Here is a 51185-nt window from a genome sequence, read left to right on the forward strand (position 1 = left end):
CTAATTTTGTTTCCTTTTCTTTGATCTTCATTTTGATCCTCTTCATTCTCTTGTCTGTTTTCCTGATAAGATTGTTATTCAAGGAAGCATTCGCTTTTAACAAGGCCTTGGCTTCATGGGTGGCAGAGAGAGGGATATAGTCACTGAGATGAAACTGCTTTTTAAGAAGCTGATGAAGCTCGCTGTCCTTGAACGAGGCTCCCTTATAGGCACGATCGTAAAGATATTTATAGGCCTTATGAAGAACACGGTTATAGACTCTCAGATCATGAAGAATGATGTTCTTCAGATCAGGGAATTCACGGTAATAGAAACGGTTGGAAAGAGAAAAGACTTTCATGATGCCTCCTTGAAAGAAAAAAGAGAATTTACACAGATATTATATCATAATAGTAACTATAATGATATTATAATTTAAAATTAATTAAACATAATATCATAATATAAAGTATAATTAACTTTTTTCAATCTCTTTCATTATCTTTCTGCCCATCAAAATTGAAATTTCCTAATATACAAAAAAAAGCTGATGCTACGCATCGGCTTTTATTTGCGACATGATCCCATCAACGATCGCATGACATAACAACGCCTGTGTATTCTCTCCAGTCAGATATGACACATCATCGGCATTTGATAAAAAACCCATTTCAACGATAACACATGGAAGCGTATTATACGTCAAAAGATGAAATTGTCCAGTCTTGACGCCACGACTGACTAGTGCCGGACTGAGCGTTTCCAGTTGGGCATTAATTGCTTCGGCAAGCGCTAAAGAATCACTTTGTGACAGATTGACATAAATCTCACTTCCCTTTACATTTTCCGGATCTTCCTCCGAAATATTACAATGAAGCGAAACCATCAGCTGCGCCTGTGCCGCGGCAGCTATATCCAGCCTTGCCTGTAAATCTTCCACATTGTCATCAGGCCAGCTGATCTCATCACTATCCCGGGTCAGGACGACATGGATTCCATTTTCCTCAAGCAAATCTCTTACATTCATTGAAATTTCAAGATTCAGCTCTTTCTCTACGACACCATTCTCAGAGCTGCTTCCATTGTCATAACCGCCATGACCCGGATCGATGACAACGATTGGACGATCGTCCTGAGGCTCATAGGTATTGACATTTTCGGAAGCATTTCCCTCCTGAAAAACAGGGACATCCGGCATCATAAAGGAAAATAAAACAAGGATCAGCAGGCATATAAAACCAATAGAAGCTGATAAGATCAGATTTTGTTGTGTTCTTTTTTTCAATTTCTTCACCATTCTTATTCTACCACATTCACTTAAGAATTATTTAAGAAAAATCCTGATTTTTTTAAATCAGGATTTCTGAATAAATTCTAACAGCTGTTTTGCACCTTCCTGAATGCCACTGCGATCTTCCTTTGAGAATCCTAAATGCGTAAAAATCTCACCTACGAAAATATTATTTTTATATAAGCATTCAAATACTTCATCGATCAATGGCTGACAGATTTCCTGTTTCTGCATCGGACCGAATGGGTTTGCGAAATACGTTCTTGACAGACCGACTTCCTGTGTCGTACCTAAGGCCATACGCTGTCCCTGAATACAGATCTTTTTAATTTCCTCTGGATCATCAATACGGCGCAGTCCCAGCTCCTTGTCATAGTTGTTGGCATAAGCAAATAAATCAATCTTATGATTATGTGCTACGATATCATAGCTTGCAGCCGGTGTGATGACACGGGCATTTGAGCTGTCCGGATTTAAGAATACCGAACGATCCATATCACGATAAGGGGTACCTTTATCCAAATCATCCAAGCGGATAAACGCACCGATCTCTGTTCCCTGACCATAAGGAATGCCATCTTCAATGTGGATCGTACCCATATCATCAAATACTACTTCGATGTTGCTGATGACTTCATCACCTAATGAACGCAGCGCTTCGATCGATTCGCTCTTTCCTGCTCCGGAATCTCCCATCAGCATGATTCCTTTTTTCTTGCCGTCACGCAGCGTAACATTAACAAAAGCACCATGGATCGGCAGCCAGCCTCTTTGCATCATCGCCAGATTATGAAGCGTCAGACTCATCTTCTTGATATATCCGAAATATTCGATCTTCTGTGAATATGAAACCGAACCGATCCAGATATCATTCTTTTCATCATGATGGAAGGTCGTTTCATTCAAACCGTCCTGATTACCAAACAGCACGATACAATCCGGTTTATGCGTACATTCTTCAGCTGTCGCAATTTCAAACAGATTCGCAAGCGAAACACCGCTGCACATAAAGTCACGATGGAAATAAACAAAGCATAAAAGACGTCCGATCTTGATCGGCATACAGAACCATTCTTTCGGTGTTCCCTTGAAAACAGCAATCGGATTGTCGGCTCTTTCCGTAAACATACCTTCACGCTTGTTGCTTCTTGTCGTCAGCATCAATGGTGTCCTTAACATGATGCTGTCGATCATCGGTATCCGCTTTAAGCACTCATATTCCTCCGGAAGACGTGTATGCGGGATCCTTACTGCCGCAGCAGCATTTGTTCCGGACTGCAATTGACGATAGATCTTATTTTTTCTGCCCTGGACCTTTTCTTCGATATGACGATAGGTATCCCGTATCAGACGGTTAAAATTAGAATCATTCGTAATATAGTTTACAGCTGTTGACGTTTGTCCGTTTCCGATATAAGTGATGGAAAAACGCTGATGATGCTTCCAAAAATCATAAAATTCCTCAATAAATTCAAGCAGCTGATCTTTATCATTCAAATAATAGTTGTCAATTTCATTACACTCAAAAACACTCATCAGACGAAAGCATCTTGTAATTTCAACCTTCGCTTCCCGAACGGTCTTGCCATTCAAGATCCAGTTATACAGATCTCTGTTCGTTTCCTTTAAGCTTTCAATGAAAATCTCCGTTATATTGCGAAATTCCGGTGAATTTAAAAGCTCAGCCGTACTTCTTACATAAGAAGCACTGAAATTCAGAATAGCCACCTGTTCATTCATGTAAATTGATTCTTTCATGTAAACCTCCTATTTCTTGAATCGTTCCAATAATTCCTCAACGCTCATTTCCTCTTTCAAAGAAGTTGCACGTGTCGTACACTCAACAATCCTTTCACCTGCCCTGCGTCCGATCGTAATACGATAAGGCAGACCAATCAGATCCATATCCTTGAATTTGACACCGGCACGCTCATCCCGGTCATCCAGCAAAACATCATAGCCCATCTTCTGAAACTTGTCATAAAGCTCAAGCGACAACTCTTTCTGGGCCTCATCCTTATTGCTGACAAGCACGATACCAATTTCAAAAGGAGCAATGCTTTCAGGCCAGATGATACCATTTTCATCGTTGTGCTGCTCAACGACAGCTGCCAGGCATCTGCCCAGCCCGATGCCGTAACAGCCCATCTGTACCGGATGCAGCTGATTGTTCGCATCAAGATAATTCAAGCCCATGGTTTTTGAATACTTATCGCCAAGCTTAAAAGTATTGCCAATTTCGATTCCCTTCGTAAAAGACAGCTTCTTTCCGCAGCACGGACAGACATCGTTTTCTGTGATCACAGAGATATCACCGATAAGATCTGCCTTGAAATCCTTCAAATTCACATTTTTTAAATGCGTATCCGTCTTATTGGCCCCACAGATGAAATTTTTCATTTTGGTCACTTCCTGATCCATGACGATCTTTACGTTTTCCAAGCCGACAGGACCGGCAAAGCCCACAGCGGCATGAGTCAGCATTTCCACATCCTCAAAAGACGCCATTTCCATTTCACTCGCATGCAGCAGCTTCAAGGCCTTTGTTTCATTCAGTTCACGGTTTCCCTTCAACAAGAATGCCACAAACTCATCAGAAACCTTATAAAGAAGCGTCTTCACAAAGCGGTCGGCATCTGTGTTCATAAATGCCGCAACTTCATCGATCGTCTTCGCATTCGGAGTCGATACCTCCTCCATCACACCCTCTTCTTCATCAGATACGCTTTCTGAAACGACTACCGGTGCAACCTCCAGATTACTTGAAAAATCACAGGAATCGCACTGTACGATCACATCTTCACCGATATCACAGGTCGCCTGGAATTCTTCACTTAAAAGACCTCCCATCACGCCCAGATCGGCATTAACGATCTTATAAGTAAGATCCATGCGATCAAAGATACGCTTATAAGCCTCAAACATTTTCTGGTAAGAAACTTCCAAGCCATCTAAATCGGTATCAAAAGAATAAGCATCCTTCATGATAAATTCGCGCACACGTATGAGTCCGTAACGCGGACGTGTTTCATCACGAAACTTTGTCTGAATCTGATATAAATTATATGGGAAATCCTTATAAGAAGAACCATCCATGCTTGCCGCAACGGTAAAAAGCTCTTCATGGGTAGGACCTAAGACATAATTTTTCTGATAGCGGTCTTTCAAAGAAAACATATTGCTGCCGAAATTCTCACGGCGACCGCTTTTTTCATAAACCTCTTCCATGATCAGCGTCGGCATCAAAAGCTCCTGGGCACCTGTCGCATTCATTTCCTCACGGATGATATTTTCAATCTTATTTAAAACAAGCTTGCCCATTGGCATGATCATATAAATACCATTACTTGTTTTCTTGATCATTCCGGCTCTCACCAGAAGATTTCCACTTACACTTTCTTCATCTTTCGCATTTTCTCTTAATGTATAAAAGAAGCTTTCACTTAATTTCATATTCTTCTCCTTAATATATGTGTCGATCCGATTTATCAACGATCTTACGGATCATATCATTTTCTTTCACTTCAAAATCAATTCTTGTTTTCAATAGCTGCATCGGCTTATTCGCAACATCCACTTCAATTCCATTTTCATCAAAGCAGGGATTTAAGATCATAGGGCGTGTATAATCCGGTCCGAAGACCTCAACAGGTATCTTCATTTCAAAATGATTCTTTACCTGAATCAAAGCCATATGCGTTGTTTTATCATATTCCAGGATCGAAGCAATATATTCTTGGGTCACACCCGCTCCATTGACACCATACAGCTGGTCAGATGCCTTTGGCAAGCCTTCATAGAAACCGTTGGCCGTCGGCCGGTTTTCACTTCTTGAAAGCTCATCCAGAATCATCTTCATTTTCTCATCATCCAAACTCTGTTCATAAACGGCATCGATCAGCATACGATAGGCACGAACGACCGTTGCCAGATAATAAGGCGATTTCATGCGTCCTTCGATCTTTAAAGAAGCAATATCCGCATCGATCAGATCCGGAATATAAGAAGCCGCCATCAGATCCTTGCTGCTCATGGAAAATAAATGCTTTTCATCATGAATGAACTGATCTTTTTCCAACAACCGATATTTCCATCGGCAGCTTTGGGCACATCCGCCACGATTGGCATCACGTGTGGTCATATGATTGGAAAGCGTACAGCGTCCGGAATAAGAAATGCACATACCGCCATGAATAAATACTTCAAGCGGCAGTGAGGCATGCTTTGCTACGCTTTTGATCTGATCAAGGCTGCACTCTCTTGCCAATACGACACGATCGGCCTGCTCACTTTTCCAAAAATCAACAGCTTTGGAATTGGTCGTTGAATGCTGGGTACTGATATGGACCTCCAGCTTCTTCGCAACCCTTTTAGCGCAGCGTACCACGCTCAAAGAAGCACAGATGATGGCATGGACACCGATCCTTTCCAAGGCCATTAAATATTGTTCCAACTCCTCTAAATCATCTTCATGAGGAATGATATTGACCGTCACATGCACATGCGCACCATGTGCCTTCGCAAACCTGACGCCCTCTTCAATGGCCTCTAAATCAAAATTAGAAGCACGAGAACGCAAGGAGAACTGCTTTCCGCCAATATATACCGCATCTGCACCATACAGCACGGCAATCTTCAATCGTTCAAGATCTCCTGCCGGAGCAAGCAATTCAATCTTTTTCATTGCCCCGCCTCCTTGACAAGAGTTGTCTTTTTATACATAAACCCTTCACTGAAAGCATATTCAGGATAGGCCTGCCGATAATGCTGATAACAAGCTTCACCATCGATCTCACCCGAAAGGATGTGATGAATATCATGGGCGGCCTGAAAGATCATCTCTTCATCCAAATGAATTCCCTCAATTCTGAAATCACAGTTTTCCAATTCCTTAAGCTTAGAAAACATACAAAAAACGGTTCCGCTTAAAATAAATGTGCCAGTTTCATCCTGAAAGATCGGCATTTTCTCATCACGCGTTTCCTCCATCAGATAAAGATCCTTAGAAGCACTGCGATCCTCTAAACCGCAAAACTCAAAATAACTCGATAAAAGCTTACGCCTGGAATGCATCATTACATTATACCCAAACACGCTGACTTCACAGCCCTGGCAGCGGCTCAAAATATGTTTCATATCATCAAGCGTGATTTCTCTTGCCAATACCACACGATCGATCCCCAAGCGAAGATATTCATTGGCATCCTGGCTGCTGGCAATCAAGGTCGTCGGCTGATAGATCAACATATCTTCCATCTTCATTTCTTTGGCCATCCAATAGACACCCATATCCGCAAAATAAATACGATCGATCTTGTTATCTTTACAAAAAAGCAACGCATCCTGAAATCGACCAAGATCGTCTTCCATGACAAAATTCAACATATTGACACCCACTTCTAATCCTAAATCATGGGCCTGCTTTACTATTTCTTTCAAATCTTCCATCCTGTACACCCTTGCGGGCCTTGCCGATACATGGGGCAATGAAACGATGATCCGGTCGATCCCACATGCAGCATAACGATCAAGATGATTGATTTCAAGACAGTCGCTGATCAATTTCATTCTACTCGCTCCTTCCGATTGTATTATTATACTGTTTTTAGGCAAAATTGTATAGAAGGTTTCCAAAATTTTGTGTACAATATTGTTAGAGGTGGTATCATGAAATTTAAATATGAAGACGAATATCTAGCCGAATGTAAACAAATCGAAGAAAATGAATGTTGCCCCTACTGCGGCCGTAAGGCACTCATCCACTGTACCGATGACGATTATTTTTTTGCCTGTAAAGCCTGCGGACATCGTTTTGAATTTGACGGCGAATATGCGGAGGAGTTGGCATACTACTTAGCCAGCAGGCAATAATGAGTACGATCCATCAATGGGATCAGGCAGCAAATAGCTACCTTGACAGTCAGGAAGCAAGCAATCACGCCAAAAAGAACCGAGAAATCGTCATGAAACGCTTCAGTGATCTAAAAAATAAAAAAGTTTTAGATCTTGGCTGTGGTTATGGATGGTATACCCACTACTTCAGTAGCATTCATGCCGATGTGATCGGGGTTGATGGTTCCTCATCGATGATCAAGCTTGCGAAAGAAAAATATCCTTCTCTTCAATTTGATGTATATGATATTGAGCAGCCGCTTCCCTATCCGGATAACAGTTTTGATCTGGTTTTCTGTACTCCGGTCCTTATTGCTGTCATAAAAATTACTTCTGTCATACAAGAAGTTCAACGTATCACAAAAGACAAGGGGCTTTTCTATCTTTCCATCACTCATCCGGCCTTTTATGATGGTGAATGGCTCTGTGATGAAAATGGATATAAATCAGCAAAGGTAATGGAAAACTATTTATCAGAAACCAGCTATGATAATGAATTCTGGGGCAAGACCAAACATTATCATCGTCCTCTTTCCACATACCTCAATCTTTTGAGCGACCATCATTTCCGACTTATTCACATGGAAGAACCTCGTATTTATGATAATACGAAACAATCTTCTGAAATACCTTTATTTATTATGATGGAATTTGAGAAATTATAGTAAAAATCCTTGATCAAAAGGATTTTTTTCATATTTTTAAATCAAAGACCAAATATAGATTTCAATAATTATATGCAAGTCTTCTTATAGTAAAACAGAACAAATGATATTATAATGTTCTATAAAGGAGTTTTATATGAAAAAATATACCGAAATCAATTCAAAAACGATCGATAAATGGTGTGAAGATGGCTGGGAATGGGGCAAGCCTATCAGCCATGAAACCTATCAAAAAGCTTTAGATGGCGAATGGAATGTATTATTAACACCTACAAGATTTGTACCTCATGAGTGGTTTGGCCATCTAAAAGGTAAAAAAGTATTAGGACTGGCAAGCGGTGGCGGTCAGCAGATGCCAATCTTTCAGGCACTTGGGACCCACTGCACCGTTTTGGATTATTCCAAGAAGCAATGTGAAAGTGAAAGATTTGTTGCCCAAAGAGAAGGTTATATGATTGATATCTTATGTAAAGATATGACTGATGGACTTCCTTTTGAGGATGAAACTTTTGATCTCATTTTCCATCCTGTATCGAACTGTTATGTTGAAGATGTACAATCCATCTTTAAGGAATGCTATCGAGTCTTAAAAAAGGGCGGCAGTTTTCTTGGAGGCTATGACATCGGTATCAACTATATTTTTGATGATGAAGAAAAAACGATTGCCTATGCCCTGCCATTCAATCCTTTAAAAGATAAAAAGCTCTATGATGACAGCCTAAAAAATGATTGGGGTCTCCAATTCTCACATACGCTTGAAGAACAAATCGGCGGACAGCTTCAGGCCGGTTTTCAATTATGTGATCTATATGAAGATACTAATGGTGAAGGCAATCTGCACGATCATCATATTCCTACCTTTATCGCAACACGCTGTATTAAAAAGTGAACCCTCATCAAAGAAGGTTCACTTTTATCATGCCAGATATTTCTTTACAGGTTGAGGTTGACAATCGTGATATTCAATTTTGACCGTCTCGATGATTTCATCATCTTTAGGACGCTTGATAACCACATTTTCTTCCTCACAAGGTACATCCACAAGTTCTGCATGTTCAATTCGCTGAATCTCTTCAAAACCACTGATCACTTTACCAATCATCGCAAACTTCTGATTCAAATGCGTTACATGATCAGAAAGGGTGATAAAGAAACAGCTGGGAACCGATATCTTATCACCATCTCCCGCCAGTCCTACACAATAGGCATCAAATTTGTGTCTTTCATCGTGAAATTCACCATCACAGACATATTGATAAAATTCACCTTTCGTTGTTTCATCACACCATGGCTGAAGTACAAAGCCGGGCACCACACGTTCAATAGGCATCTTGTCAAAAGCATGATGTTCGATTGCCTCCATCAGACCACTGATCGAATTTGGAGCATGTTCATAAAACAGTTCAATTTTAATTTCCTGATGATTATTCATCACGATAGTCATTACCGGATTCATTAGTTTTTCAAGCTCTGCATCGGTGCAGGAATCTTGCCTCCGCGATCAATCATGACCTGACAGCTGCCTTCATTGACCTTCATGATCGGTCCGCTTCCTAAAAGACCTCCAAATTCAAGTTCTTCACCGGCAGCCTTGCCAATGGCCGGAATCAGACGTACTGCTGTTGTCTTGGAATTCACCATACCGATGGCAGCTTCATCCGCAATGATACCGCTGATCGTAGAAGCCGGTGTATCCCCCGGAACAACGATCATATCCAATCCTACGCTGCATACTGCTGTCATTGCTTCCAGTTTTTCAAGCGTTAAAGCACCGCTGCGGGCAGCCTTGATCATACCGGCATCTTCACTGACCGGAATAAAAGCACCTGATAAACCACCTACACTGCTGCTGGCCATCACACCGCCTTTTTTAACGGCATCATTCAGCATCGCCAAACAAGCCGTCGTACCATGTACACCACAGCTGGAAAGACCCATTTCCTCTAAGATATATGCAACCGAATCACCCACAGCCGGTGTTGGTGCCAATGACAAGTCAACGATGCCAAACGGTACATGCAGGCGGCGACTTGCTTCACTGCCCACCAATTGACCCATACGCGTGATCTTAAAAGCTGTTTTCTTGACGATATCGGCAATTTCATTCATCGGCAGATCTTTCGGTGCCTTAGCCAACGCACTGCGCACCACACCCGGTCCGCTGACACCTACATTGATGACGCAATCTCCTTCACCTACACCATGAAAGGCTCCTGCCATGAACGGATTATCCTCTGGAGCATTACAGAAGACAACCAGCTTCGCAGCCCCGATACAATCTTTTTCCTTTGTCATTTCAGCGGCTTCCACGATCTTTTCACCCATCAGCTTGACCGCATCCATATTGATACCGGCCTTCGTGCTTCCGATATTGACCGAGGAACAAACATGATCCGTCATCGCCAACGCTCTGGGAATCGAATCGATCAATTCTAAATCACCTGCACTAAATCCCTTTTGAACCAAAGCACTATAACCGCCAATAAAGTTTACCCCTAGTTCATTGGCACACTTTTCAAGCGTTAAGGCATACTTTACCGGATCGCCCCCACTGACACCTGCCAGAATCGCAATCGGCGTCACAGAGATACGTTTGTTGATGATAGGAATTCCATATTCCTTCTCAATATCACAGCCAACAGCGACAAGATCCTTCGCCAATCGTGTAATTTTCTGATAAATCTTTTCACATGAACGATCGATATCGCTATCCGCACAATCAATCAATGAAATACCCATCGTAATCGTACGGACATCCAGATCCTCTTCATCGATCATCTTGATCGTTTCTAATATTTCACTTGCATTCAACATAACTCACCTATATCTTATGCATCGAATTGAAGATATCCTCATGCATCACATGAATCTTCAACTGATTTTCCTCTCCAAATTGACTCATATGGTCAACAAAATCCTTAAAGTCCACATTAATCTTGCGAATATCAATCATCATGATCATGACAAACATATCCTGCATGATATTCTGACTCACTTCAAGAATATTGGCATTTACCTTGGCACATTCACCCGATACCTTCGCTAAGATGCCTCGGTTATCCTTGCCCAAAACACTGATAACAGCTTTCATATTTTCACCTCGGTATATATCATACACATTTTTTACTTATTTTTCTATCCTTTCTGTCAGAATTATTGTAAAATAAAAACGGTGATTTTATGATAAAAGCAGTCTTATTTGACTTTGATGGTGTCATCTGTGACACTGAACCTCAATTTTTTGAGTATAAATTAAAAAAGATGAATGAAATGGGATTCCCGGTAACCCGTGAATTTCTTTTAAAAAGAATCGGCGAAAGCTTCCGAGTCATGTTTCCTCGTGAATTTAAGGTCAAAGATCCTGAAAAATACATCAATGAATATTATTCAGGTGTCGGACACTCCATTACCGATTATAAAAAGCTGATGTTTCCGGAACTCACCGATCTTTTGGAATACTGTACCAGGAAACATCTCATCTGCGCCATTACCTCAAATTCCAAACATGAACGTCTTGAAGCAGCACTTAAAGAGATGGAAATCGATAAATACTTCTATCGTGTCTATTCCAATGAAAGCTTAGGGGTCGCTAAACCAAATCCACTATTTTATACCAAAGTCCTTGAGGACCTGCACCTGTCTTGCGAAGAAGCAGTCGTGATCGAAGATTCTGTTCATGGCATTGCTGCCGCAAAAGATGCTGGTATCTATACGATCGCTAAAAAAGAAAACTATTTCCATATCGATCAATCATATGCCGATACCCAGATCGATCAGTTGACAGAAGTCATTGACATCATTGAAAAAAAGAACCAGTCAAAATAAAGCACCAAGGATCAGATCCTTGGTGCTTATTCCATAAAATCAATTAAAATACTATTCAGTATGGCCCATCCCTCACACGTACATCGAAGATGACCATTCATGATCTCTAAATGATTGCTCCTGACATGCTTTTCGATCGCTTCATGAAAGACTTTCCTTAAATCTTCATGAAAAACAAGATTGAACCTTTCTAAAGAAACCCCTTGCTTCATCCTTAATCCCATCATGATCATTTCAAACATCTCATCTGCCTTAGTAAGCTTTGTTTCTTCTCGCTTTAATGTACCCTTTATATAATCATTCAAACGAAACGGCCAATGATAATAAATATGCTCTTCCTTGCCATAAGCACCTGCACCGATTCCAATAAAATCATCATATTTCCAATAGGCACTATTATGGCGGCTATATCTTCCATAACGACAAAAATTAGAAATTTCATACTGTTCAAAACCAAATGATTCTAAAACACGGATACCTTCAAAATACATCTTCTCATCCAATTCATCACTCACCTTTTCAATCTTTTTTCTTCCAAAAGCACTATTTTCTTCAATTGTAAGTGAATAAATGGATACATGTGAGATTTTTTTATTTGAAGCAATCTGTTTTAGATCCGCTAACCAGATATCAAGACTTTGCGTCGGGAGTCCATAAATCATATCCACACTGATATTTTCAATCCCACATGCATGGATCTCATCAATCTTAGAAAAAATATCTGAAGCGCTGTGATGACGTTCAATGATCTGAATCAGATGATCATTAAGTGACTGAACTCCCAGTGAAATGCGATTGACACCGTGCTCTTTCAAAAGCATGATTTTATCTTTTGTAAGATTTTCGATGTTGGCTTCGATCGTATATTCGACAGGCTTAAAACAATCACAGGCAGATAAAAGGATCTCTAATTCATCGTATGACAATGAGGTGGGCGTTCCCCCACCGATATATAAGGTTTGGATCGGTTCATTCTTTCTGTCTTGAATGTCTTTAATGATCACATCCAGCCATCTTGATGTTAAAAGAGGATGCTTCTTACATCTTTCAAAATCACAATAGGCACAAATCGAATCACAGAAAGGAACATGGATATACATGGCATTACTCATACTGACACTCCCTAAAACATGCATCGACAAATTTCGCATTGCTCAACAAAGAACCGCTGGCATTGATAGCCAAACGAAGATTTTTTTCCACACGACTGCTCGTCGTATGATGTTTCTTTGCTATTGTATCATAGACATCCTTCATGCGAAAGCTGGCATGTTCATTTTCAATATAATATAAGATAGCGCTTTGTAAATAATCAAAGCCCTTGAGATGGGCAGACACACCTCTTTTTAAACATATCTTTTCAATTCTCTCATAGATGGACAGCTTCATCTTATCATGATCATTCATCATACGTAATAAAAGGAGATACAAGCCTTCATCCGTGATCTGGTAATCACACTGATAATCCAGATGAAATTTTAAGATGCTTTCGATCAGATCGTCTGTATATTCATTTAAGACACAGATACTTTTTATATTTAATTTCATACATATCTTTTCAAAAGACTCTAAGCGAGGACATTCATCATGATTCAGATCATAGATCATGACATCGATCTTCAGATCCCTGATTTCCTCCATACGCTCCATTGATAATTCATAAATCAACAGTTCATGATCAAAACTATATAAATTCCATATTTTTTGAATCAACATCTCATTTTTCACATCATACCCTATTTTTATCATAATACTCCTTTATAAACATGCTTCTTTCCGATCTTATGGCAGCCAAGAATTCCTAAATCACACATTCTTGACAAATGTAAGCGTGCTGTTTCATAGCTGACATGCAGCTTGTTTTGATAAGTTTCGATATCAAAATAGGTCTGTGCTTCATGTTCATAGAAAATTTGCTGTTTTTTTGTAAGAAAGCTCATCTTATGCTCATAGTTTATCACTTTCATCAAAGAATGGTGCTCCAAATGCTCAAGCCATTCTAAAAAGGATTTCGTGATATTTTCTTCAAAACTATAAATATAATCAAAAGTTTGAAGATATTTTTCAGATAAATGATATCGTTGCAGGCATTTCAAGCATTTATCAGGTTCATTTCTTAACATGAAGATCTGGATCATGGGATGTAAGAAATCATCGTGATGCTTCATATGCCGATGCATCAGCTCTTCGATCCTGGCTGTTAAGACAATGGAGATCCTTTGTCCGTGAAAATTAAAATAGATGCGAAACTGATTACGATATTTCTCTATTTCATCGAGGATCAAATGACTTCCCGCCACATCAAAATCATTTCTGATTTCTTCAATAGAAGCATAATACTCGTCGGTATATTTCTGTATGAGTTTCATATAAAAATTTTATCATATTTAAAGAGCATTTGAAGATTTTCGACATTTTATTACAAAAAAAGGGATCTTTGTCCCTTTTATTCATCATCAACCGAAAGAATTGCCATGAAAGCTTCCTGTGGCACTTCTACCGAACCTACCTGCTTCATACGCTTCTTTCCTTCTTTTTGTTTTTCCAAAAGCTTTTTCTTACGGGTAATATCCCCACCGTAACATTTTGCCAAGACATTTTTACGTAACGCCGAGATATTCGTACGGGCAATGATCTTACCGTTCAGGGCTGCCTGTATCGGAATTTCAAACTGCTGACGTGGAATCAGCTTACGGAGCTTTTCACATAAAGCCTTGCCGCGATTATATGCAAAATCCTTATGGACGATACTGCTTAATGCATCGACTACTTCTCCATTTAATAAGATATCCATCTTGGCCAATTTGCTGACGCGATAGCCGCTGAGCTCATAGTCAAAGGAAGCATAACCTCTTGATACGGATTTTAAACGGTCAAAGAAATCATAAACGATCTCTCCCAAAGGCAGCTGATATATGATCGATACCCGGCTGTCATCCAAATAGATCATATCTTCATAGATACCTCGTTTATTCTGAGCAACTTCCATGACTGCTCCGATATATTCCTTTGGACACATGATCGTTGCCTTTACAAAAGGTTCTTCGATACTTTCGATTCGCTGGACTTCCGGAAGCTGTGAAGGATTATCAATATGTATCTGCGTACCATCTGTCAGATTGACATGGTAAACAACGCTGGGTGCCGTAGCTATGATATCAATATTAAATTCTCTTTCGATACGCTCCTGGATGACATCCATGTGCAAAAGGCCTAAAAAGCCGCAGCGAAATCCAAAACCTAGGGCCTGTGAGGTTTCAGCCTCAAACTGCAAGGAAGCATCATTAAGCTGTAATTTCTCCAAAGCATCACGTAAATCATTATAGCGATTGCTTTCTACCGGATATAAGCCACAGTAAACCATCGGATTTAACTCACGGTATCCTGCTAGCGGCTCAATGGCCGAGGCATCTTTTAATGTGATCGTATCACCGACACGTACATCTTTGATATTTTTTATGGAAGCTGCAATCCAGCCAACCTCTCCGCATACCAGACAATCCTTTTTGATTTCTTTAGGTGTGCGAATACCGCATTCCAGCACTTCATATTCAGCACCGGTTGCCATGAACTTCATCGTATCGCCGACCTTGATCATACCTTCCTTGATACAAACCTGTACGATGACACCTCGGTAAGCATCATAAGCACTATCAAATACGAGTGCTTTTAAACGGTTATGACGATCCCCCTTAGGCGGTGGCACAAGCTTTACGATCTGTTCCAGCACCTCATGTACATTCAAACCGCTTTTAGCGCTGATCAACGGAGCATTGTGGGCATCCAGTCCGATCACATTTTCAATTTCTTCGATCACACGTTCGGGATCCGCACTCGCCAAATCAATCTTATTGATGACCGGCAGGATCTCGAGATCATTATCTAATGCCAGATAAACATTGGCCAGCGTCTGTGCTTCAATTCCCTGCGCCGCATCAACGACCAGCACAGCCCCCTCACAGGCAGCCAGTGAACGAGATACCTCATAAGTAAAATCGACATGTCCGGGCGTATCAATCAAATGAAAGGTATAGGTTTCGCCATCATCTGCCTTATAATTCAGCGTAACGGCATTTAATTTGATCGTAATACCTCTTTCCCTTTCAAGATCCATTGTATCGAGCAGCTGATCCTTCATTTCACGAAGAGCCACTGTATCTGTCATTTCAAGTATGCGATCCGCAAGTGTAGATTTTCCATGGTCAATATGAGCAATAATAGAAAAATTACGAATTTTACTCTGATCCATTCAATCCCTCCAATTCACTCACCTATTATAAAGAAAACAAAAGAAATAAGCAATAAAAAAGAGATTTGAGTTGGTACCAAATCTCCCCTTTCACAAAATAGTAAACATTGACAGACATTTCAGACATTTTATTTCGATTCGTTTATAATACTTCTATACATCAAAGATATTCATTAGACAAGCTGCATGCATGAACGATAATGTCTAGATATTCTTGCATTATTTTTTTATTATTTATAAAAAAAGCCAGAATTACTTCTGACTTTCATGCATACGATCGATCAGCTCCTGATTAGCTTTTTGAATATCTTCAAGCGTAAGATTTTTAGCGCCGCTGGCAAAATTATGACCACCACCGCCAAAATGAGCTGCAATATCATTTAAAACCGTTCTTTTCGATCTGAAGGAAGCCGCATAGTTTCCTTCCGGCTGTTCGGTATATAAAACATAAGATTCGATCTCATCGACATTGGCCATGACATTGACCTTCTCTTTTGCTTTTTCGTATGTTATGCCATATTTTTCATAATCAGCTTTATTGACAACGATATAAGCAAGTGAATCCTTATAGATCACTTTGCTGCGAAGATAATTTTCAAACCCATATTCCTTCAGATTGATCGAAAACATCTTTAAGTTGCACTTTTGAATGTCCACTCCAAAGCTGACCAGATATGAAGCAGCTTTCAATGAGCGCTCGCTGACCGTCGGTATTGAAAATTTCTGTGAATCTGTCAACAGGCCGCAATACAGATAAGTCGCTGTTTCTAATGTCAGTGTTTCATGATGATCCATGAACATCTGGGCAATCACTTCACAGGCGGCACATGTCGTATCATCGACGATATTCAGATCACCGTAGCTATCAACCACAGGATGATGATCGATCTTGATGACCTTTGCACATTGATCCCAGCCTTCACCATCGATCCTTTCACGATTTGACGTATCACAAATGATGGCCAGTGCTTTTGAAAAATCAATGCTTTCCTGATCACAATCCGGGAAAAAAGAATTTGGTGTATCTTTGCCGATCGCAACTACTTTTTTATCCGGCCATTTATTTTTGATCCAGCTTTTCATGCCAAACTGGCTTCCTTTGGCATCCCCATCCGGCAAGATATGACGATAGATGCAGATCGTATCAAACTGTTCAATAAGCTCTATGATTTGATCCAGCATATTAAAATCCTAAGATACGGTATGTATCTCTTGCAATCACAAGCTCTTCGTTTGTCGGAACGACATAAACGTCAACCTTGCTGTCATCGTTGCTGATCTTTGCTTCTTTGCCATGAATCTGATCATTCAGCTCGGAATTGATGCTTAAGCCAAGTCCTTCCTTCAGAGCATCTAAGATCAAACCTCTGAGATGGGAATCATTTTCACCTAAACCGGCCGTAAAGGAAATCGCATCCACATGTCCTAACTGCATCACATAACCACCGATCACATTGATGACACGGTTTACATACAGCTTCAGTGTCAAAATCGCTCTTTCATTTCCTTCATGATATGCCTTTTCAATATCGCGGGCATCACTGGAAATACCGCTGATACCTAACATACCCGATTTCTTATTGAAAGCCGTATCCAGCTCATCCGGCGTCATGCCTGCCTGACGTGCCATATAAACACCTACGGCCGGGTCGATATCACCACAGCGTGTACCCATCATGATACCTCCAAGTGGTGTAAGACCCATGGAAGTATTCACGCAGACACCACCATCAACAGCACTGATCGACGCACCATTTCCTAAATGGCAGGTAATGATCTTCGTATCTTTGATATCCTTGCCCATCAGCTCGGCAGTACGCTGCGAAATATACTGGTGGCTCGTTCCATGCGCTCCGTATTTTCTTACCTTGTAATCCGTGTACCATTCATATGGCAGTGGATATAAGAAGCTTTCCGGCTTCATCGTCTGATGGAAAGCCGTATCAAACACAAAGACGTGAGAGATTTGTGGCAATGCTGCCTTAAACGCACGATATCCGATCAAATGAGCCGGATTGTGAAGCGGTGCCAAAGGTGCCAGTTCTTCAACCTTATTGACAACATCCTCATCAACCAAAGCACTTCCCTTAAAATAATCACCGCCCTGGACGATACGATGTCCTGCACCCTTGATCTCATCCAGACTTTCTACGACCTTGTAATCCACAAGAGCCTTTAAAAGCAGATCAACTGCAACCGCATGATCCGGAATCGGAAGATTCTGCACATGCTTTTCCCCATTGACCTTGATCGTAAAGATACCTTCTTCTAATCCGATCCTCTCGGCATTGCCGCTTGTCAGAACTGTTTCTGAAGGCATGTCGAAGAGCTGAAACTTTAAGCTTGAGCTTCCTGCATTCACTGAAATAATTTTTGTCATGTCATCCTCCTACTAATCTAAATCTTCAATTTTTTCTAAATACTGATTGACTTCTTTGATATTCAGCTTTCTTATTTTATCATAAATTTGCTTTCTTGAATGATATTTCTCAATTAAATGCATCTTTTTTTCATATTCGATCAGCATTTTCTCACTTCTTTTGATTGTATCCAGTACCGCTGCCCGACTGATTTCATAATTTTCAGAAATCTCTGATAAAGAAAGATCCTCTTTAAAATAGAGATCGCAGATATCCTGCTGCTTCTGCGTTAATAAAATGCCATACCAGTCAAGATATTCATTCATTTCCTCAGTTTTCTTCATGGTCGATAAATCCCTTGCCGATCGAATAAAGATAGCTTTCGAGATCAAATGGCTTTAAATCCTCCAATTGTTCGCCAAGTCCGATAAATTTCACGCCAAGATGAAGCTGGTCTTTGATCGCAATGACGATACCGCCCTTTGCGGTACCATCTAATTTTGTCAGCACGACACCGCTCAGATCTGCCGCTTCATTAAATATTTCGGCCTGTGATAAGCCGTTCTGTCCGGTAGTCGCATCCAGCACGAGCCACGTTTCATGAGGTGCCCCTTCGATTTCCTTGCCGACCACCCGCCGCATCTTTGCCAGCTCATTCATCAGATTCACCTTATTCTGAAGCCTTCCGGCCGTATCACAGATCAAAATATCCATCTGATGCTCTTTGGCATAGCGGCAGCCATCAACAAGCACACTGCTAGGATCTGCATTTTCCCTGCCTTTGACACATGGAATATTTAACATCTCGGCCCATTGGGCCAGCTGATCGACCGCTCCGGCACGGAAGGTATCCGCTGCAGCAAGACAGACGCTTTTATCCTGAGCCATAAAATAGTTGGCCAGCTTGGCGGCCGTTGTCGTCTTACCGCTGCCGTTCACACCGACCATCATGATGACCGTTACGCCCTCTTTATTTTCATTAAACGGCTTCTCGTCCTCCTGCGTATAAAGATCGCTCAATACCTCGATCAGACATTCCTCGATCTGATCCGCGCTCTTCAATTTTTGATCCAAGGCCCTGTTTTCAACCTCATCAACAACTTTCTGGGCTGTATGGATCCCCAGATCCGCCTCCAAAAGAACCATCATCAGCTCCTCTAAAAACTCTTCATTGACGCCCGCAAAATTTAAGGACAGCCTGCGGATCTTTTCCGAAAAGCTGTTCCTGCTTTTCTCAAGACCGCTTAAATAACGGTCATGATCCTTTTTTGAAGAAAAAGAATTTTTTAATTTTGAAAGAAATCCCATTATTGACCTCCCTTTTCATCGATATAATCCAAAGCTTCGCTCAATTGAACACGCAGCAAGGAGCTGACACCCTTCTGCTTCATCGTCACCCCATATAAAGCATCACATTGCTCCATCGTACCCGGACGATGCGTTACGACGATAAACTGTGAGCCCTCTTTAAATTGAGAGATATACTTCGCAAAACGCTCTACATTTGCCGTATCCAATGCTGCCTCAACCTCATCAAAGACACAAAGCGGCATCACGCAGGCTCTAAGGATCGAAAAGAGCACACAAATGGCAACCAGGCTCTTTTCACCACCGCTCAAAAGCGTCAGATTCTGAATATTCTTGCCCGGTGGCTGCACATCGATATCGATACCGGTATTCAGGATATCATTCGGATCCACCAGCTTCAAGGAAGCTCTTCCTCCGCCAAACAGCTTCTTAAATTCATCATTGAGCTGGGCATTGATCGCATCAAAGCTTTCCTTAAACTGCTTGATCATGATCTCATCCATCTCATCGATCGCTTCTAAGATCTTATTTTTCGCATTCACAAGATCTTCCTTCTGACGTGTCAAAAATTCATAACGCGATGAAACCTCTTCATATTGGCTCGGTGCTTCAAGATTGATATTGCCTAAAGCCGCAATTTCATTTCTGAGCTCCAACACCCGCTTTTTCGCTTCTGACGTATCCTGGTCGATCTTTTGCGTTCTCGCAAACTCATAGGTCATCTCATAATGCGTACTCAATCGATGCAAGGCATTTTCCAGATTGGCCTCCGCTTTTGCCTTTTCAACCTCCACATCTTTCTGCTGTGTATTGATCACATTGCTTTCCCGCCGGATTTGACGGATCTGCATATCGATCCTTTCCGACTCATTGCCGGCCTTCATCCTTCTTTCACGCTTGATCTTGATCTGTGAAGTGATTTCATCACGCTTCTTATAAGCTTCTGACAGCTGTGATATCAGCGTATCCTCATGGGATACCTCGATCGTATCACCCTTTGGTGCCAATTCTTCATACTGGACACGTAAGGAATCCATCTTTGATTTTTTGGCGTCAACGACCGGAGTCAGGGTCGCCAGGTCGATCTGAAGCTGCACGATCTCACCGGAGATGGCTTCTCGTTTTGAATTTAAAGAAGTGATCTTGGAATCAAGCTCGCTGACTTCATGCTGCTGCTTTTCTATCTTTTCTTTCACATCATGCAATTCTTTTTTCAGCGTCATCGGTGATGACTGGCTTCTCGAACGTCCGCCGCTCATCGAACCGTCACGATTGACCGTTTCGCCATCCATCGTAACGATCTTATATTTATAGCGCAAGGCTTTCGCCAGCTCATTGGCATTGGCCAGCGTGTCACATACCAGCACATTGCCCAATAAATAGCTGTTTAAGATCTCATAGATCGGATCACAGTCCACAAATTCACTGGCAACCCCTAAATAACCACTCATATTCTCACAAATGATCTGATGCTCCTTATTGAGCACCCTTTCACGACATACGCTCAACGGCAGAAACGTCGCTCTTCCCGACTGATTTTTCTTAAGATAAGTAATCGCATGACGGGCACTCATTTCATCCTCACAAACGATATGATACATCGCTCCTGCAATCGCACTGCTGATGGCCTGTTCATAAGAATCATGGGGCTTCAAAACTAAAGAAACCACACCCAGGATGCCCATGAAGGAATCCTTGGCACTCATGATCGTCTGTACGCCCTGCTGATGATTAAACGGCGAAGAAACAAGATTTTCCAATACCGAAGAACGGTTTTTCAACCTGTTTAGATACGCACTCTGTTCCTGAAACTTATCCCGGTACTTATTCAACTGTTCCAGCAGGCCGCGATCCTGTTCCTGCTTGGCCGCAAAATTTACTTTCAATTCATTGACACGCTTCTGACGATCCTCATACTCATACGTCACTTCTTCCAGCATCGCTTTGATTTCTTTCAGCTTATCCTCATTGGTCGCTGTCTGAAGGGCATATTTCCGCTTCTCATCAATTTCGGTCTTGCTGGCCTCAAGCCGCTGGATCTCATTCATCACACTGACAAAGCTTTCCTGCAGCTTGTTGATCTCCTGATCCAGCTGGCTCATTTCTTTTTTCAGATCAAGATTCCTGGCTTCGCCCACACCGATCGTCGTTTCATGGATCGCTTTTCTTGATTCCAGTTCAAAGGCCTGCTTCTTCAATTCCTCGATCTTCTGTGTCAGCGTTTCGATCTCATCCACCAAAACACTGATTTCGATCGTCTCCAGCTCTTTTTTCTTCTCCAGATATAAAGCTGCCTTCTTGGCCTGCCGTTTCAATGGATTGACCTGTCTTTCCAGCTCCAGCAAAATATCTTCCAGACGATCCAGATTTTCCTGGGTACGATTCAGTTTTCCTAAAGACTCATTCTTTCTTTTCTTATACTTCGAAACGCCCGCCGCCTCTTCAAAAAGACCCCGGCGGTCCTCCGGTTTGCTTTCCACAAAATTAGAAACCGTTCCTTGAGATATGATGCTCAGTGAATCCCTTCCTAATCCCGTATCCGCAATCAGATCTCTCACATCCTTTAAACGGCAAGGTGTTTTATTGATGAAATACTCACCTTCACCCGTATTGCGATGCAGACGACGCGTAATTTCCACCTCTTCATAATCTACATGAAGATAATGCTTCGAATTATCCAAAACCAGCGTCACCTCGGCTACATTGACCGGTTTGCGCGTATCTGTCCCATTAAAGATCACATCGCTCATTTTTTCACCGCGCAAGCTTTTTACCGATTGTTCACCCAATGCCCACCTCAGTGCATCTGTAATATTACTTTTACCACAGCCATTCGGACCTACGATTCCCACCACTTCACTGTCAAAGTTAATAATCGTCTTGTCCGCAAATGATTTAAATCCCTGCAGTTCTATCCTTTTTAGAAACATAGATCCCTCCGTTTGACTTAACTATAAAATTATAACATATTTCGACCATAAAAGAAGTACACTTTCATCTTTTCATCCTATAAATTTCATCTGTGATGTGCATGAACCCTCTCCAACAGAACATCATCCGTGTCATTCCATATACAAAAGAAGATCATCCTTGCTTTCTGGTTTTGTATATATCTAGTATCAAATACTAGATTTTATGTTTTTTAAGACAATATAAAGTAAATGTATGGTACAATATCTTCTATCTGGTGTATAATATTGAAAAGCGAGGTTTTATTTATGGAAAACAAAAAAACGATCAGTCCGGATGATGCAATGAACCACAGCGGTTCTATGAAAAATCTGATCCAGCTCAGTTTTGGTGAAGAAGTAGGAAATGCCATCACTCATGGAGTCATGGCCGTCATCTGCCTTTTCCTGCTTCCTGTCGCAGCCATCAAGGCATATCTGGAAGGCGGTGCTTTACAGGCAGCGGGAACCAGTATCTTTATCATATCGATTTTTATGATGTTTTTAGTTTCCTGTCTTTACCACTCAATGAAATATGAAACACCCCAGAAAACGATCTTTCGGATCCTTGACCACTGTTTCATCTATGTCGCCATTGCCGGAAGCTATACGCCGATTGCATTATGCATCATCGAAGGCTGGCAGGGATTATTGATTTTGATCCTTCAATGGGCCATGGTCTTGGCCGGTGTCCTTTATAAATCCATTGCCCGTCGTTCTTATCCAAAGATCAGCGTCACGATTTATCTGATCATGGGCTGGATCGCTGTTTTGTTTATTCCGCTTCTATTAAGAAAAGCCAGTGCGATCTTTTTGGCGCTCATTGTTTTAGGCGGTATTTTCTATTCAATCGGAACGCTTTTCTATAAAAAACAATATAATAAAAAATATTATCATATGATCTGGCATTTCTTTATCAATGCAGGCGCTATTTCACATATGATCGCCATCATCTTTTTTCTGCGTTAGATCAAATTACGGGGATTTTTATCTATCAGGATCTTTTTTTGCTGATTATTGCTGATATGGGTATAGATTTGGGTCGTCGTGATCGAGCTGTGACCCAAGATATATTGGATATTGCGAATATCTACCTCTTCTTGAAGCAATAAGGAAGCAAAAGTATGACGAAACATATGAGGTGTCATCGGCGTGCTGATCTGCGCATGATCGCCTGCCTTATGAATAAGATTGCGAATGCTTTGCTCCGACATTTTCTGATCATATTTATTGGTGAAGTAATATTCGCTCTTTTTTTGTATTTTCTCATAATTTTTTAATGAATGTACGACCTTTTCTCCCAAATAGATCACCCGTTCCTTTTTACCTTTGCCATGGACCCGGATCATGCCTTCATGCAGATCCACATCTTCTTTTTTCAAGGAACACAGCTCCGATACCCGTATGCCCGTCGATATCAGGATATCTAATATTGCGATATCACGCTCTTTACCGCTGTATGACATGGATGCAAACAGCTGTTTCAAATGGTCGGTCGCAATCGTTTTAGGAAGGCTTTTTTCTTCTTTAATACGGTAACGGATCTTACGAAGCGGATTGATATCGATCAGATCCTCATATTCACCATAACAAAAATATGCATGCAAAGAAGCCAGTTTCCGTTTCACCGTTTTGGCTTCATATCGTTCATTCAGAAAGCGTATATAGCTGACAAGACCTGCTTTATCATCTTCAAGCTTTTCCATGCCCATATAGTCATAATATTGATTCAGATCAATGCGATAAGCCTTGAGCGTATGCATGCTGAGCCGTTTGTTTTCACATTCTTCTAAATAATTACATAAATGCTTTCGTTCTAATTTCATATGATTTCCTCCCAAAAAATATGAAATCATTGTAACATAAGAAAAGCATACCCTTGAAGATATGCTTAATTTGTCTGATTTGTAAAACGTGCCAAAAATTTCTTCAGCTGTTCGCTTTTCGGTGATACAAGAATATCCTGTGGTGCCCCCTCTTCAACGATCACACCTTTTTCCATAAAGACGACACGGGAGCTGACATCTCTGGCAAAGGCCATTTCATGGGTCACGACGACCATGGTCATGCCTTCCTCTGCCAGCTTTTTCATGACATCCAATACCTCACCGACAGTCACCGGATCCAAAGCACTTGTCGGTTCATCAAAAAGCATGACCTCACAATCCATGCACAGTGCCCTGGCAATGGCCACACGCTGCTTCTGGCCCCCTGAAAGCTGCGTCGAAGGCTTATCGGCAAAGGCATCCATGCCAACTTTTTTTAGATTCTGATGAGCAATCTTCAAGGCCTCCGCTTTATTTCTTTTCAAGACCTTCGTCTGAGCGATCAGACAGTTGTCAATCACCGACATGTTATTGAAAAGATTGAAGGACTGGAAGACCATGCCCACTTCCCTGCGATGCTGGTTGATGTCCCCTTCCAGCACATTTTTTCCATTGATAAATATTTCTCCGCTATCCGGCATTTCCAAAAGATTGATACAGCGCAGCATCGTACTCTTGCCTGAACCGCTGCTGCCGATAACGCTGACCACCTCTCCTTTATGAACCGTAAAATTAATATCTTTTAAAACTTCCAGCTCACCAAAACTTTTTGCCAGATGTCTGATTTCAATGACTTTTTCCATCTTATCGATTCTCCATGTTTTCTACGACCGTCGAGCTTGAAAAATAATTTGATTCCGTGTGATTGATACGCTTTTCAAGCTTCTTCATGATAAAGGAAGCCAGGCTTGTCAATATCAGATAGATGATTGCCGCAATCATATAGGCCGGAACCGTTTTATAAGTAGAACCGGCAATCGTTCTTGCCTGATAGAAAAGCTCCGTGATCATGATCGTACTCAGGGTACAGCAATCCTTGATATTTACGATCAGCTCATTTCCGATTGAAGGGAATGAATTACGTATTGCCTGTGGAAGTACGACATAACGCATGGCCTGCATACCGCTCATACCGATGCTTCTGGCCGCTTCTTCCTGACCGGCGTCGATCGATTGAATGCCGGCACGGATGATTTCTGCCATATAAGCACCTGTATTGATCGAAATTACGACCAATCCGGCAACAAAAGGATCCCATTGCAATCCCATATCAAAGACACCGAAATAGATGATCATGGCTTGTACCATCATCGGTGTTCCTCGGAATATCGTAATATAGATATTCATGATTGCATTAACGATCCATTTGATGACACGAACGACACTGCTTTCAGAAGGTTCATGCTTCACACAGATCACTCGTAAGGCACCCACGATCAAACCGATGATAAGTCCAACGACGGTACCTACGATACCAAGTATCAATGTCCGATAGATACCCATCCACAAAAGACTTTGATATTTTGTGACAAGGTCTATCATTGTCGAAATAAAATCAACCATACTTATTCTTCATTTGCAGGCTGTCTGCTAGCCGCATCCTTCATCATCTGATCACGCTCTTCCTGTGTAATGGAAGCTAATGCCTTTTGCACATCATCAAACAGCTCACTGTTCTTCTTGATCCCGATCGATACCGAAGTATCCGTCAGATCGACATCAAAGCCCTTGCCGCTTTCAAATTCAACCAGTGTCAGCGCATCACCATTTGCCGCAACATTTCCCTGTCCAACAGGTGTTTCAGCCGTCACACCATCCACGACACCGCTTAACAGAGCCTGTACGAGCAGCGGATAATTTTCCATGGCCGTCGCATGATTTACATTTGGTATCTGATCGATGACAGTATCATAAAGCGTCCCCATCTGTCCGGCAATCGTTGCCCCTGAAAAATCCTCCAATGAAGTCGCATTGGCATAAGGTGAATCCGAACGGACGATGATCGTCATATCTGATTCATAATACGGATCCGTAAAATCAATCGATTCACGTCGCTCAGGTGTGTCTGTCATACCGGCAATGATCAGATCGATGATACCGGAATTAATGCTTGTCGTTAAAGAATCCCATTCCATTTTCACAATCTCCAGATCCATGCCCAAGCTATCGGCAATTCTTTTCGCAATAGCCACATCATAACCATCACAATAACCGCCTGAGCTTAACGGAACATTTGTTTCATTTGCTTCTGCATCCGTCCAATTAAACGGTGCATAGTTACATTCCATTCCAACACGCAAGGTTTCTCTTCCTGATGTGGAATCTTCATCTGTGTTTCCTGAGCATCCTGCCAGAATCAAAGATGCTGCACATAAACTAGCCATTAATCTTCTCATCATATTTCCTCTCTTCCATATAAAAATAAAGCCGTGCTATTATAAAGCACGACTTTTGTCATCTCAATATAATAGCTCCTCTACATCAGTAGGAGTGTCATAGGTATTCCCTAAGACCCCAAGATACTGCTTCGCCAAACAGCTCTTTCGGCGATGATTGCCTTTCGCTCACTTCACAGTCCGCCGACTCCATGAGTTACTCATCTGCACCGCTACCTCTATCGGTTTTATTTGTCTACTATCCTAAACTTGTTTCATTCATTTGTCAATAGTAAATTTCATTTTTTCATTCTTATCTACGATCAATATGTTGAGATCTGTTTTACCACATCAGCTAAAGAGCTGTTTTCTGACTTTATAAAAAAAGGCTGTAAGCCATCCAATGTTCATCAGACGTTTTACAGCTTTTATCGTTTTATTTTTCCAATGCTTTCTTTGCCTTATCACAGATGGCAGTAAATCCCTTTTCATCGTGAATAGCAATTTCAGAAAGCATCTTTCTGTTGATCGTGATATTTGCAAGATTCAATCCATGCATCAGCTTGGAATAGCTTAAACCATTCATTCTTGCAGCTGCATTGATACGAGCGATCCACAGTTTACGCATTTCACGCTTTAACTGTTTTCTATCTCTATAAGCATAACGCAATGAACGCATTACCTGCTCATTTGCAGTTCTGTAAAGCAAATGCTTGGAACCAAAATATCCTTTAGCTAATTTTAATACTTTCTTTCTTCTGTTGCGTGCAACAGTTCCGCCTTTTACTCTAGCCATGACTCATCCTCCTATTTCTGTAACATCAATTTGATTCTCTTGTAATCTGAACTGCTTACCAGTCCTGATTTTGCTAATTGACGTCTTTGTTTTTTAGTTTTCCCATGGAAACGGTGAGAAGTATAAGCATGACTTCTCTTTAATTTTCCTGAACCAGTTCTTTTCACACGTTTTGCAAGTCCACTGTGTGTTTTCATTTTTGGCATAATCTTTTCCTCCTATTTACCAGTCTTTTTTGGTGCCAATACACAAGACATCGTATTGCCTTCAAGGTTTGGCTTCTTTTCCACATTGGCCACATCGCTCATGGCTTCCACAAACTCATTCATGATCTTGCGGCCAACCTCAACACGAGTAATCAAGCGTCCACGAAAACGCATATCGATCTTGACCTTCATCCCATCTGTTGCCCATTTACGTGCCTGACGTAATTTAGTTTCAAAATCATGAGTATCAATTACAGGAGATAAGCGTAATGGCTTTACCTCTGTAACATGCTGTTTCTTTTTAGCTTCCTTTGATTTTTTCTGCTGTTCAAAATGATAGCGACCGTAATTCAAAATCTTGCATACCGGCGGATTTGAATTCGGCGAAACACACAATAAGTCTAGATCCTGACTATACGCAATCTCTAATGCCTCCTGACGAGATTTGATTCCCAGCTGTTGTCCCGTTGGACCTATCACAAGAACCTCTCTAAAACGAATTTTTTCATTTACCAAATCGTCATTGACATTATTTGGAATCACTTTTTTGTTAATAATCGACACCTCCTGTTTTTAAAAGAAAAAATGGGCACAAACCGCACCCATGCTCTGTACTTTAACACTTTTTGTACAATGTCGCATTGACCCACAGACACTATCTGTCGGGTGAGAAGGGGTGCTTCTTCTTTCCACATTTCTTCAACGGGGTTATCATACCCTATTTAAAGCCTTTTGTCAACAGTTTCTCTCTTTTTTGCTTTCACCATCAGCATCATCGGCCGACGCATCTCATCACGCATCCATACACGCGCTTCTTCACTCGGCATCGCTTCTTCCACATCTTCGATCTCAAAGCCACATTCCAACAGACCATGTAAGATCTGTGTTAATGTATGATGGTATTTCATGACCTTTTTTCCCAAAAAGACCGTTTCTCTTTTTCCCGGATAAAAATAGTTATCGATCGGCCAATAAAGGGGTTTTCCCTGATCATTACAGACCCACTCTTCACGGACACCGGAAGTAAAAACAGGATGTTCGATATTGAAAAGAAAGATTCCCGATTCTTTTAATGTCTGATAGACATGCCGGTAAACAGCCTGGATATCTTCTATATAATGCAAGGCCAGATTTGAAATCACAAGATCATACGTATTTAGTGGATATTCGTATTCCTCGATACCGCAGATACGATACGTAATTTTTTCATCGGCATTTCTCACTTCAGCTTCATGAATCATTTTTGTGCTCATATCGATTCCTAACACATGCAAAGCACCCCGTTTGACAGCTTCTTTGCAATGCCATCCATAACCGCAGCCAAGATCCAAGACATTTTTGTCCTTTACATCGGGAAATAAATTTTTCAGCTGATACCACTCACCTGCTTTTTCAAGTCCCTGACTTCTTTCCATATTTGCATATTCTTTAAAAAAAGAATCATCATCATATATATTTGTCATTCAGCTCACCCTCTATATTAAAACGAAAATCATAATTGAAGTCAATATCTTATCTTATAATCAAATTGAGGCGATTCTATGAGATGTGAATGTTCAAAGTTCAAAGCAATCAAAGGTAAAGCTTTCTTTTTAAACAACAGCACCTCTCTTTCTAAGGGCAGATGAATAACTCTCATCAATACATGCATTCCGGTATCCCAGATGCTTCTGATTGATTCATGGATGTAAATCTGTGAAAAATTTATGAAATTTTTTTAAACTTGTTTTCAAATATTGGAAATAAGGCTATAATATATTTATAAAGGAGAAATCATTTTATGAACCAATTTGATGCAGTAAAAGAAAAACTATTAAAGCGCAATCCTCATGAACCTGAATTTCTTCAGGCCGTGGATGAAGTGCTGGATTCATTAAAGCTTGTTGAAAGCAAGCATCCGGAATACTTAAAAGATAACCTTTTGGAGAGGATCGTGGAACCTGAAAGAGTGATCATGTTCCGTGTTCCCTGGGTAGATGATGATGGAAACGTACAGGTCAACCGCGGTTATCGTGTACAGTTTAATTCCGCATTAGGACCTTATAAGGGTGGTCTTCGTTTTCACCCTTCCGTTAACTTAAGCATCATCAAATTCTTAGGATTTGAACAGGTGTTCAAGAATTCGCTGACGACACTGCCATTGGGTGGTGGAAAAGGCGGCAGTGACTTTGACCCGAAAGGCAAGAGCGACGGTGAGGTCATGCGTTTCTGTCAAAGCTTCATGAATGAATTATATCGTCATATCGGTGCAGATACCGATGTTCCTGCCGGTGATATCGGTGTCGGCGGACGTGAAGTGGGTTATCTGTTTGGACAATATAAAAAGATTGCCAATCAGTTTACAGGTGTATTGACGGGCAAAGGCCTTACGTGGGGCGGTTCTTTGACACGTACGGAAGCTACCGGCTATGGTCTTTGTTACTTTACAGAAGCGATGCTGAAGGATCACGGGAACACGTTTGAAGGCAAGAGAGTGGTCATCAGCGGCAGCGGTAATGTGGCCATCTATGCTGCTGAAAAGGCGATGCAGTTACATGCCAAGGTCGTAGCACTTTCTGATTCAAACGGTTATATCTATGATGCTGATGGGGTGGATCTTGATCTTGTCAAAGAAATCAAGGAAGTCAGACGCGGACGTATCAAAGAATACTGCGAAACGCATAAAAACGCTGAATATCATGAAGGCAGCAGTGGTATCTGGACGATCCCTTGCGATATCGCCCTGCCATGTGCCACTCAAAATGAATTAGATGAGAACAGCGCCAAAACATTAGTGGCAAACGGATGTATTGCCGTTGCAGAAGGAGCAAATATGCCGACAACGCCTGAAGCAATTCACGTTCTCCAACAAAATCATGTACTCTATGCTCCTGGAAAAGCCAGCAATGCCGGCGGAGTTGCCTGCAGCGGACTTGAAATGTCACAGAACTCACAGCGTTTAAGCTGGACATTTGAGGAAGTTGACAGCAAATTAAAAGGAATCATGGAAAATATCTATGAAACGGTTTCTAAGACAGCTAAGGAATACGGTGCAGAAGATAACTTTGTAGTTGGTGCAAATATCGCCGGATTTGAAAAAGTTGCGAAAGCCATGCAGGCTCAAGGAATCGTATAAGGCACTTCAGGTGCCTTTTTTTATTGGAAAAAGCAGTTTTCTAATAATTAACTGCAATCATTTTCTTGTTTTTCAGGCATACAATGAAACATGGATCGTACTAAATTAAGATGGATCATCATTTTCTTATCCATCTATCTTTTTTTTAAATACTGTTTTTTCGTTTTAGCGCCTTTTATCTGCGGCTTTATGCTTGCAAAGCTGATTTCCCGTTTTAAAGGCTCCTCTTTCATCGTTTATTTTCTTCTGCTGCTCTTTATTTTTTCGGCCCTCTTTTTTGTGATCATTTTCTTTTATATGCAAATCAAGCAGGTTTATTTTGATTTACCTGCTTTTATCGAAGCACTGCTTGCTTACATGAATAATGATCATTTTCTTTTACAGCTCCTTCATGAACCAATGATCGCTTTGCTTCAAAAAATATTACCGCTGGTTTCTTCTTTTTTGATTTTGCTGCCAAAGATCCTTTCCTTTCTTTTTATGACAATGCTTCTTACCTTTCTTTTTCTTTTGGACATCCATGCCCTCGGACGTATTCTTCTTACCCTGTCACCTTTGCTTTTTCATCAGGCACAGGCACTTCAGACCATCTTATTTCAGACCTTCTTTTCCATGCTGATCTCTTCTTTCAAATTATTTTTGATCACAGGCAGTCTTTGTTTTTTAGGACTGTCGATCTTACAGATCGACCATGCCCTTTTTTTATCATTGCTGGCTGCAGCATTTGATTCAATGCCCCTTATCGGTATCGGCTTCATCCTGCTTCCCTATACGATCTATCTCTTTCTTATTCAAAGCAATAAGGCTTTTTCTCTCTTGATGCTTTATCTTATCATTACGGGACTTCGTTTTTTCATCGAACCGAAAATTCTTTCGAAGCAGCTCGATATTCCTTTGCTGCTTCATCTCACCATGATGTTTATCTGTTCCTATCTTTTCGGATGGATCGGTTTTTTCTATGCCCCTATTTTTTGTGTCTTGCTTCTTATATGGTATAAAGAAAAACAAAAGGGCTAGAATAACAGGGGTGAACTTATGAAATATCTGTTGATGCTGATGCTTTTCTCTTCTTCGAGTGTTCAAAGTGTAATATACAATACACCAACCTCACAGTATTATGTCATTGATACCGCTGTTGATCCTATTCAGATTCTTGTATTAGAGGAAAATATGAAACTTCCTGTCGCTTGTATCGCTGACCAAAGCTATTTGCTGGGACAGGTTGATTTCACAGATCAAAGCGACTGTCTGATTGCCACATTAAATCAGGCATATGACCTCAATATTCAAGAATATGTCGATCTGAAAGACAGCTACTCTAAGGATGACTTGCTTGCATTGAAAGAAGCCGGCCTTCCTACATTGATACAGACCGTCTTGTCTGTTTCACATTCTTATTCGCTTTCAGAGATCTATGCTGTTTATGCAAGTGCAAATAAAAATGAATTTCGTTATGAAATTCATCATTTGACTTATGTAAAGATTCACGAAGAATATCTTCCTCTCAATTATCCGTTGTAAGGACGTTCAAAAGTAATGACACAATAATACTTTTCTTTCTTTTTCGAAAGCATCTCTTGAAGATGCTTTTCAATTTCCTCTTTTTTGACAGGACATGAATAAGGAATCACACAATCGAAAATCAAATTTGAATGGGTCTTTCCCAAAACCGCCCGGAAATCGTGGATCTTCAGATCATCCGAAAGCTCCCGGACACAGGCAGATACCTCTTCCTTAAGCTGATTGATCAACGGATTATCTAAAACGATCGGATCCAGATGAATGACCAGATGGATACCTTCTTCTAAAAAATCCTTTTCAATTCGATCGATCAGATCATGGGATACGAGAATATCGACCTTACTGTCAACCTCCGCATGAGCGCTGACAAAGCAACGGTTAGGGCCATAGCTGTGGACCATGAGATCATGAATGCCGTAAATACCGGGATAACTGCAGATCTTCTTTTCCATCGAAGCTACAAATTCCTTATCCGGTGCTTCTCCCAGGATCTTATTTGCGGCATCCTTCATGATGGAAATACCACTGATAAAAATTAAAATTGCGACACCGACCCCCATGTAGCCATCCAGATTCAAATTGAAGAAACGATACAGCAAGGTCGCAGCTAATACTGCTGTGGTCGAATAAACATCATTGATGCTGTCCTGAGCACTTGCTTCAAGAACCGTTGATTCTATTCCTTTGGCACAGTTTTTATAAAACTGATACAAAAGAAGCTTTCCTACAATTGAAGCACATAAAACAACGACCAGCAAAACAGAAAAATCAATATCGCTCGGATGCAGTATCTTGTCTAAGGAAGAGCGGAACAGCTCAACACCTAAAAGCAGGATCGATAAAGCTACGATACAGCTTGCCAGATATTCAATTCTTTCATGACCGAAGGGATGCTCTGCATCTGCTTCCTTGCTGCTCAGCTTGAAGCTGATCAGAAGAATCAGTGAATTGCCCGCATCAGAAAGGTTGTTGACACCATCTGCCAGAATGGAAACAGAATGAAAGACAATGCCGGAGATCATCTTCATCAAAGATAAAGAAATATTCAATATAATTCCTACATAACTGGTCATCCGTCCTACCTGCTCACGCTGCTGGGCCGTTGCCTTTCCTTGCACATTTGCTTTTTTCAATATAAACTTACTTAACATATTCTCACCTTTTTGCTATTATACAACTTTTAAGAAAAGTTTCAATAAAGAAAGCCATCTTCTTAGAAGAAGATGGTCTATTTTTTAGGAACTAAGGCAATGATCCGATCTGCCAACACGCTAAATGGCATGGTCTGCAGCCAGACCTTTCCCGGTCCTTCCAAGGTTGCGACAAAGAAACCTTCACCTGAAAACAGTTTATTTTTCATTCCTTTGACAGTATCAATATCAAACTTCACCGTTTCTTCGAAAAAAGCCACATATCCCTGATCTACCTTGATTTTCTCTCCTGCGGCAAGATCTCTTTCTACCAGATCCCCGTCAATTTCCAGAAAAGCTACTCCCTGGCCACTGAGCCGCTGCAAGATAAAGCCTTCACCGCCAAAAAAGCCGGTTCCTAATTTCTTACGAAAATGAATGTTGAGCTCAACTCCCTCTTCGCTCGCTAGAAACGCTGTCTTCTGGGCAATGATCGACTTGCTTCCATCCAGTTTCACAGGCATGATCCTACCCGGAAATGAAGAACCGAAGGCAATGTTTCCCCCATCCTTAGTACAGGTGTAAGCAGTCATAAAAATAGATTCACCGCTAAAGGCACGCATCAGTCCTTTCATCGCTCCGCCGCGGGTAGATGTTTCCATCTCAAAGCAGTCATCCATCCAGCACATGCCTCCCGATTCCGTTACGATGCTTTCATTTTTTTCTAAGGTACAGCTAACGACCGGAAGCTGTCCTCCCTTGATTTCATATTTCATACAAGTTCCTCCATCTGATTATAGTATAGCATACATAAATTGGAAAAAACCGTATTTTTTAATTATTCTGAAAACTTTCCTCCTGTAAAAAAACAATACATTCCATAAACCAGACAAACGATCCCTCCGGCAATCATGATCATCTCGTTCATATCAATTCCTTCCATGAGCGCAATGGCACCGATCAAAGAGAATATGATTCCCAGAATAAGATAGCGCATATGCTCATTCATCAATATTTTCCTTTCTGAAAAAACGAATGATGACTTTAAACAGATCACCGTCAATCTCGATCTTAAATTCACCGTTTTGAATTTCCGTAAAGCTTTGGGCAATAGCCAATCCAAGACCGCTGCCGCTTTCATGTCTTGATTTATCACCACGTACAAAGCGTTCAACGATCTCTTCCGGTGTGAAATTCATCTCCGCTTCGCTCATATTTTTCAATTCAATTCTTACCGCATCATTTTCATCCCTTACATCGATATAGACACGGCTCTCCGGCATGGCATATTTACCGATATTCGTAAATAGATTTTCAAAGATGCGGCATGTCTTGCCTCCATCCAGATACAGCATGATTTCATTTTTATCATAATGACTGATGACCTTCAAATTTTTCGACTGCAGCATCTCTTCGCTTTCCGCACATATCTGCTCGATCAAAGCAACGATATTCAAATCAACGCAATCCAGCTGAACATTGCCGCTGTTGACCTTGCTGACCTCAAAGAGATCTTCGATCAATGTCGTCAGACGGCTGGAATAATAAGCCAGATTTTTTAGATATTCCTGACGTGTTTCATCGCTGATGGATTCATCCTGAAGCAATACGATATAGTTTTTGATGCAGGTCAGAGGAGTTTTCAGATCATGGGATACATTGCTGATCAGCTCGGTCTTCATATTGGAAGATTTGATCTCATCCTCGACTGCTTTTTCAAAGCCGCTCTTGATATGGGCAAATTCCTCATTCAATGCATTAAAGACACCAACATCCCCGCTCATTTCCTGATCAAAATTTCCTTTGCTTAATTCTTCGGCAGCCTTTAACAGCTTCTGATAATCCTTTTGTATCTTCTTGACCTTATTCAAAAGCCAGAAAAATAATCCCAAGACATAAAGGATCGCAAACACATAACCAAAAGGTCCCCAGACAAGCAATAAGATAATGACAAGCTGGATCAGCATAAACTGCATCAATGGCCGATTTACAGGCTGACTGAGGTCCACTTCCGCAAGCTGATTCATTTTCCTTTTGATCCATTTACAGAATGCCCCGATAAACGTATCTTCTCTTACATACCGTCCAAAACCATGGGCAAACATATATTTGATATAATATAACCCCAATGAGATCATAAATAGAGTGATGAACCATATCAAACCATTGACAAAAGGTACGATATATTGAGGATATGCGATCTGATAGATATTTAAAAGACGTCCAAAAGAATCATTCAGAGAATAATAGCTGATAAAAAGACAGGCGGTACATCCGATGCTGATCAGAATGCAAAGAATAGAAAACATGATTTCACCCTTCTGTTTGATGATGCTTCTGAAAACAGGTGCCTGCTCAACGATGGATATCGGATAGATCAGGAAAAATAAGATCAATACCGCTGAGAAAAGAAGCAGTGATATGACCGCAAAACCGTTATTATTTTCCCAATTATCCAGCATATAGGTAACATAGCCGAAAGATGTCAAACTTGAGGGTACGATCATCGTGATCTCAATATTTTTTGGCATATTGATCGATACCCCTTCTAAAGAAGGAAATTCATTGCCCATGAAATAAGCGGTATTCTGATAATCATCATAATAAGGTATGATCAGATCAAACAGATTGAAATCACTCGCTTCTTCAATATGAAGATCTCCTTCATTGATGATCTTCCCATCTCCATCAAATCGTAAAAGATCATAAAAATAATAATCATTGATATCATCGTTTTCATGAATGCGCTCATAATGATTGGAAAGCTGTGTTTTGGTCATTGTCTGTGTGACCTGATAGACAAAATCCGCATCATCATCAAATTTATACCGGATATCATTGATGATCTGATCCATCATTTCCCCGATCTGTTTTTTGTCTTCATCGCTGACGCTTTCATCAAAGGAAAGCAATTGATAGCTATCATCGACCTCTTGTACGATCGAAAGCACAAACAGCTTCATTTCTCTTTCCAGCACCGGATGAACCTGTATATTTTCTTTTACGCTTGTATGGGCCTTTCCTGACAAAAAAACAAAGCTTGAGCTCATAACAAGCAATAAAAGGGTAAATACGATCATAAAGATATTTTTCTTTTTTCTCATAATCTTCCTACTTTCTTTCTATCTTATAGCCAATGCCCCAAACGACCTTTAAGTATTCGGGATGCTTTGGATTCACTTCGATCTTTTCTCTAAGCTTTCGTACATGGACCATGATCGTTTCCGTATTGACCGCCTCTTCCTTCCACACCGCTTCATAAATTTCCTCTGCCGAATAGACGCGTCCCGGATATTCCATCAGAAGCTGGAGGATCGCAAATTCCTTCGCTGTCAGGCGAATCGTCCTTCCATTGACGCTGACTTCCTTTGTAAACGTATCTAATTCCAATCCGCCAACGATCAGCTTATGGCTGTTTTCTTCAACATTGCCGCCCTTCAGCTTTAAGATCTGGTCATAACGGCGAATATTGGAATTCACTCGGGCAATCAGTTCCATAGGCTCAAAGGGCTTGGTCACATAATCATCAGCCCCTAAATTTAAACCGGTGATCTTATCGATATCTTCGCTTTTTGCACTTAAAAAGATAACGGGAACATCATCTGTTTCTCTAAGCCTCATGACCATCGTCAATCCATCCATCTTCGGCATCATCACATCTGCGATAACCAGATGGATCTTATGCTCCTTCATCTTCTCCAATCCTTCCATGCCATCAACGGCCTCTATGACCTCATAGCCCTGATTCTTCAGGAAAACAGCCACCGTTTCCCGGATCCCCTTTTCATCTTCTACTACAAGTATCGTATGTTTCATATCTCACTCCCCCTCGCCTTTTCCATTTTATACGATTTTATCATTTTTTTGAATGACTCTTTTATAATAAATGGCTCCGCCGATCACCAGAAGCAGCGTAATGAGTGCGATCATGATCGTCATGACAAGATCCCCGCTCTTAAAAGAAGCTGACAAAAAGGTCGATGTGATGATGCTGGGAATACGTCCGATCGTTGTCAATGCCAGCCATTTCACCAAACGGATATTTCCCAGACTGACAAGATAGGTCATGACATCCTTGGGCGATCCGGGTATCAGAAATAAGACAAAGATCCAGAACATGCTTTTTTTAGATGCGATCAGCGCTTCTGCTTCTTTTACTTTGTCGGAAGCAAACATGACATCAATGATCTTATGACGGAAGATGCGCACCAGGCCATACACAAGCAGCGTCCCGAGAAATGAGCCGATCAGACAGATCAGCGTACCATTCCATGCACCAAATAAATAACCGCTGGCCAGCTCCAGGGGTTCTCCCGGAAGAAAGGCAAGAAAGATCTGGGCAGCGATCAGTCCGATCATGGATAAGACCTTAAGTCCTATTGGCATAGCTTCAACAGTTTCAAGAATCTTATTCATATCAAAATTCAATAAACTTACCACTGTAATTATAGCTAAGACAATGACACATGATAAAAGGATCATTTTATTTTTCGTTGACATTTTCATATCTGATTCTCCTAACACGATCATTCTAAGCAATACTTATAAAAAGAAAACAGAGGAAATTCTTAAATTTTTCTAAAAAAAATAGAAGCAGTGCTTCTATTCGTATTTCTTAAAAGCTTCAGATAACTTATTAAGATCCGTACCCTGTTTGGTTACCATCAGATACTCCCCATTGATAAGCGCATCATAGCTTTCATCCGTTCCATTCTGATTGATCGTTACCTTACCGCTGTTTTTGATTTCTTTCATCCAGCTGGATATTTTTTCATCCTGCATGTTCATCCGATATAAATAGACCGGATTTCCCTGATATTCAAAGGCTTTTCCTTCATGGGCATTGATATCGACGACTTCCATATCCTTGGCATTATCATATTCCAGACCCTGTTGATCAAAATAAGAAAACATATCCTTCATTTCACTTGTTTTGACAGGCTGATTTGCCGACGGATCTTCCTGTGTCACTTCATTCTGGCCAAACCAGCTGCATCCGCTTAGCAGCATTGATAAACATAATATATATAAAAGTTTCATAAAATTCCTCCCATAGCTACTATGGGAGGAATTTGTTTATTTATTCATCAAACCTTCATTATTTTCAATTTCTTCGATCATCTTTACACGCCGGGCATGACGTCCTTCTTCAAATTCAGCTTCCAGCCAGCTGTCAACGATCATCTTCGCCAGCTCAATACCCACGACACGTGCCCCAAATGAAAGAATATTGGAATTATTATGCATTTTTGATAATTTGGCACTATACGGCTCCGAGCAGGTCGCACAACGAATGCCCTTCACCTTATTGGCCGCAATACCGATGCCGATCCCTGTACCGCAGATAAGGATGCCGCAATCTACTTCTTTATCGACGACTGCATGTGCCACCGCCGCTGCTGCTTTGGGATATGGATAACTTTCTGTGCTGTCTGTACCATAATTGATGATCTCATATCCTTTCGCCTGCAAATATGCCGAGATTTCTTTTTTCATCTCTACTGCCGAATGATCATTTCCGATTCCTATTTTCATATTTTCTCCATTTCTATGATCTTACATCATCTTAAGTAAATTAGAAAGCTTTGGTACTAATTGCTGCTTACGGGAGATGATCTCACTGTCATAACCGCTCATTTCATCAATTTCCGTTTCAATGAGATCCTTCATGATATTTTTAAGCGGACCGCTGTAAACGAACATGCTTCCTTCAGCCATGATATTTGAGAACATCATGATCACCAGATCATAATTTTTCTCACTCTGTTCCTTTTCGATATATTCCTTAAACGAAGGAAGGATCGATTGGATATCTTCCATATGTTCAAAATTAGTCTGCCCGATTGCTATCTTATATTTACCGATTTCATAAGTTTTCAGGTCACGGTTCAAGATATTTTCAGGAGTGCTCTTTTTCAGTGAGATCGAAGCACTTAATACACCTAAGGCAAATTCATTGAGATCAACCTGTGCCAGATCGGCAAGCCATCGTGCCATTCGTTTATCAAATTCTGTCGTTGTCTTCGATTTAAAATACATCGTATCACTGATGATGGCACCCAGCATCAGTCCCGCAAACTCTTTTTCAGGCGTAATCCCGTTTTCCTGATATATCTGTGCGATGATGCTTGAGGTACAGCCGCAGCGCATATTGCGATAATAGATCGGATATGTCGTCTGGATATCACCGATATGATGATGATCGATGATTTCTTCTATGATCGCTTCATCAATATTATTGATGGTCTGATTCTTAGCGCTGTGATCGACCAGAATGAACCTGCGCCGTTCATAATTGCTTAAATGATAACGAGAGATCGCTCCTACGATATTTCCAAACTGATTGATGACCGGATAAGAACGATAACGGGTATGTGAAAGCCGCTGGGAAACATCATTGACATATTCGGTATCCAGACAGGTAACCACATTGCGTGTCATCACATATTCCACCGGTATTGACTCTGTGATCACCTTGGCCACCTTCATCGTATCCAGATCGGTCTGAATGATCGCACAGCCTTTTTTCAAGGCCAGCAGACGGTTTTCCTCTGATACCTGCTCCTTACAGGTAATGATCAGACATTTGACGCCACATTCGATCAGCTGACGCTGTTTTTCATCTCCATCGCTTAAGATAACGATGCTGTCTTTGAATTCTTCCGAATAATGTGATCCGTTGATCAGCGTGACGATATATATGCTTCCATCACTTTCATAATGGTCCGGTTCGATGATGATCTTCCCCTGGATCGTATCGGCAATCTGTTTGACAGAGGCCTTTGACATCAGGGAGTTGAGCTGTTCATCGCTCATTCCCCTCGTACTGGAAAGATTGGAAGTCGATATGATGCCTTGCAGCTTAGAATGTTCATCTACGACGAATAAGGATTTGTTTTTTACCGTATAGAGCTTTTGCCATGCCTTGGCCATCGTCATATTCATCGGGATCAAGGTCGGCTCATCCATGGCGATATCCCTTAACTGGCTTCTGGCATCTTTTAAAAGAAAGGGTCCTTCGACATTGAAACGTTTGAGGATATATTTTGATTCGTCATTTAATGCTCCTAAACGTACAGCGATGGCGCTTTCTCCTAAAAGCTGCTTTAGATTTGCATATGCCAATGCACTGCATATGGAATCTGAATCAGGATTTTTATGTCCTGTCACAAAAATTGTTTTATTCACTTTTTACCACCTGCTTTTATGATAAACGAAATATGCTTTTTTTTCAACCAAATTCATTGAACATGAGCATTTTCTGCTTCAGGATTACATAAGATTTCAAACTCATATGAAATATGATAAAATAAGAAAAAAAGGAGGTTTTTATGCATATAAGAAAAGCTGAAGAAAAAGATGTCAAGCGAATCAATGCCCTTTTGATACAGGTGAATCAGATCCATCATGAAGGAAGAAAGGATCTGTTTAAGGCAGGCGGCAGAAAATACAGCGATGAGGATCTGAAAAAGATGCTTCATGATGAAAAACGCCCTGTCTTTGTAGCTGTGGATGATAACGATGAGGTCATGGGATATGCCTTCTGCATCTTCCAACAATATGTCGATCATCCGATCATGACCGATATCAAAACGCTTTATATCGATGATTTATGTGTTGATGAAAAATTCCGGGGACAGCATATCGGTACAGCTCTTTATGAATATGTCGTTGATTTTGCGAAAAAGAAGAAGTGTTACAATGTGACCCTGAATGTGTGGTGCCTGAATGAAAAGGCCATGCGGTTTTACGAATCCTTAGGACTCCGACCACAAAAGATCGGTATGGAAATGATCTTAAAATAAAAAGCCGGATCATTTCATCCAGCTTTCATCATTGGGATTATCTCTGAATCGGATCAGATTTTCGATCTGATCTTTTTTTATGTAGCCTTCTTCAGCCGCAACTTCCAAGAGGGTATCATAGTCACTTGCGGATATATTTTGAACATGGTGCTCTTCAAGCCGCTGGGCCGCTTTTTTCATGCCATAGGTAAAGATGCTGGCAATGCCCAAAACCTCTGCTTTTGCTTCCCGCAAAGCTTCTACGACTTCGATGCAGCTTCCTGCCGTAGATATCAGATCTTCAATAACGACGACCTTCGTATGCGGTTCACATTTTCCTTCGATACGGTTATTCCGGCCATGATCCTTGGCACTGGCACGCACATAGCCCATAGGTTTGTTGAGAAGCGTTGCTACGATGGCTGCATGAGCAATTCCCGCCGTACTTGTTCCCATGACTGCTTCACATTCAGGATAATGCTCCTCAATGATCTTCGCAAGGGCATGCTCGACATCATTGCGTACCCTGACATCCGATAAGGTCAAACGATTGTCACAATAGATCGGACTTTTGATACCGCTGGCCCATACAAAAGGCTCTTGGGGACGTAAAAAGACAGCCTGAATAGATAATAAATCTTTCGCAATCAATCTTTTCATGCTTCAGCCCCGCTTTCAAACTCCCGGCTTGCCTTGCGATAAGCAGCGAGTGGATCACTGCTTCCGGTAATCGAACGGCCGACAACGATATAATGTGACCCCAATTGATGTGCCTTGGCAGGTGTTGTCACACGCTTCTGATCACCCTTAGAATCACTGGCAAAACGAATGCCCGGTGTTACCGTCACAAAATCTTTGCCGCACTTTGCACTTACTGCCGCAACCTCCAAGGGTGAACAGATAACCCCGTCACAGCCGGCAAGTTTTGCGTTATATGCATAATGCTGTACCGTTTCCTCCATGCCATGATCGATCCACAGCTCTTCATGCATTCTCTCTTCACTGGTGCTGGTCAGCTGCGTCACAGCCAGCAATATTGCCTTTGAATGCATCTTTACCAAGGCATCTTTGGCTGCTTTCATCATTTCAATCGTACCGCCTGCATGAACATTGATCATATCGACATCCAGCTTAGCCAGATTCATCATTGCTTTATATACGGTATTGGGAATATCATGAAGCTTTAGATCCAAAAAGATCTTATGGCCTCTTTTTTTGATCTCATGAACGATTGCAGGCCCTTCCGCATAAAACAGCTCCATGCCAATTTTAACGAACGGCTTTTCTTCTGTGAACCTCTCCAAAAATTCTAATGTTTCCTGCTGACTTGAAAAATCACAGGCAATTATGACCTCTCTTTTCATTGTGTACCTCCCTTTTTAAATCATTTCAGCTTATTCTTTGCTTTCCGCATAATAAACGTCTTCATCCAATAATTTTTCACTCTTGGCGACCACCATCGAGCATGCGGTATCACCTACGACATTTAAAGCCGTACACAGCATCTCGATCGGACGATTGATTGCCAAAATCAGCGTATAAGCCATCAACGCCATATCATTGCCGTATCCCATGCCGGAAAGGATCGTAAAGAGAATGACAGCCCCTGCCCCCGGTGCGGCCGGTGTTCCGATCGAAGCCACCAGTGCCAAGATACCTACCACCAACAAGGCTTGAAAAGTAATCTCATAACCGCCGCAGCTGGCAATAAAGATCGTTGCAATCATCTGCATGATCGCTGTTCCATCCATATTGATCGTCATCCCCAAAGGAAGCACGAATGAAGCAATTTCTTCATGAACGCCCAGCTCCTTCGTTGCCGTTTTCAAGTTCAAAGGCAATGTCGCTGCACTTGAAGAGGTAGAAAAGCCAAACAGGGCTACCTTGCTGACCTTCTTGACAAACTGCCTCGGATTGACGCCGGCTGCGATCCACACGAACAGCGCATAACCGAAGATCAGCACGACCAGCAGCAAGACAACGGTCAAGATCACATAGGCTAAGGCAGGCTTCAAATAATTGATGCCATAGACCGCAAAGGTTCTCGTAATCAGCACGAAGATTGCCAGAGGACCAAATTTATGAATGATGAAGCCTAAGATGATCGTAATGATATCACTGATTTCTTCACAAAGCTTTTGGAAGGTTTCCATCTTTTTCTTACTTGAATTCATCGCCAGTCCGATGCCGATCGCCATGACCAGTACAGCCAGCACGCCACTGTTATTTGAAAAAGCCGAAGTAACATTATTTGGCATCGCTTCTAATAAGATATTCAGAGGATTGCTTCCTGTTGTACTGGTGGATGTTTCAAGTCCTGCCAGGGACGTATTGCTGAAAAAGCCCATCTGATACGTCACATAGCCGGCAATCGCGGCAAGAATCAATGCCACTGTTGTTGTAAACAGGAAGCATATAAGCGTTTTTGAAGAAATACGGCCTAATTTTTTAGTATCGGTGATCTGAATCATCGCCAAGACGATGCTCGTAAATACCATCGGAATGATAACTACCTGCAAGCCGCGGATAAACAGCTGTCCAAGAATATAAAATATTCCCAAGGCACTTTCATTGCCCTGTGCGGTAATATCAGCAAATAATAATGAATTGATCTGATTCCACAGTTCTGCATTGCCATTAGCATTCAGATTTTCACGCAATGCGATCATGGCAACTCCGCAAATAAGCCCGAATAATAAAGCAAGCATCATTTTTGCGGCCAATTTTGTTGTAGACTTTTTTGACATAACTCTCTCTCCTTATAAAAAAACCTCATAAGTCGAGACTTATGAGGAAATCATATAAACAGAAATAGCCTGGATACAGCTAAAAAAATGTTGTCTGTCATCCTTCATAGTCTCTCGTACTATATTAAAGGTTGTCCGTATCTATTATAGGAAAAAAGAAAGAAATGTCAATTATGAATTTTGTCATTTTTTAGTAAAAAATATATAAAATCAAATTAAATAATATAAATAAACCACCTTTTTATATTTTGTTATGAAAGAAAGAATGCTACAATAGAAACATAAAAAAGGAGTATATGATGAAACTAAATACAAAACAAACATTTTTTATCGGACTTGCCTTTATGTCTATCTGTGCCTTCTGGCAGCTCTATGACCAAATCATTCCCTTGATGCTGGATCATACCTTTCATCTGAATGCGACGCTGATCGGTATCATCATGTCATTTGATAATATCCTGGCTTTGTTCATGCTGCCATTTTTCGGAAGTCTTTCAGACAAGATTAATACCCGTATAGGAAAAAGAATGCCCTTTATTCTGACAGGCACCTTCACTGCCGCAGTCTTTTTGATCCTGATACCGATTGCCGCCAATATGAAATCAATCGCTCTTTTCATCATCGCCCTGGCCTTGACCTTGATTGCCATGCAGTCCTATCGATCACCCGCAGTTGCGCTTATGCCCGACTTAACACCCAAGCCTTTGCTTTCAAAAGCCAATGCCATCATCAATTTAATGGGAGCCATTGGCGGAATGCTGGCACTGATCCTGATCAGCCTCTTCGTACCCGAAGGTGTTGAAAATTATCTTCCTTTATTTATTTCTCTCGCTGCTATCATGCTGGTAAGTGCAGCATTGCTGTTCATCACTGTCAAAGAAAAGAAGCAAACGATTGAAAGCAGCAGAGATGAACCGCTCATACAGTCACATAAGCAGCTGCCTAAGGATGTAAAGCGTTCCTTATCCTTTCTTTTATTTTCCATTGCCTTTTGGTTCATGGGCTATAATGCAGTTACCACCGCCTTTTCCCGCTATGCTGCTGCCGTATGGGATAAAGGAGCCGGCTCAAGTGCTACCTTAATGCTGATCGCCACAGCTGCCGCAACGATTGCCTACCTTCCTATCGGACAGTTATCCGCAAGATTCGGCCGCAAAAAAATGATTCAGTTCGGTATCATCTTATTAAGCTTCAGCTTTCTTGTCGGCGGCTGGTTCACAAGTCTGTCACCGCTCGCTTATCTTATCTTTGCCTGCGTCGGTATCGCCTGGGCCAGCATCAATGTCAACAGCTACCCGATGGTCGTGGCAATGGCAAGTGAAGGCGATACAGGAAAATATACCGGCATCTATTATACCTTCTCCATGTCTGCACAGATCATCACCCCGATCCTTTCCGGCCTCTTTATCGATCTGACAGGCTATGGCTCCTTATTTCCTTATGCCTTTATCTGTACCTTATTGGCTTTTATCACATTTACACAGGTAGCACATGGCGATGAAAAATGTGCCGGTGCAAAAGGAATCGAAGCGTTTGAGGAGATGGATGCATGATCTGGTTAGTGATTTTTTTATTCTTATTGCTGTTTTTCTATCTCTTTCTGATATTTCCCCGCTTTTCAAAGAAAAAGGAACTCTTAAGGTATCAATCTGTTGATTATGCCCATCGTGGACTACATAATGAAAAATATCCCGAAAACAGTCTGAAGGCCTTTGAAAATGCGATAAAGCACAATTATGGCATTGAATTGGATGTACAGCTTACCAAGGATGATGTCGTTGTCATATGTCACGATTTTAATTTAAAAAGAGTCTGCGGCATTGATAAGGAAATCGATACCTGTACTTATGAAGAGCTGTGTCAATATCGCCTTTTCAATACTGAATATACGATTCCTACGCTCAAATCTGTCTTAGAGCTGATCGATCATCAGGTTCCCATCATCGTTGAAATCAAACAAAAAAGCATTGATTGTAAGACCTGTGAGCTGACAGCACGATTACTGGATGCATATCATGACAACTATGTAGTTGAATCCTTTAATCCTCTGGCCATGCATTGGTATATGAAACATCGCTCACATGTCATACGAGGACAATTAAGCAGTGATTTTTCTAAAAACAAAGAGGTTCATCCTCTCATGGGCTTTCTATTTAAGCACTTATGTGCAAATTTTCTCTCCCGGCCGGATTTTATTGCTTATGATATCAAAGATGCCCATGAATTGAGCTTTCAGCTGTTGAAAAGGTTTATTTGCAGCGTTGGATGGACATGTAAAAGTGAAGATGAATTTAAGAAAGTAAGAAATGATTATGATATCATTATTTTTGAAGGATTTCTTCCGAAATAAAACAGCGTGATTTTATGACGCTGTTTTATTATATTATTGGTTATTTTTCTTAGAAATCGCTTTTCTGACCCCGTTTTTAATATCTTCAACGCTCATGTGCAATACTTTTTTCAAGTAATCCACATTACCGACCTCCCCAAAACGATCTTGAGCACCCAGACGGACAAGCGGAGCCGGTGCATCTTCACAGAGAACTTCGGCGACAGCACTGCCAAGACCATTGATGATATTATGATTTTCAATTGTTACGATAGCGCCGGTTTCTTTAGACGCCTGAATGATCGCTTCACGATCGATCGGTTTGATCGTAAACATATCAATGACCCTTGCATCGATTCCTTCCTGTTTCAACTCAGCTGCGGCTTTGCAGGCATCTGCCACACAGATACCACTGGCAATGATGGTCACATCCTTTCCTTCTCTTAACAAATTGGATTTGCCAATCGTAAAAGTAGAGCCTTCTTTATAGATCTGTTCACTTTTCTTTCTTGAAAGACGAATATAATATAAACCATAAAGATCTTTTGTCTGACGAAGCATATCTGCCAATACATTTGAATCTGCAGGTTCAATGATCGTGGCATTTGGAATGCAGCGCATCATACCAATATCTTCTAAAGGAATATGCGTTCCTCCATTGCTTCCTGCTGTGATTCCCGGATCAGACCCGATGATACGGACATTTAAGTCAGCATAAGCCACCGATACAAAGACCTGATCCATCACCCTTCGTGTCGCAAAGGGAGCAAAGGTGTGTGCAAAAGGTATAAGCCCTGTTTCCGATATGCCCGCAGCCACACCGATCATATTTGCTTCCTGTATGCCACAGTCGATCGTTCTTTGAGGATATTTTTTAGAGAAAGACGTCATCTTAATGGAATTGATAATATCCGCATCTAAATAGATCACACGGCCGTCACTGCCTGCCAGCTCATCCATGACTTGCGCAAAGACTTCTCTCATTTCTTTGCTTTCAGGTTTGATTTCTTCACAAATCTGATACATACCCGTTCCTCCTAACTCAGCTTGGCAATCAGCTGATCAAGATGCTGATTGGCTTCATCCAGCTGTTCTTGCGTAAATGTCATATGATGATTATAGAAAACATCTTCCGCAAAGGTACAGTCTTTTCCTTTCACCGTGTGCAAAACGATCACCGACGGTTTTTCATTTTGCTTCTTGGCATTTTCGATTGCCTCAGCGATAGCCATGACATCATGACCATCGACATCCTGTGCATACCAGTCAAACTGTTCAAACTTTTTAGCGAGATCACCTACATTACAGATATCCTTTGTATAACCATCTAACTGCTTCTCATTTTTATCGATCAAAGCAATGACATGATTTAACTTTTTCGTTGACGCAAACAGTGCCCCTTCCCATACCTGTCCTTCATCACATTCGCCATCTCCTAAAAACAAATAGGTATACGCATCATTTTGCTGATAACGCAGCCCCCAGGCAATTCCCAAAGCTGTTGACATGCCCTGGCCTAAAGAGCCTGTCGTCATATCAATACCCGGAACTTTGTTTTTATCACAGTGACTTGGCAGTTTCGTTTCCGGCTGATTGATAGTCAGCATCCATTCCATCGGAAAGAATCCTTTCACTGCCAAAGCAGCATAAACAGCAGGACCACAATGACCTTTAGAAACGACCAGACGATCACGTTCTTCCCATTTCGGATTGTTAGGATCAACCTTCATTTCTTTTCCATATAAGACAGCCAAGGCATCGCTCATTGACATGGCTCCCCCGATATGTCCGGCCTTCGATGTGCCCAGACCGTAAAGAACCGTCTTACGGATCTGTGCGGCTAATAATCTTAAGTTTCTTTCAACCTTATCCATAACCCTCTCCTATTTATCATAGACACTCGTATAAATCTGCATCATCTCTTCATATGAAAGCTCTACATAATTATTATTTAAAAGACGCTGCTGTCCCTCAATCACACTTTCAGTAAAGACAGGAAGCTCTTCTTTCCTGATACCATATGTGCATAACGGTTTACGTACTAAGATCTGATCCATCAGGTGATACAAAGCATTTAAGCTTGTTTCCTTTTCTACCTGCAGTTCATTTGCTAAGACCTCTTTGAGATCATCAAGACGTCCATGAGGATCCTTTCTCTCATACATACGTAAAACAGCTTCAAACATAAGCTGATTTGCTTCTCCATGAGGAATATGATATGTTCCCCCTAAAGGATAGCTCATGGCATGAACAGCCGCACAGCCCGCATTACCGAAAGCGATGCCCGCAAAATTACTTGCCATCAGAAACTGATCAGCCAGCTGATTCCAGTGATCCTTCCCCTCTCGAATGACAGTCTGATATCCTTTTAAGATCATTGAAATGGCCTTACAGGAAAACATCTTGGAATATTCGCTAGCCTTTGGTGATAAATAAGACTCAACCGCATGAACCAATGCATCAATCGAACTTGTCGCAAAAAACTTATATGGCAAACTTTCAACCAATTCCGGTATCAGGACAGCTTTATCCGGATAAAGCGCATCATCCGCCAGACCTTTCTTCGTCTTACGACTAATCAGCTCCGCAATCGCAACATTGGTCACTTCACTTCCGGTACCACAAGTTGTTGGAAGTACGATCAACTCTCTTGCCTTATGATATTCCTTTTCTTTCATGATCATTTCATCAATACTGCCATCACTCTCTAAAACAAGAAATTTCGCAATATCAATGACCGTTCCGCCGCCAACAGCAAAGATACGCTGAATATCATTTGGCATATCTTTTTTTATTGACATGACCATCTCATCTGTTGGCTCACCGCTTCCATATTCCTCCTGAAAGATCAATGAGGCATTTTGTACATGACCTTTCAGCTTGCCCTCAGCCATAAAACGATTCGTGATAATCAGATCGCTCTTTGTCAGCTTTTGAGATTCAAAAAACTCTTGAACCGTTGCAAACTGATGAATCTCAGTTTTTAATAGAAACATTTTTTCCATATGTTATCCTTACCTCCGGCTTTATTATAACTCAGATTGTCGACAATTACAATATTATTGTGTACATTTAATATATATAGTGCACTTTTTAATAAAACAATATACAAATATTCAAAATGTTGATGAATTTATGATTGAATTATGATATGATAGAGCCATCAATCAATGGAGAACCTATGAAAAAGAATATATCAAGCTTAAGTGAAGAGGTCTATCAGCATTTATTAGATCAAATCTTCAGTAATCAGTTAAAACCAAAAGAAAAAATAGCGGAATCCAAGATTGCCGCAGAATTTAATACAAGCAGGACTCCGATCCGTGAAGCCATGCGCAAGCTTCAAAGTCAGGGACTTGTCAACATTTATCCAAATCGCCATGCGGAAGTAGCTTCCTTTACCACAAAAGAAATACAGGATATCGGAACCCTGCGTATTTCTTTAGATCTACTTTCGATCAAACTGGCGGCACTTTATGGAAGTCGTGCTGATTTTATATATTTAGAAGATCTGGCTCATCAATGCCTGCAAGCTTTTTATGATAAAAACGGTTATTTAAGAAGAAAATTGGATACCGATTTTCACATGGAGCTATGTCGAATATCACAAAACGAGCTTTTATATCAGATGCAGAAGGACCTGTCACTCAAAATACAGTTTATCCTGCTTCATTACGAATTCCCGATTGAAAATGAAGAAGAACATTTAAAACAGCATCTTACCATGATCGATCACATCAAGAATAATGAAATTGAACAAGCAAAGAAAATCAGTATTCAACACTTAATGGAATTCTACCATCTTGATATCAAAGATCCTGAAGAATTCTTTATGAAATAAGCAATCGCAATAAAATAGATGATCTGATTGGATCATCTTTTTTCAATCTTAGTCATTATGATTCCTATTTGTGATCAACAACGAAATCATATAGGCAAATAAGAATAAATTAATTACAAATAAAGTATGAAAGAGGGCAATTTCTTGTTTTTCCGCAAGCGAAATCAAGCTTGAATTCATCGTTAATGACACCCAATACGTAAAATAGCCTAAAAATAATGTCACAACGATAATAATCATGCTTCCTGCTAATTTATATAATCCGTCAGGATGTGATCGCATTTCCATATAAATACATAAGATCATATACATCATTGCGATGATCCCAAAACTTCCTATTCGAAAATCAAGATTGCTTATGCCGACAGCCCCACAGGCCATTACAAAGACTGACCAGAAAATAATGATGCACCATAACCAAAATTTTAATGATTTCATAAATTTCTCCTCTTCATTTTATATGTTTTTATTTTCATAAACACTTTATCTCTTATCAAAGCATTGTTCTTGTATCTTTTGATATTCAAATCTGTTTAGCTCATACCATATCGCCTTTATAAACTTCATTTTCAAGTATGGCAGTAATAGAAGAATCTCGCCAGTTTGTTTTTCCTAAAACTTTTTTCTTCATTTAAAATGTTAGATATAGTTTGATAAGAGTTTCCCTCATAATAAAGATTAAATATTCTTTTAACAATATCTTTAGTAGAGTAGTCTATTACTAATTTCTTATCTTCATGTTTATAACCTAGTGGTGCTCGACTTGGAATATGTCCTTATTTAATTGCTCCTGCTAAAACGATTTTTGTTCTCTCTGATGTTCTTTCAATTTCATTTTGACTAACACTCATTAATAGTCTTGAAATCATTTTACCATTAGCATTAGTTGTGTTTATTTCATCATTAGCACAGTCTAGGTAGGCATCATTTTCTTCTAAAAAGGTCATTAACTTTTCCCAGTCAAAGATACTTCTTGTTATTCTATCTAGTTTTAAAGC

Annotated in this window: 56 protein-coding genes and 1 riboswitch; of the genes, 12 read left to right on the forward strand and 44 right to left on the reverse strand. The window is 40.8% G+C overall.

Annotated features, from left to right (window positions below):
- The 6 genes from Q0K35_RS05325 to Q0K35_RS05350 form a co-directional block, all read right to left on the reverse strand.
- The coding region (locus Q0K35_RS05325) for a hypothetical protein (protein WP_294561638.1) at window positions 1-340 on the reverse strand (340 nt) is incomplete at its 3' end.
- A gap of 192 nt (window positions 341-532) precedes the next feature.
- Entirely contained in the window at window positions 533-1264 is a 732-nt protein-coding gene (locus Q0K35_RS05330; RefSeq protein WP_294561639.1) for an N-acetylmuramoyl-L-alanine amidase, read from the reverse strand.
- Window positions 1265-1333: 69 nt separating this feature from the next.
- The gene (locus Q0K35_RS05335; RefSeq protein ID WP_294561640.1) at window positions 1334-3028 is read right to left on the reverse strand and encodes a hypothetical protein; all 1695 of its coding nucleotides are present in this window, start codon (window positions 3026-3028) and stop codon (window positions 1334-1336) included.
- Between the two features lie 9 nt (window positions 3029-3037).
- Window positions 3038-4723, reverse strand: a complete 1686-nt coding sequence (locus Q0K35_RS05340) for a proline--tRNA ligase (protein ID WP_294561641.1) — start codon at window positions 4721-4723, stop codon at window positions 3038-3040.
- 10 nt (window positions 4724-4733) lie between these two features.
- Window positions 4734-5954: a U32 family peptidase gene (locus Q0K35_RS05345; protein WP_294561642.1), complete on the reverse strand. Its 1221-nt coding sequence runs from the start codon at window positions 5952-5954 to the stop codon at window positions 4734-4736.
- Complete coding sequence (locus Q0K35_RS05350) at window positions 5951-6838, reverse strand: peptidase U32 family protein (RefSeq protein WP_294561643.1); 888 nt, start codon at window positions 6836-6838, stop codon at window positions 5951-5953. The genes Q0K35_RS05345 and Q0K35_RS05350 overlap by 4 nt, the downstream gene beginning before the upstream one ends.
- A gap of 99 nt (window positions 6839-6937) precedes the next feature.
- Between Q0K35_RS05350 and Q0K35_RS05355 the strand changes: the two genes are divergently transcribed.
- The 3 genes from Q0K35_RS05355 to Q0K35_RS05365 all read left to right on the forward strand — a co-directional run bounded on the left by Q0K35_RS05355 (window position 6938) and on the right by Q0K35_RS05365 (window position 8716).
- Entirely contained in the window at window positions 6938-7141 is a 204-nt protein-coding gene (locus Q0K35_RS05355) for a hypothetical protein (protein WP_294561644.1), read from the forward strand.
- Entirely contained in the window at window positions 7141-7827 is a 687-nt protein-coding gene (locus Q0K35_RS05360; protein ID WP_294561645.1) for a class I SAM-dependent methyltransferase, read from the forward strand. Before Q0K35_RS05355 ends, Q0K35_RS05360 begins: the two co-directional genes overlap by 1 nt.
- 136 nt (window positions 7828-7963) lie before the next feature.
- Window positions 7964-8716, forward strand: a complete 753-nt coding sequence (locus tag Q0K35_RS05365) for a class I SAM-dependent methyltransferase (RefSeq protein WP_294561646.1) — start codon at window positions 7964-7966, stop codon at window positions 8714-8716.
- Window positions 8717-8743: 27 nt separating this feature from the next.
- Here the strand turns inward: Q0K35_RS05365 and Q0K35_RS05370 are convergent, their stop codons facing one another.
- From Q0K35_RS05370 to Q0K35_RS05380, 3 genes are read right to left on the reverse strand one after another with little or no spacing between them, the layout of a single operon-like run.
- Window positions 8744-9283 carry a peptidylprolyl isomerase gene (locus tag Q0K35_RS05370; RefSeq protein ID WP_294561647.1) on the reverse strand — a complete coding sequence of 180 codons (540 nt, stop codon included), beginning with the start codon at window positions 9281-9283 and terminating at the stop codon, window positions 8744-8746.
- Entirely contained in the window at window positions 9283-10641 is a 1359-nt protein-coding gene (locus Q0K35_RS05375) for a PFL family protein (RefSeq protein ID WP_294561648.1), read from the reverse strand. The genes Q0K35_RS05370 and Q0K35_RS05375 overlap by 1 nt, the downstream gene beginning before the upstream one ends.
- 7 nt (window positions 10642-10648) lie before the next feature.
- On the reverse strand, window positions 10649-10918 hold the full coding sequence (locus tag Q0K35_RS05380) for an ACT domain-containing protein (RefSeq protein ID WP_294561649.1): 270 nt from the start codon (window positions 10916-10918) through the stop codon (window positions 10649-10651).
- Window positions 10919-11007: 89 nt separating this feature from the next.
- Here Q0K35_RS05380 and Q0K35_RS05385 point away from each other — a divergent pair, with 89 nt between their 5' ends.
- Window positions 11008-11652, forward strand: a complete 645-nt coding sequence (locus Q0K35_RS05385; RefSeq protein WP_294561650.1) for an HAD family phosphatase — start codon at window positions 11008-11010, stop codon at window positions 11650-11652.
- 26 nt (window positions 11653-11678) lie between these two features.
- Here the strand turns inward: Q0K35_RS05385 and hemW are convergent, their stop codons facing one another.
- From hemW to Q0K35_RS05430, 9 genes are all read right to left on the reverse strand, one after another.
- On the reverse strand, window positions 11679-12764 hold the full coding sequence (hemW, locus tag Q0K35_RS05390) for a radical SAM family heme chaperone HemW (RefSeq protein ID WP_294561651.1): 1086 nt from the start codon (window positions 12762-12764) through the stop codon (window positions 11679-11681).
- A complete protein-coding gene (locus Q0K35_RS05395; protein WP_294561652.1) occupies window positions 12757-13401 on the reverse strand; it encodes a sporulation initiation factor Spo0A C-terminal domain-containing protein in 645 nt (214 codons plus the stop codon). Before Q0K35_RS05395 ends, hemW begins: the two co-directional genes overlap by 8 nt.
- Window positions 13398-14021 carry a hypothetical protein gene (locus Q0K35_RS05400; RefSeq protein WP_294561653.1) on the reverse strand — a complete coding sequence of 208 codons (624 nt, stop codon included), beginning with the start codon at window positions 14019-14021 and terminating at the stop codon, window positions 13398-13400. The genes Q0K35_RS05395 and Q0K35_RS05400 overlap by 4 nt, the downstream gene beginning before the upstream one ends.
- A gap of 77 nt (window positions 14022-14098) precedes the next feature.
- A complete protein-coding gene (gene lepA / locus Q0K35_RS05405; RefSeq protein ID WP_294561654.1) occupies window positions 14099-15901 on the reverse strand; it encodes a translation elongation factor 4 in 1803 nt (600 codons plus the stop codon).
- A gap of 252 nt (window positions 15902-16153) precedes the next feature.
- Window positions 16154-17083: a bifunctional oligoribonuclease/PAP phosphatase NrnA gene (locus tag Q0K35_RS05410; protein WP_294561655.1), complete on the reverse strand. Its 930-nt coding sequence runs from the start codon at window positions 17081-17083 to the stop codon at window positions 16154-16156.
- A 1-nt stretch (window position 17084) separates the two neighbouring features.
- Window positions 17085-18281 carry an acetate kinase gene (locus tag Q0K35_RS05415; RefSeq protein WP_294561656.1) on the reverse strand — a complete coding sequence of 399 codons (1197 nt, stop codon included), beginning with the start codon at window positions 18279-18281 and terminating at the stop codon, window positions 17085-17087.
- Window positions 18282-18293: 12 nt separating this feature from the next.
- Window positions 18294-18605, reverse strand: coding sequence for a YlxM family DNA-binding protein (gene ylxM / locus Q0K35_RS05420; protein WP_294561657.1), 312 nt, complete (start codon window positions 18603-18605; stop codon window positions 18294-18296).
- Entirely contained in the window at window positions 18592-19569 is a 978-nt protein-coding gene (gene ftsY, locus Q0K35_RS05425) for a signal recognition particle-docking protein FtsY (protein ID WP_294561658.1), read from the reverse strand. Before ftsY ends, ylxM begins: the two co-directional genes overlap by 14 nt.
- Window positions 19569-22499, reverse strand: coding sequence for a chromosome segregation protein SMC (locus tag Q0K35_RS05430; protein WP_294561659.1), 2931 nt, complete (start codon window positions 22497-22499; stop codon window positions 19569-19571). Before Q0K35_RS05430 ends, ftsY begins: the two co-directional genes overlap by 1 nt.
- A gap of 288 nt (window positions 22500-22787) precedes the next feature.
- Here Q0K35_RS05430 and Q0K35_RS05435 point away from each other — a divergent pair, with 288 nt between their 5' ends.
- Window positions 22788-23486 (forward strand): hemolysin III family protein, encoded by a 699-nt coding sequence (locus Q0K35_RS05435; RefSeq protein WP_294561660.1) that lies wholly within the window; start codon window positions 22788-22790, stop codon window positions 23484-23486.
- On the opposite strand, the gene Q0K35_RS05440 is transcribed toward Q0K35_RS05435, so the two are convergent.
- The 8 genes from Q0K35_RS05440 to Q0K35_RS05475 all read right to left on the reverse strand — a co-directional run bounded on the left by Q0K35_RS05440 (window position 23483) and on the right by Q0K35_RS05475 (window position 29183).
- On the reverse strand, window positions 23483-24343 hold the full coding sequence (locus Q0K35_RS05440) for a tyrosine-type recombinase/integrase (protein WP_294561661.1): 861 nt from the start codon (window positions 24341-24343) through the stop codon (window positions 23483-23485). The two genes, Q0K35_RS05435 and Q0K35_RS05440, sit on opposite strands and share 4 nt — an antisense overlap.
- Before the next feature lie 65 nt (window positions 24344-24408).
- On the reverse strand, window positions 24409-25146 hold the full coding sequence (locus tag Q0K35_RS05445) for an amino acid ABC transporter ATP-binding protein (protein WP_294561662.1): 738 nt from the start codon (window positions 25144-25146) through the stop codon (window positions 24409-24411).
- 1 nt (window position 25147) lies between these two features.
- Window positions 25148-25906 (reverse strand): amino acid ABC transporter permease, encoded by a 759-nt coding sequence (locus tag Q0K35_RS05450; RefSeq protein ID WP_294561663.1) that lies wholly within the window; start codon window positions 25904-25906, stop codon window positions 25148-25150.
- 2 nt (window positions 25907-25908) lie between these two features.
- The gene (locus tag Q0K35_RS05455) at window positions 25909-26742 is read right to left on the reverse strand and encodes a transporter substrate-binding domain-containing protein (RefSeq protein WP_365936211.1); all 834 of its coding nucleotides are present in this window, start codon (window positions 26740-26742) and stop codon (window positions 25909-25911) included.
- A 61-nt stretch (window positions 26743-26803) separates the two neighbouring features.
- Window positions 26804-26968: riboswitch (Lysine riboswitch) on the reverse strand.
- 186 nt (window positions 26969-27154) lie between these two features.
- Window positions 27155-27514, reverse strand: a complete 360-nt coding sequence (gene rplT, locus Q0K35_RS05460; protein ID WP_071440652.1) for a 50S ribosomal protein L20 — start codon at window positions 27512-27514, stop codon at window positions 27155-27157.
- Window positions 27515-27525: 11 nt separating this feature from the next.
- Window positions 27526-27720, reverse strand: coding sequence for a 50S ribosomal protein L35 (gene rpmI, locus Q0K35_RS05465; RefSeq protein WP_071440653.1), 195 nt, complete (start codon window positions 27718-27720; stop codon window positions 27526-27528).
- Between the two features lie 12 nt (window positions 27721-27732).
- The gene (gene infC / locus Q0K35_RS05470; RefSeq protein ID WP_294561664.1) at window positions 27733-28284 is read right to left on the reverse strand and encodes a translation initiation factor IF-3; all 552 of its coding nucleotides are present in this window, start codon (window positions 28282-28284) and stop codon (window positions 27733-27735) included.
- Between the two features lie 158 nt (window positions 28285-28442).
- Complete coding sequence (locus tag Q0K35_RS05475) at window positions 28443-29183, reverse strand: class I SAM-dependent methyltransferase (RefSeq protein WP_294561665.1); 741 nt, start codon at window positions 29181-29183, stop codon at window positions 28443-28445.
- Between the two features lie 317 nt (window positions 29184-29500).
- Between Q0K35_RS05475 and gdhA the strand changes: the two genes are divergently transcribed.
- From gdhA to Q0K35_RS05490, 3 genes are all read left to right on the forward strand, one after another.
- On the forward strand, window positions 29501-30835 hold the full coding sequence (gdhA, locus tag Q0K35_RS05480; RefSeq protein WP_294561666.1) for an NADP-specific glutamate dehydrogenase: 1335 nt from the start codon (window positions 29501-29503) through the stop codon (window positions 30833-30835).
- 90 nt (window positions 30836-30925) lie between these two features.
- Window positions 30926-31852: an AI-2E family transporter gene (locus Q0K35_RS05485; RefSeq protein ID WP_294561667.1), complete on the forward strand. Its 927-nt coding sequence runs from the start codon at window positions 30926-30928 to the stop codon at window positions 31850-31852.
- Window positions 31853-31870: 18 nt separating this feature from the next.
- Complete coding sequence (locus Q0K35_RS05490; protein ID WP_294561668.1) at window positions 31871-32356, forward strand: hypothetical protein; 486 nt, start codon at window positions 31871-31873, stop codon at window positions 32354-32356.
- Here Q0K35_RS05490 and Q0K35_RS05495 read toward each other — a convergent pair.
- The 9 genes from Q0K35_RS05495 to Q0K35_RS05535 all read right to left on the reverse strand — a co-directional run bounded on the left by Q0K35_RS05495 (window position 32344) and on the right by Q0K35_RS05535 (window position 40674).
- Window positions 32344-33507 carry a cation diffusion facilitator family transporter gene (locus Q0K35_RS05495; protein ID WP_294561669.1) on the reverse strand — a complete coding sequence of 388 codons (1164 nt, stop codon included), beginning with the start codon at window positions 33505-33507 and terminating at the stop codon, window positions 32344-32346. The two genes, Q0K35_RS05490 and Q0K35_RS05495, sit on opposite strands and share 13 nt — an antisense overlap.
- A 77-nt stretch (window positions 33508-33584) precedes the next feature.
- Window positions 33585-34262: a TIGR00266 family protein gene (locus Q0K35_RS05500; RefSeq protein ID WP_294561670.1), complete on the reverse strand. Its 678-nt coding sequence runs from the start codon at window positions 34260-34262 to the stop codon at window positions 33585-33587.
- A gap of 62 nt (window positions 34263-34324) precedes the next feature.
- Window positions 34325-34495: a hypothetical protein gene (locus Q0K35_RS05505; protein ID WP_294561671.1), complete on the reverse strand. Its 171-nt coding sequence runs from the start codon at window positions 34493-34495 to the stop codon at window positions 34325-34327.
- Complete coding sequence (locus tag Q0K35_RS05510; protein WP_294561672.1) at window positions 34488-36590, reverse strand: sensor histidine kinase; 2103 nt, start codon at window positions 36588-36590, stop codon at window positions 34488-34490. Before Q0K35_RS05510 ends, Q0K35_RS05505 begins: the two co-directional genes overlap by 8 nt.
- Before the next feature lie 7 nt (window positions 36591-36597).
- Window positions 36598-37302 (reverse strand): response regulator transcription factor, encoded by a 705-nt coding sequence (locus Q0K35_RS05515; RefSeq protein WP_294561673.1) that lies wholly within the window; start codon window positions 37300-37302, stop codon window positions 36598-36600.
- Between the two features lie 27 nt (window positions 37303-37329).
- On the reverse strand, window positions 37330-37992 hold the full coding sequence (locus tag Q0K35_RS05520) for a VTT domain-containing protein (protein ID WP_294561674.1): 663 nt from the start codon (window positions 37990-37992) through the stop codon (window positions 37330-37332).
- A 96-nt stretch (window positions 37993-38088) separates the two neighbouring features.
- The gene (locus Q0K35_RS05525) at window positions 38089-38526 is read right to left on the reverse strand and encodes a hypothetical protein (protein WP_294561675.1); all 438 of its coding nucleotides are present in this window, start codon (window positions 38524-38526) and stop codon (window positions 38089-38091) included.
- 36 nt (window positions 38527-38562) lie between these two features.
- Window positions 38563-39021 carry a ribose 5-phosphate isomerase B gene (gene rpiB, locus Q0K35_RS05530; RefSeq protein ID WP_294561676.1) on the reverse strand — a complete coding sequence of 153 codons (459 nt, stop codon included), beginning with the start codon at window positions 39019-39021 and terminating at the stop codon, window positions 38563-38565.
- 21 nt (window positions 39022-39042) lie between these two features.
- On the reverse strand, window positions 39043-40674 hold the full coding sequence (locus Q0K35_RS05535) for a putative manganese-dependent inorganic diphosphatase (protein ID WP_294561677.1): 1632 nt from the start codon (window positions 40672-40674) through the stop codon (window positions 39043-39045).
- A gap of 143 nt (window positions 40675-40817) precedes the next feature.
- Between Q0K35_RS05535 and Q0K35_RS05540 the strand changes: the two genes are divergently transcribed.
- Window positions 40818-41291, forward strand: coding sequence for a GNAT family N-acetyltransferase (locus Q0K35_RS05540; protein ID WP_294561678.1), 474 nt, complete (start codon window positions 40818-40820; stop codon window positions 41289-41291).
- 9 nt (window positions 41292-41300) lie between these two features.
- Here Q0K35_RS05540 and pyrE read toward each other — a convergent pair whose 3' ends face one another.
- From pyrE to Q0K35_RS05555, 3 genes are read right to left on the reverse strand one after another with little or no spacing between them, the layout of a single operon-like run.
- Window positions 41301-41930, reverse strand: a complete 630-nt coding sequence (gene pyrE / locus Q0K35_RS05545; RefSeq protein ID WP_294561679.1) for an orotate phosphoribosyltransferase — start codon at window positions 41928-41930, stop codon at window positions 41301-41303.
- Window positions 41927-42634 (reverse strand): orotidine-5'-phosphate decarboxylase, encoded by a 708-nt coding sequence (gene pyrF, locus Q0K35_RS05550; protein ID WP_294561680.1) that lies wholly within the window; start codon window positions 42632-42634, stop codon window positions 41927-41929. The genes pyrE and pyrF overlap by 4 nt, the downstream gene beginning before the upstream one ends.
- Before the next feature lie 30 nt (window positions 42635-42664).
- A complete protein-coding gene (locus Q0K35_RS05555) occupies window positions 42665-44017 on the reverse strand; it encodes a dicarboxylate/amino acid:cation symporter (RefSeq protein ID WP_294561681.1) in 1353 nt (450 codons plus the stop codon).
- Window positions 44018-44316: 299 nt separating this feature from the next.
- Here Q0K35_RS05555 and Q0K35_RS05560 point away from each other — a divergent pair, with 299 nt between their 5' ends.
- Window positions 44317-45570, forward strand: coding sequence for an MFS transporter (locus Q0K35_RS05560; protein WP_294561682.1), 1254 nt, complete (start codon window positions 44317-44319; stop codon window positions 45568-45570).
- Entirely contained in the window at window positions 45567-46367 is an 801-nt protein-coding gene (locus Q0K35_RS05565) for a glycerophosphodiester phosphodiesterase family protein (RefSeq protein WP_294561683.1), read from the forward strand. Before Q0K35_RS05560 ends, Q0K35_RS05565 begins: the two co-directional genes overlap by 4 nt.
- 33 nt (window positions 46368-46400) lie before the next feature.
- On the opposite strand, the gene Q0K35_RS05570 is transcribed toward Q0K35_RS05565, so the two are convergent.
- The 3 genes from Q0K35_RS05570 to Q0K35_RS05580 are packed head-to-tail and all read right to left on the reverse strand — an operon-like array spanning window position 46401 to window position 49351.
- Window positions 46401-47372: a transketolase C-terminal domain-containing protein gene (locus Q0K35_RS05570; protein ID WP_294561684.1), complete on the reverse strand. Its 972-nt coding sequence runs from the start codon at window positions 47370-47372 to the stop codon at window positions 46401-46403.
- Window positions 47373-47383: 11 nt separating this feature from the next.
- Window positions 47384-48220, reverse strand: coding sequence for a transketolase (locus tag Q0K35_RS05575; protein ID WP_294561685.1), 837 nt, complete (start codon window positions 48218-48220; stop codon window positions 47384-47386).
- 9 nt (window positions 48221-48229) lie between these two features.
- Window positions 48230-49351, reverse strand: a complete 1122-nt coding sequence (locus Q0K35_RS05580; protein WP_294561686.1) for a 4-hydroxybutyrate dehydrogenase — start codon at window positions 49349-49351, stop codon at window positions 48230-48232.
- 176 nt (window positions 49352-49527) lie between these two features.
- On the opposite strand from Q0K35_RS05580, the gene Q0K35_RS05585 reads away from it, so the two are divergent.
- Window positions 49528-50187, forward strand: a complete 660-nt coding sequence (locus Q0K35_RS05585) for a GntR family transcriptional regulator (protein ID WP_294561687.1) — start codon at window positions 49528-49530, stop codon at window positions 50185-50187.
- Window positions 50188-50235: 48 nt separating this feature from the next.
- Here the strand turns inward: Q0K35_RS05585 and Q0K35_RS05590 are convergent, their stop codons facing one another.
- The 3 genes from Q0K35_RS05590 to Q0K35_RS05595 form a co-directional block, all read right to left on the reverse strand.
- Window positions 50236-50625, reverse strand: a complete 390-nt coding sequence (locus Q0K35_RS05590; RefSeq protein WP_294561688.1) for a hypothetical protein — start codon at window positions 50623-50625, stop codon at window positions 50236-50238.
- A 131-nt stretch (window positions 50626-50756) separates the two neighbouring features.
- Complete coding sequence (locus Q0K35_RS11555; protein WP_365936212.1) at window positions 50757-50957, reverse strand: recombinase family protein; 201 nt, start codon at window positions 50955-50957, stop codon at window positions 50757-50759.
- A gap of 6 nt (window positions 50958-50963) precedes the next feature.
- Window positions 50964-51185 (reverse strand): recombinase family protein (locus tag Q0K35_RS05595; RefSeq protein ID WP_294561689.1); only part of this gene is annotated, 222 nt, incomplete at its 5' end.

The organism is uncultured Traorella sp. (assembly GCF_944327115.1).
Lineage (GTDB): Bacteria > Bacillota_I > Bacilli_A > Erysipelotrichales > Erysipelotrichaceae > Traorella.

Excerpts from the sequence above, each read along its gene's own strand:
- Q0K35_RS05335 (WP_294561640.1), bottom strand. The coding sequence starts at position 3,028 with ATGAAAGAATCAATTTACATGAATGAACAGGTGGCTATTCTGAATTTC.
- Q0K35_RS05340 (WP_294561641.1), bottom strand. The coding sequence starts at position 4,723 with ATGAAATTAAGTGAAAGCTTCTTTTATACATTAAGAGAAAATGCGAAA.
- Q0K35_RS05345 (WP_294561642.1), bottom strand. The coding sequence starts at position 5,954 with ATGAAAAAGATTGAATTGCTTGCTCCGGCAGGAGATCTTGAACGATTG.
- Q0K35_RS05350 (WP_294561643.1), bottom strand. The coding sequence starts at position 6,838 with ATGAAATTGATCAGCGACTGTCTTGAAATCAATCATCTTGATCGTTAT.
- Q0K35_RS05355 (WP_294561644.1), top strand. The coding sequence starts at position 6,938 with ATGAAATTTAAATATGAAGACGAATATCTAGCCGAATGTAAACAAATC.
- Q0K35_RS05360 (WP_294561645.1), top strand. The coding sequence starts at position 7,141 with ATGAGTACGATCCATCAATGGGATCAGGCAGCAAATAGCTACCTTGAC.
- Q0K35_RS05365 (WP_294561646.1), top strand. The coding sequence starts at position 7,964 with ATGAAAAAATATACCGAAATCAATTCAAAAACGATCGATAAATGGTGT.
- Q0K35_RS05370 (WP_294561647.1), bottom strand. The coding sequence starts at position 9,283 with ATGAATCCGGTAATGACTATCGTGATGAATAATCATCAGGAAATTAAA.
- Q0K35_RS05375 (WP_294561648.1), bottom strand. The coding sequence starts at position 10,641 with ATGTTGAATGCAAGTGAAATATTAGAAACGATCAAGATGATCGATGAA.
- Q0K35_RS05380 (WP_294561649.1), bottom strand. The coding sequence starts at position 10,918 with ATGAAAGCTGTTATCAGTGTTTTGGGCAAGGATAACCGAGGCATCTTA.
- Q0K35_RS05385 (WP_294561650.1), top strand. The coding sequence starts at position 11,008 with ATGATAAAAGCAGTCTTATTTGACTTTGATGGTGTCATCTGTGACACT.
- hemW (WP_294561651.1), bottom strand. The coding sequence starts at position 12,764 with ATGAGTAATGCCATGTATATCCATGTTCCTTTCTGTGATTCGATTTGT.
- Q0K35_RS05395 (WP_294561652.1), bottom strand. The coding sequence starts at position 13,401 with ATGATAAAAATAGGGTATGATGTGAAAAATGAGATGTTGATTCAAAAA.
- Q0K35_RS05400 (WP_294561653.1), bottom strand. The coding sequence starts at position 14,021 with ATGAAACTCATACAGAAATATACCGACGAGTATTATGCTTCTATTGAA.
- lepA (WP_294561654.1), bottom strand. The coding sequence starts at position 15,901 with ATGGATCAGAGTAAAATTCGTAATTTTTCTATTATTGCTCATATTGAC.
- Q0K35_RS05410 (WP_294561655.1), bottom strand. The coding sequence starts at position 17,083 with ATGCTGGATCAAATCATAGAGCTTATTGAACAGTTTGATACGATCTGC.
- Q0K35_RS05415 (WP_294561656.1), bottom strand. The coding sequence starts at position 18,281 with ATGACAAAAATTATTTCAGTGAATGCAGGAAGCTCAAGCTTAAAGTTT.
- ylxM (WP_294561657.1), bottom strand. The coding sequence starts at position 18,605 with ATGAAGAAAACTGAGGAAATGAATGAATATCTTGACTGGTATGGCATT.
- ftsY (WP_294561658.1), bottom strand. The coding sequence starts at position 19,569 with ATGGGATTTCTTTCAAAATTAAAAAATTCTTTTTCTTCAAAAAAGGAT.
- Q0K35_RS05430 (WP_294561659.1), bottom strand. The coding sequence starts at position 22,499 with ATGTTTCTAAAAAGGATAGAACTGCAGGGATTTAAATCATTTGCGGAC.
- Q0K35_RS05435 (WP_294561660.1), top strand. The coding sequence starts at position 22,788 with ATGGAAAACAAAAAAACGATCAGTCCGGATGATGCAATGAACCACAGC.
- Q0K35_RS05440 (WP_294561661.1), bottom strand. The coding sequence starts at position 24,343 with ATGAAATTAGAACGAAAGCATTTATGTAATTATTTAGAAGAATGTGAA.
- Q0K35_RS05445 (WP_294561662.1), bottom strand. The coding sequence starts at position 25,146 with ATGGAAAAAGTCATTGAAATCAGACATCTGGCAAAAAGTTTTGGTGAG.
- Q0K35_RS05450 (WP_294561663.1), bottom strand. The coding sequence starts at position 25,906 with ATGGTTGATTTTATTTCGACAATGATAGACCTTGTCACAAAATATCAA.
- Q0K35_RS05455 (WP_365936211.1), bottom strand. The coding sequence starts at position 26,742 with ATGATGAGAAGATTAATGGCTAGTTTATGTGCAGCATCTTTGATTCTG.
- rplT (WP_071440652.1), bottom strand. The coding sequence starts at position 27,514 with ATGGCTAGAGTAAAAGGCGGAACTGTTGCACGCAACAGAAGAAAGAAA.
- rpmI (WP_071440653.1), bottom strand. The coding sequence starts at position 27,720 with ATGCCAAAAATGAAAACACACAGTGGACTTGCAAAACGTGTGAAAAGA.
- Q0K35_RS05475 (WP_294561665.1), bottom strand. The coding sequence starts at position 29,183 with ATGACAAATATATATGATGATGATTCTTTTTTTAAAGAATATGCAAAT.
- gdhA (WP_294561666.1), top strand. The coding sequence starts at position 29,501 with ATGAACCAATTTGATGCAGTAAAAGAAAAACTATTAAAGCGCAATCCT.
- Q0K35_RS05485 (WP_294561667.1), top strand. The coding sequence starts at position 30,926 with ATGGATCGTACTAAATTAAGATGGATCATCATTTTCTTATCCATCTAT.
- Q0K35_RS05490 (WP_294561668.1), top strand. The coding sequence starts at position 31,871 with ATGAAATATCTGTTGATGCTGATGCTTTTCTCTTCTTCGAGTGTTCAA.
- Q0K35_RS05495 (WP_294561669.1), bottom strand. The coding sequence starts at position 33,507 with ATGTTAAGTAAGTTTATATTGAAAAAAGCAAATGTGCAAGGAAAGGCA.
- Q0K35_RS05500 (WP_294561670.1), bottom strand. The coding sequence starts at position 34,262 with ATGAAATATGAAATCAAGGGAGGACAGCTTCCGGTCGTTAGCTGTACC.
- Q0K35_RS05505 (WP_294561671.1), bottom strand. The coding sequence starts at position 34,495 with ATGAATGAGCATATGCGCTATCTTATTCTGGGAATCATATTCTCTTTG.
- Q0K35_RS05510 (WP_294561672.1), bottom strand. The coding sequence starts at position 36,590 with ATGAGAAAAAAGAAAAATATCTTTATGATCGTATTTACCCTTTTATTG.
- Q0K35_RS05515 (WP_294561673.1), bottom strand. The coding sequence starts at position 37,302 with ATGAAACATACGATACTTGTAGTAGAAGATGAAAAGGGGATCCGGGAA.
- Q0K35_RS05520 (WP_294561674.1), bottom strand. The coding sequence starts at position 37,992 with ATGAAAATGTCAACGAAAAATAAAATGATCCTTTTATCATGTGTCATT.
- Q0K35_RS05525 (WP_294561675.1), bottom strand. The coding sequence starts at position 38,526 with ATGAAACTTTTATATATATTATGTTTATCAATGCTGCTAAGCGGATGC.
- rpiB (WP_294561676.1), bottom strand. The coding sequence starts at position 39,021 with ATGAAAATAGGAATCGGAAATGATCATTCGGCAGTAGAGATGAAAAAA.
- Q0K35_RS05540 (WP_294561678.1), top strand. The coding sequence starts at position 40,818 with ATGCATATAAGAAAAGCTGAAGAAAAAGATGTCAAGCGAATCAATGCC.
- pyrE (WP_294561679.1), bottom strand. The coding sequence starts at position 41,930 with ATGAAAAGATTGATTGCGAAAGATTTATTATCTATTCAGGCTGTCTTT.
- pyrF (WP_294561680.1), bottom strand. The coding sequence starts at position 42,634 with ATGAAAAGAGAGGTCATAATTGCCTGTGATTTTTCAAGTCAGCAGGAA.
- Q0K35_RS05555 (WP_294561681.1), bottom strand. The coding sequence starts at position 44,017 with ATGTCAAAAAAGTCTACAACAAAATTGGCCGCAAAAATGATGCTTGCT.
- Q0K35_RS05560 (WP_294561682.1), top strand. The coding sequence starts at position 44,317 with ATGAAACTAAATACAAAACAAACATTTTTTATCGGACTTGCCTTTATG.
- Q0K35_RS05565 (WP_294561683.1), top strand. The coding sequence starts at position 45,567 with ATGATCTGGTTAGTGATTTTTTTATTCTTATTGCTGTTTTTCTATCTC.
- Q0K35_RS05570 (WP_294561684.1), bottom strand. The coding sequence starts at position 47,372 with ATGTATCAGATTTGTGAAGAAATCAAACCTGAAAGCAAAGAAATGAGA.
- Q0K35_RS05575 (WP_294561685.1), bottom strand. The coding sequence starts at position 48,220 with ATGGATAAGGTTGAAAGAAACTTAAGATTATTAGCCGCACAGATCCGT.
- Q0K35_RS05580 (WP_294561686.1), bottom strand. The coding sequence starts at position 49,351 with ATGGAAAAAATGTTTCTATTAAAAACTGAGATTCATCAGTTTGCAACG.
- Q0K35_RS05585 (WP_294561687.1), top strand. The coding sequence starts at position 49,528 with ATGAAAAAGAATATATCAAGCTTAAGTGAAGAGGTCTATCAGCATTTA.
- Q0K35_RS05590 (WP_294561688.1), bottom strand. The coding sequence starts at position 50,625 with ATGAAATCATTAAAATTTTGGTTATGGTGCATCATTATTTTCTGGTCA.